At 38.2% G+C, this 57,671-nt stretch carries 43 protein-coding genes (1 of these 43 running past the window's edge); 25 read left to right on the plus strand and 18 right to left on the minus strand.

The annotated features are described in order from the left end of the window. Nucleotides 1-667 precede the first annotated feature (667 nt). The 4 genes from BMX11_RS01735 (at nt 668) to BMX11_RS01750 (ending at nt 7,705) form a co-directional block, all read left to right on the plus strand. Nucleotides 668-3,331 carry an alpha-L-rhamnosidase gene (locus tag BMX11_RS01735; RefSeq protein WP_090880451.1) on the plus strand — a complete coding sequence of 888 codons (2,664 nt, stop codon included), beginning with the start codon at nt 668-670 and terminating at the stop codon, nt 3,329-3,331. A gap of 343 nt (nt 3,332-3,674) precedes the next feature. Then, nucleotides 3,675-6,275 (plus strand): ATP-dependent chaperone ClpB, encoded by a 2,601-nt coding sequence (gene clpB / locus BMX11_RS01740; protein ID WP_090880454.1) that lies wholly within the window; start codon nt 3,675-3,677, stop codon nt 6,273-6,275. A gap of 135 nt (nt 6,276-6,410) precedes the next feature. Continuing rightward, a complete protein-coding gene (locus BMX11_RS01745) occupies nt 6,411-6,977 on the plus strand; it encodes a hypothetical protein (protein ID WP_139180109.1) in 567 nt (188 codons plus the stop codon). A gap of 74 nt (nt 6,978-7,051) precedes the next feature. Continuing rightward, nucleotides 7,052-7,705: a hypothetical protein gene (locus tag BMX11_RS01750; RefSeq protein ID WP_090880460.1), complete on the plus strand. Its 654-nt coding sequence runs from the start codon at nt 7,052-7,054 to the stop codon at nt 7,703-7,705. A 367-nt stretch (nt 7,706-8,072) separates the two neighbouring features. On the opposite strand, the gene BMX11_RS01755 is transcribed toward BMX11_RS01750, so the two are convergent. Next, entirely contained in the window at nt 8,073-9,275 is a 1,203-nt protein-coding gene (locus tag BMX11_RS01755; RefSeq protein ID WP_090881181.1) for an MFS transporter, read from the minus strand. A 96-nt stretch (nt 9,276-9,371) separates the two neighbouring features. On the opposite strand from BMX11_RS01755, the gene BMX11_RS01760 reads away from it, so the two are divergent. Both BMX11_RS01760 and BMX11_RS01765 read left to right on the plus strand, forming a co-directional pair. Next, nucleotides 9,372-9,929, plus strand: a complete 558-nt coding sequence (locus tag BMX11_RS01760) for an NADPH-dependent FMN reductase (protein ID WP_090880463.1) — start codon at nt 9,372-9,374, stop codon at nt 9,927-9,929. Nucleotides 9,930-10,287: 358 nt separating this feature from the next. After that, the gene (locus BMX11_RS01765) at nt 10,288-10,890 is read left to right on the plus strand and encodes an outer membrane beta-barrel protein (protein ID WP_090880466.1); all 603 of its coding nucleotides are present in this window, start codon (nt 10,288-10,290) and stop codon (nt 10,888-10,890) included. A 79-nt stretch (nt 10,891-10,969) separates the two neighbouring features. Here the strand turns inward: BMX11_RS01765 and BMX11_RS01770 are convergent, their stop codons facing one another. The 3 genes from BMX11_RS01770 to BMX11_RS01775 form a co-directional block, all read right to left on the minus strand. Beyond that, the gene (locus tag BMX11_RS01770) at nt 10,970-12,619 is read right to left on the minus strand and encodes a M28 family metallopeptidase (RefSeq protein ID WP_090880471.1); all 1,650 of its coding nucleotides are present in this window, start codon (nt 12,617-12,619) and stop codon (nt 10,970-10,972) included. A 268-nt stretch (nt 12,620-12,887) separates the two neighbouring features. Next, entirely contained in the window at nt 12,888-13,049 is a 162-nt protein-coding gene (locus BMX11_RS24200; RefSeq protein ID WP_175474446.1) for a hypothetical protein, read from the minus strand. Next, on the minus strand, nt 13,039-15,546 hold the full coding sequence (locus BMX11_RS01775; RefSeq protein ID WP_090880474.1) for a S9 family peptidase: 2,508 nt from the start codon (nt 15,544-15,546) through the stop codon (nt 13,039-13,041). Before BMX11_RS01775 ends, BMX11_RS24200 begins: the two co-directional genes overlap by 11 nt. A gap of 177 nt (nt 15,547-15,723) precedes the next feature. Between BMX11_RS01775 and BMX11_RS01780 the strand changes: the two genes are divergently transcribed. Genes BMX11_RS01780 through BMX11_RS01790 form a run of 3 tightly spaced genes read left to right on the plus strand, consistent with a single transcriptional unit; the run spans nt 15,724 to nt 18,711 of the window. Beyond that, nucleotides 15,724-16,602 carry a polysaccharide deacetylase family protein gene (locus tag BMX11_RS01780; protein ID WP_090880477.1) on the plus strand — a complete coding sequence of 293 codons (879 nt, stop codon included), beginning with the start codon at nt 15,724-15,726 and terminating at the stop codon, nt 16,600-16,602. Between the two features lie 52 nt (nt 16,603-16,654). Next, nucleotides 16,655-17,512 carry a polysaccharide deacetylase family protein gene (locus BMX11_RS01785; RefSeq protein ID WP_090880480.1) on the plus strand — a complete coding sequence of 286 codons (858 nt, stop codon included), beginning with the start codon at nt 16,655-16,657 and terminating at the stop codon, nt 17,510-17,512. Nucleotides 17,513-17,550: 38 nt separating this feature from the next. Next, on the plus strand, nt 17,551-18,711 hold the full coding sequence (locus BMX11_RS01790) for an RsiV family protein (RefSeq protein WP_090880483.1): 1,161 nt from the start codon (nt 17,551-17,553) through the stop codon (nt 18,709-18,711). A 187-nt stretch (nt 18,712-18,898) separates the two neighbouring features. On the opposite strand, the gene BMX11_RS01795 is transcribed toward BMX11_RS01790, so the two are convergent. From BMX11_RS01795 to BMX11_RS01815, 5 genes are all read right to left on the minus strand, one after another. Then, nucleotides 18,899-21,025 carry a polysaccharide lyase family 8 super-sandwich domain-containing protein gene (locus tag BMX11_RS01795; RefSeq protein ID WP_090880486.1) on the minus strand — a complete coding sequence of 709 codons (2,127 nt, stop codon included), beginning with the start codon at nt 21,023-21,025 and terminating at the stop codon, nt 18,899-18,901. A gap of 114 nt (nt 21,026-21,139) precedes the next feature. Continuing rightward, nucleotides 21,140-21,601 carry a GreA/GreB family elongation factor gene (locus BMX11_RS01800; protein WP_090880489.1) on the minus strand — a complete coding sequence of 154 codons (462 nt, stop codon included), beginning with the start codon at nt 21,599-21,601 and terminating at the stop codon, nt 21,140-21,142. Between the two features lie 23 nt (nt 21,602-21,624). Continuing rightward, the gene (locus BMX11_RS24625; protein WP_245738554.1) at nt 21,625-21,831 is read right to left on the minus strand and encodes a hypothetical protein; all 207 of its coding nucleotides are present in this window, start codon (nt 21,829-21,831) and stop codon (nt 21,625-21,627) included. A 169-nt stretch (nt 21,832-22,000) separates the two neighbouring features. After that, nucleotides 22,001-22,573 carry a nitroreductase family protein gene (locus BMX11_RS01810; RefSeq protein WP_090880492.1) on the minus strand — a complete coding sequence of 191 codons (573 nt, stop codon included), beginning with the start codon at nt 22,571-22,573 and terminating at the stop codon, nt 22,001-22,003. Nucleotides 22,574-22,810: 237 nt separating this feature from the next. Beyond that, a complete protein-coding gene (locus tag BMX11_RS01815) occupies nt 22,811-23,371 on the minus strand; it encodes a hypothetical protein (protein ID WP_090880495.1) in 561 nt (186 codons plus the stop codon). A 413-nt stretch (nt 23,372-23,784) separates the two neighbouring features. Here BMX11_RS01815 and BMX11_RS01820 point away from each other — a divergent pair, with 413 nt between their 5' ends. The 5 genes from BMX11_RS01820 (at nt 23,785) to BMX11_RS01840 (ending at nt 28,504) form a co-directional block, all read left to right on the plus strand. Next, on the plus strand, nt 23,785-25,407 hold the full coding sequence (locus tag BMX11_RS01820; protein WP_090880498.1) for an ABC-F family ATP-binding cassette domain-containing protein: 1,623 nt from the start codon (nt 23,785-23,787) through the stop codon (nt 25,405-25,407). 167 nt (nt 25,408-25,574) lie between these two features. Further along, a complete protein-coding gene (locus tag BMX11_RS01825) occupies nt 25,575-26,273 on the plus strand; it encodes a DUF4397 domain-containing protein (RefSeq protein ID WP_090880501.1) in 699 nt (232 codons plus the stop codon). 151 nt (nt 26,274-26,424) lie between these two features. After that, entirely contained in the window at nt 26,425-26,964 is a 540-nt protein-coding gene (locus BMX11_RS01830; protein ID WP_245738555.1) for an RNA polymerase sigma factor, read from the plus strand. Continuing rightward, the gene (locus BMX11_RS01835) at nt 26,957-28,192 is read left to right on the plus strand and encodes a hypothetical protein (RefSeq protein WP_090880504.1); all 1,236 of its coding nucleotides are present in this window, start codon (nt 26,957-26,959) and stop codon (nt 28,190-28,192) included. Before BMX11_RS01830 ends, BMX11_RS01835 begins: the two co-directional genes overlap by 8 nt. A gap of 48 nt (nt 28,193-28,240) precedes the next feature. Further along, nucleotides 28,241-28,504 (plus strand): hypothetical protein, encoded by a 264-nt coding sequence (locus BMX11_RS01840; RefSeq protein WP_090880507.1) that lies wholly within the window; start codon nt 28,241-28,243, stop codon nt 28,502-28,504. Nucleotides 28,505-28,580: 76 nt separating this feature from the next. On the opposite strand, the gene BMX11_RS01845 is transcribed toward BMX11_RS01840, so the two are convergent. Then, on the minus strand, nt 28,581-29,087 hold the full coding sequence (locus tag BMX11_RS01845) for an FKBP-type peptidyl-prolyl cis-trans isomerase (RefSeq protein WP_090880510.1): 507 nt from the start codon (nt 29,085-29,087) through the stop codon (nt 28,581-28,583). 10 nt (nt 29,088-29,097) lie between these two features. Continuing rightward, on the minus strand, nt 29,098-31,107 hold the full coding sequence (locus BMX11_RS01850) for a thioredoxin domain-containing protein (protein ID WP_090880513.1): 2,010 nt from the start codon (nt 31,105-31,107) through the stop codon (nt 29,098-29,100). 118 nt (nt 31,108-31,225) lie between these two features. On the opposite strand from BMX11_RS01850, the gene BMX11_RS01855 reads away from it, so the two are divergent. Continuing rightward, nucleotides 31,226-32,215 (plus strand): PDDEXK nuclease domain-containing protein, encoded by a 990-nt coding sequence (locus BMX11_RS01855; RefSeq protein WP_090880516.1) that lies wholly within the window; start codon nt 31,226-31,228, stop codon nt 32,213-32,215. Further along, on the plus strand, nt 32,212-33,309 hold the full coding sequence (locus BMX11_RS01860) for a mandelate racemase/muconate lactonizing enzyme family protein (RefSeq protein ID WP_090880519.1): 1,098 nt from the start codon (nt 32,212-32,214) through the stop codon (nt 33,307-33,309). Before BMX11_RS01855 ends, BMX11_RS01860 begins: the two co-directional genes overlap by 4 nt. A 265-nt stretch (nt 33,310-33,574) precedes the next feature. Here the strand turns inward: BMX11_RS01860 and BMX11_RS01865 are convergent, their stop codons facing one another. The 3 genes from BMX11_RS01865 to BMX11_RS01875 form a co-directional block, all read right to left on the minus strand. Next, nucleotides 33,575-34,462 carry a glycoside hydrolase family 25 protein gene (locus tag BMX11_RS01865; RefSeq protein ID WP_090880539.1) on the minus strand — a complete coding sequence of 296 codons (888 nt, stop codon included), beginning with the start codon at nt 34,460-34,462 and terminating at the stop codon, nt 33,575-33,577. 89 nt (nt 34,463-34,551) lie between these two features. Further along, nucleotides 34,552-34,827, minus strand: a complete 276-nt coding sequence (locus tag BMX11_RS01870) for a Txe/YoeB family addiction module toxin (RefSeq protein WP_090880542.1) — start codon at nt 34,825-34,827, stop codon at nt 34,552-34,554. A gap of 24 nt (nt 34,828-34,851) precedes the next feature. Continuing rightward, nucleotides 34,852-35,100 (minus strand): type II toxin-antitoxin system Phd/YefM family antitoxin, encoded by a 249-nt coding sequence (locus BMX11_RS01875; RefSeq protein WP_090880545.1) that lies wholly within the window; start codon nt 35,098-35,100, stop codon nt 34,852-34,854. 184 nt (nt 35,101-35,284) lie between these two features. On the opposite strand from BMX11_RS01875, the gene BMX11_RS01880 reads away from it, so the two are divergent. Continuing rightward, on the plus strand, nt 35,285-36,508 hold the full coding sequence (locus BMX11_RS01880) for an MFS transporter (protein ID WP_090880547.1): 1,224 nt from the start codon (nt 35,285-35,287) through the stop codon (nt 36,506-36,508). A 180-nt stretch (nt 36,509-36,688) separates the two neighbouring features. On the opposite strand, the gene BMX11_RS01885 is transcribed toward BMX11_RS01880, so the two are convergent. Next, nucleotides 36,689-37,669, minus strand: a complete 981-nt coding sequence (locus BMX11_RS01885) for a glycoside hydrolase family 43 protein (RefSeq protein ID WP_090880550.1) — start codon at nt 37,667-37,669, stop codon at nt 36,689-36,691. Between the two features lie 1,542 nt (nt 37,670-39,211). After that, the gene (locus tag BMX11_RS01895) at nt 39,212-40,582 is read right to left on the minus strand and encodes a dipeptidase (protein WP_090880555.1); all 1,371 of its coding nucleotides are present in this window, start codon (nt 40,580-40,582) and stop codon (nt 39,212-39,214) included. A 235-nt stretch (nt 40,583-40,817) separates the two neighbouring features. On the opposite strand from BMX11_RS01895, the gene BMX11_RS01900 reads away from it, so the two are divergent. From BMX11_RS01900 to BMX11_RS01915, 4 genes are all read left to right on the plus strand, one after another. Beyond that, complete coding sequence (locus BMX11_RS01900) at nt 40,818-41,795, plus strand: SGNH/GDSL hydrolase family protein (protein WP_090880558.1); 978 nt, start codon at nt 40,818-40,820, stop codon at nt 41,793-41,795. Nucleotides 41,796-41,970: 175 nt separating this feature from the next. After that, on the plus strand, nt 41,971-44,271 hold the full coding sequence (locus BMX11_RS01905) for an ATP-dependent helicase (protein ID WP_090881187.1): 2,301 nt from the start codon (nt 41,971-41,973) through the stop codon (nt 44,269-44,271). Nucleotides 44,272-44,795: 524 nt separating this feature from the next. After that, nucleotides 44,796-48,335, plus strand: coding sequence for a chromosome segregation protein SMC (gene smc, locus BMX11_RS01910; protein WP_090880560.1), 3,540 nt, complete (start codon nt 44,796-44,798; stop codon nt 48,333-48,335). Nucleotides 48,336-48,477: 142 nt separating this feature from the next. Further along, a complete protein-coding gene (locus BMX11_RS01915) occupies nt 48,478-49,425 on the plus strand; it encodes a M28 family peptidase (protein ID WP_090880566.1) in 948 nt (315 codons plus the stop codon). Between the two features lie 3 nt (nt 49,426-49,428). On the opposite strand, the gene rsmG is transcribed toward BMX11_RS01915, so the two are convergent. Both rsmG and BMX11_RS01925 read right to left on the minus strand, forming a co-directional pair. Next, nucleotides 49,429-50,064 (minus strand): 16S rRNA (guanine(527)-N(7))-methyltransferase RsmG, encoded by a 636-nt coding sequence (gene rsmG / locus BMX11_RS01920; RefSeq protein WP_090880569.1) that lies wholly within the window; start codon nt 50,062-50,064, stop codon nt 49,429-49,431. Nucleotides 50,065-50,075: 11 nt separating this feature from the next. Next, complete coding sequence (locus BMX11_RS01925) at nt 50,076-51,191, minus strand: glycosyltransferase (RefSeq protein WP_245738556.1); 1,116 nt, start codon at nt 51,189-51,191, stop codon at nt 50,076-50,078. A 145-nt stretch (nt 51,192-51,336) separates the two neighbouring features. Between BMX11_RS01925 and tgt the strand changes: the two genes are divergently transcribed. The 4 genes from tgt to BMX11_RS01945 all read left to right on the plus strand — a co-directional run. Next, a complete protein-coding gene (tgt, locus tag BMX11_RS01930) occupies nt 51,337-52,467 on the plus strand; it encodes a tRNA guanosine(34) transglycosylase Tgt (RefSeq protein ID WP_090880572.1) in 1,131 nt (376 codons plus the stop codon). A gap of 1 nt (nt 52,468) precedes the next feature. Continuing rightward, nucleotides 52,469-53,572: an LptF/LptG family permease gene (locus BMX11_RS01935; protein ID WP_090880575.1), complete on the plus strand. Its 1,104-nt coding sequence runs from the start codon at nt 52,469-52,471 to the stop codon at nt 53,570-53,572. A gap of 1 nt (nt 53,573) precedes the next feature. After that, nucleotides 53,574-54,452, plus strand: coding sequence for a DMT family transporter (locus tag BMX11_RS01940; RefSeq protein WP_090880579.1), 879 nt, complete (start codon nt 53,574-53,576; stop codon nt 54,450-54,452). 1,311 nt (nt 54,453-55,763) lie between these two features. Then, nucleotides 55,764-57,671: the 5' portion of a hypothetical protein gene (locus BMX11_RS01945; protein ID WP_090880582.1), read on the plus strand. Its footprint extends 888 nt past the window's final position; 1,908 of the gene's 2,796 nt are visible here — the first part of the coding sequence; it begins with the start codon at nt 55,764-55,766; its stop codon lies beyond the right edge, outside the window.

Below are 57,671 nucleotides of genomic sequence, written 5' to 3' on the forward strand. Positions count from 1 at the left end.
GCCTTGCTTAACTTGGCCTTAATGCCTTAATGTTAGCGCCACCTAAACCACCTATATATTAACAAGATAACCATTAAAGCTTCTATTATCTTATCTGGCTTACATGGTTAAAATTTTCACCATATAAGAAATGTAAGCACTTGTAAGTTACCAGGCGATTCCCGGGTTGTAGCTCCACATCTTAGCATTGGTTATGCCTTGCTTAACTTGGCCTTAATGCCTTAATGTTAGCGCCACCTAAACCACCTATATATTAACAAGATAACCATTAAAGCTTCTATTTATCTTATCTGGCTTACATGGTTAAATTTTTCACCATATAAGAAATGCAAGCAGCTATAAGTTTCCAGGGTTGTAGCTTCAGATTTTAGCATTAGTTAAGCCTTGCTTAACTTCCCTAAACGCCTTAATATTTGCTCCCCCCTAAATACCTTTCTTTTAACAAGATAACCATTCAAACTTCTATTTATCTTATCTGGCTTACATGGTTAAAATTTTCATCATATAAGAAATGTAAGCAGCTATAAGTTTCCAGGCGCTTCCCTGGTTGTAATCTCCACTATGCACCAACTCAATACTGCCCCAAATAACCTGAGTAAAAATTCCATTGCGCTTCTTTCACAGCCTGTAAATTTTGATACCTTAGTTATTAGAATAACCATCAACTATGAATTTAACATCATTACGCCAAGCCATTCTACTTTCTTTTCTTTTAACCACCGTTAATAGTTTTGCCCAATCTACAGTAAACAATCCCCAAACAGAATACCTTAAAAACCCAATTGGGTTGGACAATGCAAGCCCACGATTAACCTGGCAAATGCAAGACCAGCGCCAGGGTGCAAAACAAACTGCTTATCGCATTCTGGTAGATACCGATTCTCTTGCACTCATCCGTTCAGAAGGAAGAACATGGAACACGGCGTGGGTTAAATCACCTGCTCAGCTTGCTATTTTTTCTGGCCAACAACTAAAACCTTTTACCAAGTATTATTGGAAGGTAGATATTGCCAATGACCAAGGTAAGAAAACAACCAACACCCCAATTTCGAGCTTTGAAATGGGCATGATGGAAATCGAAAACTGGCAAGGATCGTGGATTTCAGACACTGAAAATATTAAGTTAAAACCTTCCCCCTATTTCAGGTATACATTCAACAGCAAAAAAAAGGTTAAATCAGCAAGAGCATACATCGCTGTCGGTGGACTTTATGAACTTTCTATTAATGGAAAAAAAATAGGCAACCACCGCATGGACCCCATGTATACCCGTTTCGACAGAAGAAACCTGTATGTTACCTATGATGTGACGCAGGAAATAACTTCAGGTAAAAATGCAATTGGTGTTTTACTGGGTAATGGTTGGTACAATCATCAATCTACTGCGGTATGGTATTTCGATAGAGCACCATGGCGTAACAGACCGGCTTTTTGTCTGGATGTAAGAATTACCTATGAAGATGGCTCAATAGAAACCATTAAATCGGGTAAAGATTGGAAAACCGAATTAAGTCCGGTTATTTTTAACAGCATTTATACCGCAGAGCACTACGATGCCCGACTGGAGAAAAAAGGCTGGAATACAGTTGATTTTGATGATACCAAATGGAAAGATGTGATTTATCGTTCAGCACCCTCCAACAATATTGTAGCACAAACCCTCCACCCCATTCGAAATGTAGAAGAGATTAAGGCCAAAAATGTTCGCAAATTTAATGATACTACCTACCTGTTTGATCTCGGCAGAAACATTTCTGGTGTAAGTAAAATTACTGTTGACGGCCCTGAAGGCACTACTCTGCGTCTTAAACATGGAGAAAGACTTTATCCCAACGGACATGTTGATATTTCAAATATTGATGCACATTACAGGCCTACTGATAATACAGATCCCTTTCAAACCGACATCATCGCGTTAAGCGGAAAAGGCAACCAAAGTTTTATGCCACACTTCAATTATAAGGGTTTTCAATATGTAGAAGTGACTAGTAGTAAGCCTGTTAATTTAAGTGTAAATAGCTTAGTGGGTTATTTTATGCACAGCGATGTACCAGTTATTGGTTCAATCAATGCTTCAGAACCCATTATCAATAAGATTTATTACGCCACCAACAATTCTTACTTGTCTAACCTGTTTGGCTATCCAACCGATTGTCCGCAAAGAGAGAAAAATGGCTGGACCGGAGATGCACAAATAGCCATAGAAACCGGCCTGTACGGGTTTGACGGTATCACCATTTACGAAAAATGGTTAGCCGATCACAGAGACGAACAACAACCTAACGGCGTTTTACCCTCCATTATCCCAACAGACGGCTGGGGATATGAATGGGGCAACGGCCCTGATTGGACCAGTACCATTGCCATTATCCCATGGAATGTTTATCTGTTTTATGGAGATACAAAGATCTTAAAAGATAACTACGAGAATATTAAGAAATACGTCAATCATATCGACGAAGCTTACCCAAGTGGTTTAACTACCTGGGGTTTGGGCGATTGGATTCCAGTGAAATCAAAATCACCTGTAGAACTGACCTCCACCTGCTATTATTATGCTGACGCGGTAATTCTGGCCAAAACAGCTAAAATATTGGGTAAAACAGCCGATTATGAAAAATATACCGCGCTTGCCGAAAAAATCAAAACGGCTTTTAATGCCAAGTACCTGAATAAACAAACCGGAATTTACGCTACCGGAATACAAACCGAAATGAGTGTTCCTCTTTATTGGGGAATTGTACCTTCAGAGAGCAAGGCTTTAGTAGCGAAAAACCTGGCCAAACGGGTAGAAGCAGATGGTTTCCATTTAGATGTAGGTTTATTGGGTACAAAGGCCATATTAAATGCATTAACAGAAAATGGCTACAGCAATGTCGCTTATAAAGTGGCGGCCCAAAAAACCTATCCCAGCTGGGGCTGGTGGATGGAAAATGGTGCTACTACACTTTATGAAAACTGGCCGATTGATGCTAAATCGGATATTTCTATGAACCACATCATGTTCGGAGAAATTGGTGCATGGTTATATAAAGGTATAGGCGGAATTAAACCATCTGAAAAACAGCCGGGCTTTAAACATGTTCAAATTAACCCTCAGGTAGTAGCAGGATTAAACTTTTTTGAGGCCAGTCATACCGGTCCTTATGGTAAAATTGTTGCCAATTGGAAGCGTGATGGCGAGAAGATTCAATTCGAAATCATCATTCCTGCTAACTCGTCGGCTACGTTTCAGGTGCCGGGGAAAGGAAGCACGATGGTAAATGGCAAAATTACGAATGATCAGCAAATAGAATTATCATCAGGTAAACATATCATCATTTGGGAATAAGTATATGAATATAAAGCACCTTTCCTCCTAATCGTAAATAACACTAATACTGATACATAGCTTATAAGACTAACCCTTGGTCCGTGACTCACGGACCAATAAAACTTCCTCGATCAAATCACTTCCCCATAAACCAACCCCTTGGTCCGCGACTTTCGGACCAATAAAACACCCTCGATCAACTGGCTCACGGACCAATAAAACAAATCATCCATTCAGACAAAATTTCAGTACAACAACCTATATATCAGCCATTTATTCATAACATTAAAAATTATACCGACAAAATTTCCGATTCTAAAAGCAAAATTGCCATGGCATTTGTTTTGATTAAAAGCTGAATATGAACTTCAACAATTTTACAATCAAAGCCCAGGAAGCGATTCAACAGGCTTCTGAAATAGCGCAAGGCAATCAGCAACAAGCTATTGAGACAGCACACCTGTTAAAAGGTTTGCTTACTGTTGATGAAAACGTAGTTTCTTATGTATTAAAGAAGCTTAACGTTAACTTAAACATCCTGAACCAAAACTTAGATACTGAGATTACGAAATTTCCGAAGGTAAATGGCAGCAATGTATATCTATCTTCCAATACCAATAGTGTGCTTCAAAAAGCGCAATCCTTTTTAAAGGAATTTAAAGATGAGTTTGTATCTGTAGAGCACCTGTTATTGGGCATTTTAGCAGTAAACGATAACACTTCAAAGCTTTTAAAAGAACAGGGTGTTAACGAAAAAGACCTAAAAAAAGCCATTATTTCCCTTCGTGGAGATAATCGGGTAACCGACCAGAATGCAGAAGCCACTTATCAGGCATTGGGGAAATATGCCCGTAACCTGAACGAATATGCCGAAAGTGGTAAACTCGATCCGGTAATTGGCCGTGATGAAGAGATTCGTCGCGTTATCCAGATCTTATCAAGAAGAACTAAAAACAACCCCATTCTCATTGGCGAACCCGGTGTGGGTAAAACAGCCATTGCTGAAGGTATTGCCTTTAGAATTATTAAAGGAGACGTTCCGGAAAACCTAAAATCTAAAGTAGTTTACTCTTTGGATATGGGTGCCCTTATTGCAGGTGCAAAATATAAAGGTGAATTTGAGGAACGGTTAAAGGCTGTTGTTAAAGAGGTTACGCAAAGCGATGGAGAAATTATACTCTTTATAGACGAGATACATACCTTAGTAGGTGCAGGAGCTGGTGAAGGTGCAATGGATGCCGCAAACATCCTTAAACCGGCATTGGCGCGCGGAGAACTTCGTGCCATTGGAGCCACAACTTTAGACGAGTATCAAAAATACCTGGAGAAAGACAAAGCTCTAGAGCGCCGTTTTCAAAAAGTAATGGTTAACGAGCCCGATACACAGGATGCCATTTCTATTCTTCGTGGATTGAAAGAACGTTATGAAACCCACCACAAAGTGAGGATTAAAGACGAAGCCATCATTGCAGCTGTAGAAATGAGTCAGCGCTACATCTCTGATCGTTATTTACCAGATAAAGCTATCGACTTAATGGACGAAGCAGCTTCAAAACTTCGTTTAGAAATGGATAGTGTGCCAGAAAACGTAGATGCACTTGACAGGGAGATAATGCGCTTAGAAATCGAACGTGAGGCCATTAAAAGAGAAAAGGACGATAAAAAAGTTCAGGACCTGACTCAGGAAATCGCCAATTTATCCGCAGAGCGGGATGAATTAAAGGCAAAATGGCAGGGAGAAAAAGACCTGGTTGACAACATCAACAATCAGATTGAGCAAATTGAACAATATAAGTTAGAAGCAGATCAGGCAGAACGTGCCGGAGATTATGGTAAAGTAGCCGAAATCCGTTATGGCAAAATCAAAGAAGCGCAAGATACGGTAGAAAAATTAAAAGCAGACCTCGAAAAGCAACAGAGCACAAGCAGAATGTTGAAAGAAGAAGTAACCGCTGATGATATTGCAGGGGTAGTTGGCCGCTGGACAGGTATTCCCGTAACCAAGTTAATTGCCAGTGAAAGAGAAAAATTGTTAAACCTGGAAGCTGAATTACATCAACGTGTAGCCGGACAAGATGAGGCTATTGAAGCAATCTCTGATGCCATCCGCCGTTCTCGTGCAGGTTTACAGGATAAACGTAAGCCCATTGGTTCTTTCATTTTCTTAGGCACTACAGGTGTAGGTAAAACGGAGTTAGCTAAGGCCCTTGCAGAGTTCTTATTTAACGATGAAAATGCCCTTACCCGAATTGACATGAGCGAATACCAGGAAAGACATGCCGTTTCCCGCTTAATTGGAGCGCCTCCTGGGTATGTGGGTTATGATGAGGGCGGACAATTAACAGAGGCCGTGAGACGTAAACCTTACTCTGTGGTACTACTTGATGAGATTGAAAAGGCACACCCTGATGTATTCAATATTTTGCTACAGGTACTGGATGATGGTCGTTTAACGGATAATAAAGGTAGAACGGTGAATTTTAAGAACACCATTATCATCATGACTTCCAACATTGGAGCACATCTGATTCAGGACAACTTTAAAGATTTAAGTGATGAAAACCGCGATGAAGTAATTGCCAAGACCAAAAGCGAATTGTTTGAGGTGCTAAAACAAACCATCAGGCCAGAATTTTTAAATAGAATTGACGAGCTGATCATGTTTACCCCTCTAAATCGCAATGAGATTAGAGACATTGTAAGTTTACAATTTAAGCATGTACAACACACGCTTGCAGAAATGGGCATAGAGATGGAAGCCAGCGATGAAGCTTTAGATTGGTTGGCTCAATTGGGTTACGACCCTCAATTTGGAGCAAGGCCTTTGAAAAGAGTGATCCAAAAAAGAATCTTAAATGAGTTGTCGAAAGAGATATTGGCGGGAAAGATAGATAAAGACAGCAAAATTAAGCTGGATATGTTTGACCATCAGTTTGTATTTATTAACCAAAACGATGAATAACACATTCCAAAAAGATCCCGTAGATTAGTTTCTACGGGATTTTTTCGGTTTCCTTGTGTAACTAATATAATAGTTTGTTTGCTTGTTTTTTCTTTGGATAATCATTAATATTGATTACACACAAGAAACACACAAATGAAAACTTTACTATTAACGATAAGGCATTTCTTGCCCTATCCGAGAAATATTGCAGCAATATTTCTCCTCTTTTGTACCATTAATGCCCATTCGCAAACGGAAAAACTGTATTCCTGTATAAGTGATAACGGTGAGGCCAGTATTACACTTAATATTGAAGGGATCGATGTTGACATTACGAATGGCAGAATTCATGTATATCCCAAACGCAACACCGATGTAGGATATATAACCTCAAATTTCTATCCCGAGATCAAGGGAAACATTTCAGCAATTGGCAATACAACCATCAGCTATGTTACCAGTAACTTTTATCCAGAAATTCACGGAAAAATATCAGCCATAGGTAACACTTCTATAACCTACTATACAGGAAATTTTTATCCGGAGATAAAAGGAAAGTTGAAATCTGTAGGAAGTGTAACTTTTGAATATTATACTGGCGATTTTTACCCAGAAATAAAGGGTAAGGTTAAATCTATAGGCGCACAAACTATAACCTATTACACTGGCGACTTTTATCCGGAACTTAAGGGTAAGGTAAAGGCTATTTCGGAAGGTTAACCAGTTTAGTAAATCCAATTTTCAATTAACGTACTTCAACTGAAGTACATCCTTAAACGCTATGCTCATCAACCATGAAAACTATATTATTGGTTATGATTGCCCTATGCATCGTAACATTGCATACCCATGCACAAACTGAAAAAGGAAAAGGATTTATTGGAGGTAGTTTTAGTTTTGGTACTTCCAAACAAAATAACTCCACTCCCAGCCTTAATACTTTAACCCTAACGCCTCAAGGCGGATACTTTTTAGCCAATAATCTGGCCATTGGTTTGGCTCTTCCATTAAACCTTTCTAAGCTTCGGGGCTTGAATTATACGGTTTGGGATGATGAACAGGGCTTTTATGTAGACACTTATGGCCCTAAGGAATTTAGTTTTGGCATTTCTCCCTTTATCCGAAAGTACATTGATGTTAAAAAGAACCTGAAATTCTTTGCTCAAGCCAACCTGCTGATGCAGATTAATACGTTTAACCGGATAGATGATGAAGGATATTTGATTCGCACCGATGCCAAAATTAAAGGTTTAGGCGCAAGTGCGAGTCCGGGGTTTGCCTTTTTTATTAATCGCCATACCAATCTGGAATTTTCTTTCCCCGTAGTTACCTTCTTTCACCAAAACTACTATGATGCCGAATCAATGTACAATTTTGACAGGAAGAATAATTTAAGATTTGCACTGGATAATTTCACACCAACATTTGGCATTAATTATCAGTTTTAATGGTGTAAATCCAGTCACAAATGTATTTTAACAACAAGAGGTTGCGTTATAAAGATCGATTGTCATCCTTGAGCTTCCCGATATAGAATCTGGCCAAGTTGTCTAAGGAGTTTATTAAGTGTTATGAGGACGTTTCCAATGCTATTAACTTAAGGAAAAAACTAAAATGGATTGTCATCATCCTGAGCCTGTCGAAGGGCAATTCATTTTAGTTTTCGACTTATTAAAAAAGTCTTCGACTACTTATCCCGGTTTCACATCGGGAAGCTCAGACAGCGTTAGCTAAACTTAACAGCATTGAGGACGTTTCGACAGGCTCCACGCCACAGCTTTGAATAGAGTTTGGTTTATGAAACAGCCTCTTGTTTTATTTCTTTTTGGCTTCAATATTGGGCAAAAATCCTGTGAGCAAACCAATAAGCGGCAAAAATGCACAAATATTAAAAACATACTCAATACTGGTAGAATCTGCCAGTTTACCCAATAGCGCCGAACCAATCCCGCCCATTCCGAAGGCAAAACCGAAAAACAAACCTGCTACCAACCCAACTTTACCTGGAATAAGTTCTTGTGCATACACTAAAATAGCGGAGAACGCGGAAGCTAAAATCATCCCAATAGGCACAATTAATACACCGATCCAAAATAAACTGGCGTGCGGTAATAGCAATGCAAAAGGGGCCGTTCCTAATATAGATGCCCAAATCACATACTTCCTCCCGATTCTATCTCCGATAGGCCCACCCAATAAAGTTCCCGCAGCTACAGAAAAAAGAAATACAAACAAATATATCTGTGAAGTTTGCACAGAAACATGAAACTTATCAATCAAATAAAAAGTAAAATAATTGGTTAAACTAGCCATGTAAAAGTACTTGGAGAAAATGAGCAAGAGTAAAATTACTACCGAGAATATCACTTTACCTTTAGAGAATTTATTCACAACACTTTGGATGTTGATCTTTTTTGCACGAGCTGCAATAAAGCCTTTATACCAGGTGCCAACATAACTCAAAATCAAAATAGCCAGTAATGCAATGACGGAGAACCAGATCACACTAAACTGCCCGTAAGGAACAATGATCCAGGCTGCAAGTAAAGGCCCTAAAGAGCTTCCTGCATTTCCTCCCAGTTGAAAAACAGATTGTGCCAATCCTCTTTTGCCTCCTGATGCCGCATGAGCCATCCTGGAGGCTTCAGGATGAAATATGGATGACCCTATACCGATAAAGGAAACTGAAATAAGCATGGTATAGAAATGCGTAGATTGGGAAAGGGTTACTAATCCAATTAAAGTAAAGCCCATACCCACAGCTAAAGAATAGGGTTGTGGTTTTTTATCGGTGTATAACCCTACAAAAGGCTGTAATAATGATGCAGCTAGCTGGAAGGTTAGCGTAATTAAACCAATTTGAGAAAAGCTTAAATGATAATTTGTTTTTATAATCGGATATATAGCAGGAATTAAAGATTGAATGGTATCATTGAGCAAGTGAGAAAAACTTAATGCAAAAAGGATAGGAAAAACGGTTTTTTCAACTAAGTTTTGGGTAGATGTATTTTCAGACATAAATGAGGTATTTAAAACAAAGGTAACCATTTAATTTTTTTTGCGTGATGACAAAACTGAACCCAAACTTTTTAACGACTAGTTGGTTTGATCTTTATGGAAAAGAATAAAAAAATCGTTGGTTTATGCGGTAGCCTGAGAAAAGGGTCATATAATGCCATGTTACTTAAGGTGGCTGCCAGCCTGCTTCCAAAGGATATAGATTTTGAAATCGCTCATTTCGATGATATTCCTGTATATAATGCAGACCATGATTTACCTGCAGTTGAACAACGCCCTGATAGTGTAACTCAATTCAGAGCCATCCTGGCTTCTGCAGATGCCTTCATCATTGTATCTCCAGAATATAATTATTCTATCCCTGGCGGATTGAAAAATGCCATAGACTGGGCAAGCAGAGGTAAAGACTCGCCCATGCTACATAAACCTGTTGCGGTTATGGGCGCAACCCAAGGACAGTGGGGAACAGTGAGAATGCAAACGGCTTTTCTTCCTGTTTTTACCTTCTTAAATATGAATCCTGTTTTACAGCCAGAAGTACTGATTGCCCAGGCTCAAAATAAATTTGACGAGGAAGGAAATTTAACAGACGAAAGAACCATTCAAATTATCAGGCAAAAACTTGATCACCTCATAAAAGCATCCAAGGTTTAAAACCATCTTGATCAAATGCCTTCTTTCCTGACACAACCCAGTGATTGCGTCCAGTATTCCTGACACAAAATCTGCCAAAAATGCTACATTTTAAATCTGACATTTCTACAAAAAAAGTCAGGTTGTCAATTTGACACGCCTAAAAAATTAATCATCACTTAACTTTTTGGTCACAGGAAAATAATATTGAATTAACATCAATTTCTTATGTATTTATCAACTAATGAGTTAGCCAAAATCTGATTTTTTGATGACTTAAAGAATGTTTTTTGGCACAAGTGTTGACTTTTAGCCAAATATAGTCAGACATTAAAAAAGTAAAATTGACTATATAATTAACAAATAAATATATAATAAGATGAAAAAACTATTATTATCATTAGTAGCAGTTGCAGGTTTAGTTTACAGTGCAAACGCACAAACAGAAAAAGGAAAATTTATGTTAGGTGGTAACGTAGGTTTCAACTCTACAAAAGTAGATGGAGCTCCTAAAGCTGATATTAATTTCAGTGTTATTCCTAGTGTTGGATATTTTGTTGGAAACAACTTTGCAGTAGGTACTGGTGTTGGTTATACTTATGAAAAATCAGTAAGTGGAAGAACTCAAGAGGGTGCTTTCGAAGTAGCTCCTTTTGGCCGTTACTATGTTAACTTAACTGATCAATTCAAATTCTTCGGTCAGTTATCAGTTCCTTTGGCTTTTGGTACTCAAAAAGCTGTTGATGCAAACGGAGATACTGGTGCTAAATTAGGTACTACTACTTCAATTGGCGTTAACGTTGCTCCAGGTTTTGCTTTCTTCCCTACTAAAAGAATCGGTATTGAAGTTTCAGTTAATGGCTTAGGTTATGAAAACTACCAGGTTAAAAACGAAGCAACTGGTGCTAAAGTAAAAAGCAACTCATTTGGTTTAGAAGCAAACACATTTGCACCTAAATTGGGTGTTATGTTCCACTTCTAGTATTGAAGACAATTTTTGTCTTTAAATCTACTTGACTTTTTTTACAAGATCGCCCTGCCCAAAGCAGGGCGATCTTGTTTTATTTCTTTTCTCTGATGGCTTTAAACTCAGAACCATCCTTCCATTTAGGATACAACTCGCCTTTACTGAGCTGATACCCCATATCAAAAAGCAATCTTTCATCTTCAATAATGCCCGATAAATCCCAGGTTTTGGCATCAAAGTTATCTTGTGGAGAATGATAACGTTGCTTGGTAAAATCTGCTACCTGTTTTAAGCCCCAATCTCTTCCATTCTTAACATTATCTACTCCAGATCCAGTAAATAGGGATGGTACACCTACTTTAGCCAGATTGAAATGATCTGATCGGTAATACAAGCCTGATGATGGAACTGGATCAGGAACAATTACCCTTCCTTGTTTTTTAGCAGCAGCAGCGGCTAAATCTTCTAATTCAGATTGCCCGTAACCATAAACGACTACATCTTTGGTTTTACCTGCAATCCCCATCATGTCCATATTGATGTTGGCTACCGTTTTATCTAAAGGTAACACAGGATGTTTGGCATAATATTCAGAACCCAACAAGCCTTGCTCCTCTCCGGTATAGGAGATAAATACGATGGTACGCTCGGGTTTCTTATTCAGTTTTTTAAAAGCACCGGCTATTTCTAACAAAGAAGCCACACCGGTAGCATTATCTACAGCACCATTATAAATAGAATCGCCCTGAACCTTTTCTCCGATGCCTAAATGATCCCAATGGGCAGAATAAATAATAGATTCATCCTTTTTAGACTCACCAGGAATACTGGCTAAAACATTAAAGGATTTAGATTTTTTAATCAAAGTTTTAATGCCAACTGAAGCAGATAACCCTAAATCTACAGCCTTGAAACCTTTTTCCCGGGCTTTAGTAAATAAAATATCTGATTGTCCGGCAAGCTTTAATAATTTCTTAGCTACATCCAGGGTTATCCAGCCTTCTACAACTGCCCTTCCCATATTATTATCAGCTGCCTCTAACTGTAACTTGGATTTAGTCCAACCACTTCTAACTACGCTCCACGGATAGGCAGCAGGTTCGGTATCATGAATAATCAAAATTCCTGTGGCACCTTGTCTCGCTGCTTCTTCAAATTTGTAGGTCCAACGGCCATAATAGGTCATGTTCTTGCCTTTGAACAAGTTTTCCTCAGCAAATCCGGGATCATTAATCATCACCACCACAGTCTTACCTTTAACATCCAAACCAGCATAGTCATTCCATCCATATTCCGGTGCCACAATGCCATAACCTGCAAATACCATAGGCGAATTATTTATACTTACTTCATTCTGCACACGACGCGTACCTGCTACAAAATCAGTCAGATAATTTAATTCAACTGAGCCTGATTTTCCTTTGATAATCATCTTTTCATCCGGGTTAGACTTGATCTCTACCATTGGCACCTCCTGAAAATAACTTGTACCATTACCAGGCGCCAACCCCAATTTCTTGAACTCATCAGCTAAATAGTTAATAGTTTTCGTTTCTCCATTGGTAAAAGGTTTTCTTCCTTCAAACTCGTCTGAAGCTATTTTAGTCATATACCTCATCAAAGAGGAATCGTTTACACTTTTAATCGCTAAAGAATCGGGGTTATCAGAATTTTCTGTAGCAGATTGTTTACAGGAGGAGATGCAAATTGCAAATGCAGATAGGTAAAGGATTGTTTTCTTCATTTGGGATAAATTTTGGAAGGTAATTTAAGGTTTTTTAATGAGTAAGCTATCTTGGGCGGTCGTCATTCTCTTAAAGGAGGCAATCTTAATTCAGTTAGCCTTTCTGGTTGTAGCGTCTCCAATGCTTTAAACTTAAGCTAAATGCTGTCAGTTCGAGCTTCCCGATTTGAAATTGGGACAAGCAGTCGAAGACCTTCTTAATAAGTCGAAAACTAAAATGGATTACCCTTCGACAGGCTCAGGATGACAATCCATTTTAGCTTTCTCCTTAAATTAACAGCATTGGTAGCGTCTCTCTACGATCTAATAATCTCTTTTTATTCATCGCCGGAAGGGCTCCTCCTCGACGCAAAGCCACTACTGGAGAAAGATCCAGCTGATAAACAAAATGCCTTTCAGTTACGAAAGGCATTTTGTTCTTATTTACCATTTTTTTCAATCTCCCGATCCATTTCCACCACATCTACATCACTTGGTTCAGAAAAATCACCAAGGAGATACTTATTGAAGTGATCTGCCAGTTTCCAGAAAGCATATTCTGTCATATCTCCGAAACCATGGCGCTGCCCCGGAATGAGCAGAAAATCAAAACGTTTACCCGCTTTCATTAAGGCATTGGCTACACGGATAGAATTGGCAGGATGTACATTATTATCCACATCACCATGCATTAACAACAAGTGTCCTTTTAGGTTTTTAGCCAAATCAGGGTTTTTATCGATGCTATATTTAAAGGAAGTATCCCCTTTCAAAGAAATAATTTCTTTTACTCCATGGTGTTTTTCACTCCACCAGCGGTTATAAATGCTATTATCATGATTTCCGGCATTAGAAACCGCAGCTTTAAAGAAATCTGGATACACTAACATAGCTGCTGTCGACATAAAACCACCACCCGAGTGACCTGTTATACCTACTTTTTGTTCATCAATAAATGCATACTTAGCCGCCAATTGTTCTACAGCCGTCTTTTTATCAGCCAATCCATAATCACGTAAGTTTCCATATCCATAAGTATGGTACCATTTAGAACGAGATGGATTTCCGCCACGATTACCCACCGTAATTACGATATAACCGAATTGCGCTAAACGTTCGGTACGATCCATGCTCTTACTAAAAGCCTTATTTACAGCCTCTGTTTGCGGACCCGGATATACATATTCAATAATCGGATATTTCTTATTGGGATCGAAATCGAAGGGCTTATACATTACGCCATATAAATCGGTAATACCATCATCGGCCTTTACTTTAAATGGTTCTGGAAATTTATAACCAGCCGTCATTAATAACGACAAATCTGTTGTTTCCAGCTCCATTACTTTTAAGCCATTGGTATTGTATAAAGTAGCTTTAGGCGCAGTATTCACTCTAGAATAGTTATCAACGAAATAGGTATTGTTATCATTCAGGCTAGCTACATGGTCATAATCACCCGCATTAAGCAATTTAAGATTAGAACCATCAAAATTTACTTTGTAGAGATGTAGATAATATGGATCTTCCTTTCCTTCCCGCCCATTTGCGGTGAAGTAAAGCACCCTTTTCTTTTCATCAATATTTACAATACTTTCGCAATGGAAAGCGCCTTTAGTGATTTGATTTTTCAGCTTACCATTTCCGTCAAACAGGTAAAAATGCGCCCAACCATCACGCTCACTCCAGTGAATTAACTCATTGCCATCGTTTACTAATCCCGGACGGTTAACCTCTACATAAGTATTAAACCTTTCATCTATTAAAGGCTTCACCACATTGGTATTAATATCAACGGTACAAATATCAATGCGTTTTAAATCCCGGCTGGTGCGGGAAAAATAAAACCTACTATTGTTTCCCAACCAAACTGATGGGCGGAACTCATTATCCCGGTCTTTATTTAAGGCAGGTTTGCTCCAAACAGAAACACTTTGGTCTTTGAATGCAGAAACATTTAATTTTCGGTACGATTTAGCACCAAAATCGAACAATAAAAGTTCATCTTGCGGTGCTTCAGCTTCACCAGGCATCTGGTATTTATAAGTTTCTAATGTAGGGCGACCGGGAGTAACACTGTTAATTACCCATAAATCTTTAACCTTCCGGGCATCTGTACGATCTAAAATGAAATATTTTGCATTAGGCGACCATAAAACATAAGCGCCACGACGCTTCTTGTTATTTTTTTCATTCTCCACATTATTTTCACCATCGCCATCACTTCCATAAGAATAGAACTTTATACCATCCTTTGTTAACTGATGTTCAACAATGGTACTGTCATCTTCATTTTTAACAGCCTTTTTATAGTTCTCCTTATCCATCCAGTAAAGATTATAGTTGCGGGAGAAAATAATGGCAGAAGAATCGGGCGCTACAGAGCCCCAGCTTGGTTTAGGTTTGGGTTTACTAAAATTAGGTATCTCTGTCAGCTTTGCTGATGCCAGTTCATATTTAAATGAGAAGATTTTTTTCTGCATCGAATCCGCAGCTTTTTTATCCTTTCTATCCTTCTTTAACTCATCAATAGTACTTTTTACTTCAAAAGTGACACTCTTCTCGTCGGTACTAAACTTGAGGTTTTCTAAAGGCAGATGTTCTGCATCAAAGGGATCACGAACAATCAGGGTAATATCTGATGCCAGCTTGGCATTATCAAACAAGAGCTTCTTGCTCTTCGCCGAAGGATCTACCAAATACCAGAATTTTCCTTTGGGTGTTTCAAAGTTATACCAAAATCTGTTGCTTAATTTTAACCAATGCGGATCTACCGAAGTAGAATACACCATTTTCTTTAATTTATTTGGAGAAAAGCGTGCAGCCAGTTGATAATTGGCTTTGGGCTGAGGCTGAACTTGCTCAGTTAAGGTAAAAGTTTTGGTTTGTGCTAAAGCGGCTAGCCCCATAAACTGAGCAGCTGTTAATAGTCTGTAAAATTTATTCATTTAGGGTTGGTTTGAATCGGCTAAATTATTCAAAACCCAAGGATTACGATCCGAAAATTTGTAATAAATGCGATAGTTTTGTGAGATTTTCATCCTTTTAAATAATTATCAACACCAATTCTATTTTTCAGAAAATAGTTGCGGGATTTTATAGTTTTGTAAACATATATCAGAACTATGAAGTACAAATTCTTAAGCATCATATCGGCGGGGATAATCTTATTCACCAGCTGTCAGTCCAAATCGCAGGCAGAAAATGCAAGTGTTCAGGATTCCACCTCTCAAACAACTAAAAATCAAGCAGAAACAGAACCAGCAATCGATGTTTCTAAAATAAAAGTAGCTGATGCCAAAACTATCTTAGCGCGCAAACAGGTTCCTATTTTGTGTTATCACCAGGTAAGAAACTGGAAACCTACCGATGGAAAAGTAGGGAAAGATTATATTGTTGAAATACAAAACTTTAAAGATCAGATGAAAATGCTGGCCGATAGCGGCTACCATACCATCTTGCCTGATCAGCTATATGCTTATCTGAATACGGGCGCTAAATTACCTAGCAAACCTATCATGCTTACTTTTGACGATACAGACATGGATCAGTTCACAGTTGTTCGCCCGACATTAGATAAATACGGTTATAAAGCAGTTTATTTCATCATGACCGTTTCTATTGGTAGAAAAGGGAAATTTGTTGATTATATGACCAAAGAGCAGATTAAGCAACTATCTGACGAAGGAAATGTAATCGGCAGTCACACGTATGACCATAAAAACTTCAAAAAATATGCTGGAAAAGATTGGGAAGAACAGTTAGATAAGCCGACTAAAAAGTTAGAAGAGATTACAGGGAAAAAGATGACTGAGTTTGCTTATCCATTTGGTTTATGGAATGCAGAAGGCATCCCTGAATTGAAAAAACGTGGATTTAGAATGGCTTATCAGTTATCTACCAAACGTGATGAGAAAGATCCTCTATTCACTATTCGTAGAATTATTGCCAGTGGTTACTGGAGTCCGAAAACGTTAAGCAACAGCATTAAAAATAGTTTCTAATTTGATTGCCGCAGGTAGTTTCTGCCTGCGGTTTACTCTCCTTCTTATAACAATGAAAAGATACCTGTATCTTGCCGCATTAGCGCTCCCACTCTTAAACGCCTGCCAGTCCAATACGGCTAAAGAAAGCCCTAAAGATACCCAAACCACAAAAGCACATACAATTGTTTCCAAACGCGAACCAGCAGATAATAAAACCATCATGGCGCGCAGAGAGGTTCCTGTATTGTGTTACCATCAAATCAGAGAAGCCACTGGAAGTGATAGTAAAAGAGCGCATGATGATATTATTTCGCCAACTAAATTTAGAGAGCACATTAAAATGTTGGCTGATAGCGGTTACCACACCATTCTTCCCGATCAACTTTATAATTATCTGGTTTATGGCGCTGAACTTCCGCAAAAACCTATCATGATTACCTTTGATGATACCGATTTGGATCAATTTACCATTGGCGCAACAACTTTAAAAAAGTATGGCTACAAAGGTGTTTATTTCATCATGACGGTTTCCATTGGAAAAAAAGGAAGAATTGGTTACATGAGCAAAGAACAGATCAAACAATTATCTGATGAAGGAAATACCATAGCGAGCCATACCTACGATCATAAAAACTTTGCGCAGTTTACAGATGAAGACTGGAAAACTCAAATAGATGAACCAACCAAAAAGCTGGAAGAAATTACAGGAAAAAAAATCGAGTACTTTGCCTATCCTTATGGTGTTTACAAAGCCTCAACACTTCATAAATTAAAGGAACATGGTTTTAAAGCCGCTTTCATCCTTTCTACCGCCAGAGATGAAAATTATCCACTGTACACCATCAGGAGAATTATAGATCCAGGAAGATATACTGCAAAAAACCTTTACTACAGTATTAACAAAAGCTTTAATAAAGTCAAACAATAAAGGCTAAAAATTATTTAATAAGTACATATTTATCTACTATGAAAAAACTTATTTTATTTAGCGCCCTTGGATTATTGGCCCTCACAGCTTGTAATCGAAACAAAAGTAGTCAATCAAGCACCGAAAGTGGTGATAGTACAAAGGCCATTGTGGCTGATTTACCCGAAAAATTCTATAAAAGATTAGAAGGTGAGATTGCAGGAAAACACGTGGTAATGAATCTTGAAAAAATCGAGTACGATTATTCTGGCTCCTATTATTATGATGGTTCCTGGTTAAGTCTTGCTATTGATACCATTATTGGAAAAGATAGCATTGTTTTAACCGAAACCCCAACTGAAGGTTATGAATACAACGAAAAAGTTATACCTAATACACTAGCACTTAAATGGACAGGCAATGGTTTTAGCGGCAAATGGACCAGTGGAAACAAAGATAAGAGCTACAACATCGCACTTACTGAAAAATATCCTGCTGGCAGTTATCCATTCGAGATTAGTACTTATGCTGATTCTGCAAAGGCTTTCCCAAATAAAGACAACTCTCCCTCGGCAGAAATTGGACTCAAAGTACTAACTACCACCGGAAAAACGCCTGCTGATAGCTGGATAAATAAGCAACTACAAAAGGCAGCAGGGCTTAAAGAAGGGCAAACTTCCTGGGAGGCGGGATTAAAAAGCTTAACTCAAAACTATCTTAAAGAATACCAGAAAAGTGTTAAAGAACTGGCTCGAGAGGGGGATAATTATAACTTTTTAAATTATAGTAACCATACCAATCAAAGTATCGTATACAATGATCGTAACTATGTGATTGTAGAGCAATTAGATGACGATTACAGTGGTGGTGCGCATGGCAATTACGCCAGTAACTTCTACTGTTTGGATGTAAAAAGTAATAAGAAGCTCACCCTTAACGACGTAACCCATGCAGATACGTTAATTCTCCAACAACTATTGGAAAAAAACCTACGCAAACAATATCACGTAAAAAGTGGGGATCAGTTAAACACTGTGCTTTTCGATAACTACCTAAAACCGAATAAAAACTTCTATTTCAATAATAATGGCTTAGCATTTCTGTATAACCCATACGAGGTGGCTAGCTATGCACATGGCCAAATTATTGTGTTTATCCCCTTTAGTGAATTAAAGGGATATTTAAATCCGAGCTTTGCCCAGCGGATGAATATTAAGTAAAAAGGAGGCAGTATTATCAATTAGACTTGTTAATCCTGAGCTTGTCGAAGGATTGACAGAAAGTGCATTTAAAGCATTTCGACAACTTGTCCCGATTTTACATCGAAAAGCCCAACGTGATAATGTTGAAGAGATTAACCGATTGATGATACAGCCTCTTTTTTGTCACAAATCTATTTAATGGATTTTACTTGAGATTAACCCGACTGCTTACCCCATTCAGTTCATAATCTGCAAATTTGAGTTCTTGTGTGGGATCGTTATAAATTACAGTAGGTTTTCCATTCTGCGTTTTATACTTAATGAGGAAAAGTCCTGGCTGTTTGGTTTTTAGTGTACCATTAAATGGTAGTTTCACCTCGCCCGCTTTTAAAGTTGAGATTAATACTGCCCTTTCTTTAATTAAAAAGATCACTTGTAAATCTTTGGTATTGGATAATATTTCAACAGATTTAACATCAAATGCAGCTGTTTTTTGCTCAGTGGCAGCTGGTAAAATAAAATATTGATAGGCTGAATTTTTCGGTTGCAGCCCATGGTCTATCCATAAAGAAAGAACACTATCTTGGCCCTTCACATCTATTGGATAAGATCGCATAATATCAGACCAAAGCCCACTTTTCAGCTCATCACGTGCAGCTACTTTTGGCGCATTTAGAACAATGTATCCCGTTTGATCACTAAAAAAACGGGTATCCTGCACAGCATCAATATCCAAAGACTTTACTCCTACCCATGTTTTATTTTTCAAGTGCTTTAACTCGCCTCTTTTTAAACGCTGATCTATAGCTGTTGTAACTATACTTGCACTATCTGTAGCAATACCGGCACCTAAACAGAGCACAAAATCATCTGTAAACAAATATGATTTTAAAGCTGAAAGCTTATCGCGCTTAAGCTGCATAGTTGTTAAACCAATGTTACCATCATTTACATTACCAACAAATGATGCATGATTTCTATTTCCCTCAGTGGCCCCATTAAGCGGAAGCTGAGTTTCATATGCAGTAACTCCGGGAACTTTTCTCCAGTCCCAGAGTGGAAAAACATCCTTGTATTCACTGCCATCGATATAGGTATAAATTGCCCCATCGCCAATGTAAAACCCTTTAAGGTTATCGCCATTAAGCGATTCGGCACCAATAATACGCGAAGATGCCATTTTGAGCGAAGCCATCCATTTCGGACGACGAGCAACGGTCTGATCGGAGTTCCAAAAATGATAAACACCTTGTAAATCAGGACTTCCTTTAACAGTTAAAAAACCTTTGTTTAAAAAGTTGCTGTATTTGTCTTTGTTTTTTGCATCAGCATAACGCAGTCGGTTTGCAGCAAAAGCGGCAGAAAGTGCTTTAAATTCCTGTGCATGCCTAAAAAATTGCCTACCCAACCCGTTAACATCTAAAAAACCTTTCCAAATTACACGTTGATACCCCTGGGTAATTAAATCTGCAAGAATATCAAGCTTAGGCTGATCAATAGCTAAAGTAGTACCGGAAAAAATTTTGCCCCAAAAGCCCATATCAGAAATAAACGCAGCCCCATAATTTCCAAATTGTTGTTGCGCACCATGTTGATGAAAGCTGTGATCGATCTGTATTCCTTCTACACTCCCATTTCTAACGATTTGAGCGGCAATGGAGTCTCTCCCTTGTTTTACCAACTGCATATTATTTTGCAAAAGCCCTCGCATTAACACATTTCCAGATTGCCAAACCATGTTTTGCCCGGTTCCAACAATTTTAGAGTTTAACATCACAGTTACAGCTTCCTCTTTTTCGCTTACACTTAATTGATCTTCTACCAATAGAAATACTGCTCCCAATGCCTTGGGTACACCAATTTGATTATACCACCAATTTCTACAAACCAGTTTACTTTTAAACCAGTACTGTAACGACTGATGAATTCTGTCTATCAACGCTTTGGAATGGTAATAAGATGAACCTTTCTGATTGTATACTTTTGCCAGCATAAAAGTACGTTGGGTATGAACAAAAGGCTTCCAACCCGATAAGCTTTTGTCTGCGTAGTCAATATCGCTCCAGGAACCATCAGCATTTGAATGACTTAACAGTTCACGTATTTCTGCCTCGGTACGGGGATAACGCTGCATTAACTCAACCACTATCTGATCTGAAGATATCGTTTCCCGAGGTATTGTTTTTAATATGTTGATTAAATCTTCGTCTCCTTCTGATAAAATACCACTTACAAAATTCTTTTTTAAGGTTTCAATTTCACCAGCACAAAGCTGATGTACTGAACTTATTGTAAACAGGAAGAAAAACAATACATGAAATTTAAATTTCATTTGGTTAGCATTTGAAAGGGTTCATTGATTTACGAAGATTGGATAATTTATAAGAAGAAAAGTAATTTTATTTCACTTAAGTGCTTAAAAACGGATACAACGTAATTTCAATCGTTATAAAATTTCTTTTACAGCGTATTCTTTCCCATTAAATTTAAAGCTTTCGCCTATTTTTTTTCCCATTAAGGCCTTTCCAATGGGTGCTGCCTGAGAAATCGCATAGTACTTCTGCCCTGCAATAAGTAACTCTCCGGCACTGATACTGATATAGAAACTTCCTTCAGAAGTGATGACTAAACTTCCATTTTTAGAAATATTGGCGGCTTCTATGTTTTCTATCTGTTGCAAAGCGATCTTCTGCTGCCCTGCTTCATACAAAAGTTTGCTATTCCGATCCATTTCCTGTTGCATCATTTCACGGGTAGTTTCATATTTATCGCCCGCACTACTCTTGGTATCATCATTTGATGCTTGCCGGGCTTGTTGCAGTGAATATTCAATGTTCTCTATTCTTTTTTGAATAAAGCTTAAGCAAAGCTGATAGAGTTGTGCTTTTAATGTTGTTGTTTTAGACATGTATGTAAGTAAAATCTTTGGGTTTATGTGCGAAGTACCACAGCTTTCGCCATAATAGATTCAATTTTATTTTTTGGAATATCCTGCGCTGGGTCGATTAATAATATCTTCATTTTAGCTCTTTTTTCCTGTATTAAATCTTCGTGATCAATTAGATTACCATCTACCCAACCAATGTAAGGTTGAAGAAACTTCTTATGGATCCATAAGGTAACAGAACATCTTCCCATTTAGGTAATACATTGGCATACCATATTTCCAATGTTCGGTAACGCCGTCATGCAACAGAAAAAAACCGCGCAGATATTGCAGGCAACTTTTAATGGGTTCTGCTTTTTGCTCAAAAAATTGATCTAGCGGATTTAGCATAAACTAAAGACTCTGAACTCCAGACTGAGCTTAAGATTCAAGGTAACGTACTTTCTCTTCAATAGGTGTTCTATTCGCTTCCCAGGGTTTTTCATTATGATAGCCCATGTAGAAGAGCCCAATGCATTTTTCATTTTCAGAAAGGCTCAAAAAATCTCCGAGGAAATCAATTAATGGAGGAGAACTCCAGTAAGCGCCAACCTTTAAACTTTCGGCAGTTAAAGCCATATTCTGAACTGCACTGGCTACAGCGGCTAACTCCTCCCACTCCGGAATCTTTCCGCTTACCTGCATATTGATGGCAATAATACAATCGGCCTGACCCGTTTTCTCAGCGAAACTATCAAACTTCTTTTGCAGAAATTGATGTGAAGGAACCTGCTCCTGATAAATTTTACCCAGTTCTGCTCCTAACCTGGCCTTTGCACCCTTTCTAATTACTACAAAACGCCAGGGTTGAGTTAATTTATGTGTAGGGGCATAATTGGCACTTGCTAAAATCTGGTTGATCACCTCAACAGGGATTTCCTTTTTGATATAACTTGCAGGAAAAATACTGCGTCGCTCTTTTATTATTTTGGACAGGGTTTCGTATGCACTCATGGGATAAATATAAGGTAAAAGGTTAAAGGTATAAAGATGAAGGTATCGGCAGTATAATGTTTTTACGCTTTAATGTTATTTGATTAGCTATTTTGATGCCTCTTCGTGCCTAAAAATATATTCTCTCAATCAATTCAATTCTTTACTTTCATCTCGACACTTGCTACTTTATACTAAATACTCGATACTTTATACTAGATACTTGATACCTGATACTAGATACCTGATACTTTGTATTCAATTCTTAAAACTACCCCTTAGCTGCTTCCTGATTTGTTTCACCTTGGCAAAGAAAGCAATACTTTCCTTATCAACCAGAAAGTCAATCGTTGCAATAAGTTCATCTTTTATCCAGGGGTGTTTAGGAATGAAGTTCGCCAGTATATTTAAACAATGTGACTTCACTGCCACTGGAATTTGATCGCTGATGAGCCAACTGAAAACCATTTCTACTATTTGATCGGTATTATAATCTCCCATGATTTTCTTCACCTGCATTGTTGCTTTTTTATGCGTTAAAAAGGCTAAAATCTTCACATAGTGGCGCAAAGCTGATGAATTGGTTTGAGTAGGAAATTTCTCTAAGAAGTAGTCAATATGCGGCAAAAATCGCTCCAGGTGACTGGAATAAACATTTTCTAGTATCCAGGCCGCCCGAAATCCAATCTGCTCATCGGCACAAAAGCTTAAATCAATGAGTTCCTTTACTGAATAACCACCCTCTGCCGCAATAGCTGCAAGTTTTTCTACCTTAGTTTTTTGCAGGGTAACTTTTATAACATCGTGAAGAAGTTGCATACAAATGGGCAATAATCTATGAGGCCTAAATTAATAATTTTATTATTCATTACACCCATGGTCCGTGCCCCACGGACCATTTACCAATAACCTAATCAATCTTAACCTTATTAAAATTACAGCATATGGTCTGTGTGTATCCCCCATGGTCCGTGACCCACGGACCAGTTACAAGGATCAATAACCAAATCGATTTAAACAAACTAAAATTACAGTATATGGTCTGTGTGTGTACCCCATGGTCCGTGACCCACGGACCAGTTACAACGATCAATAACCAAATCGATCTTAACCTTAGTAAAATTACAGTATATGGTCTGTGTGTCACAGACCATGGGTTTACCGTATAAGAACCCGTTTAATTTTCCACTTCAAAATTAAACAGTATCTTTGCGCCTTATTTTATACACAGCATGATTTCAGTTTCTAATTTATCATTACGATACGGCAAACGCACATTATTTGAAGATGTTAACCTTAAATTTACGCAGGGCAATTGCTACGGCGTAATTGGGGCAAACGGCGCTGGTAAATCTACCTTTTTAAAAATTTTATCAGGCGAAGTGAGCCAAACCTCAGGTAGTGTTGCCTTTACTCCAGGCGAGCGTATGGCTGTTTTAAAGCAGAACCATTACGAATTTGATGAATTTTCGGTTATCGAAACCGTTATGATGGGACATAAAGAACTTTATGCCATCATGAAAGAAAAAGATGCCATCTATTTAAAAGAAGATTTTACAGAAAAAGACGGTGAGCGTGCAGGTGAACTGGAAAATCTTTTTGCCGAAATGGATGGTTGGAACATGGAAAGTAATGCCGCTACCATGCTAAGCAACCTGGGCATTGCAGAAGAAAACCATTACAAGCTATTAAAAGAATTAGATAATACTCAAAAAGTACGTGTTTTATTGGCACAGGCTTTATTTGGAAATCCAGATATTCTATTATTAGATGAGCCTACCAACGATTTGGATATCGAAACCATTGCCTGGTTGGAAAACTTCCTGGCTGATTACCAAAACATTGTATTGGTAGTATCTCACGACAGGCACTTTTTAGATGCGGTTTGTACCCACATTGTGGATATTGACTTTGCTAAAATGAGCATTTACACGGGTAACTATACTTTCTGGTATGAGTCTAGTCAGTTGGCCTTAAAACAACGTAGCGATCAGAATAAGAAGATGGAAGATAAGGTGAAGGAGTTGCAGGAATTTATCCGTCGCTTTAGTGCCAATGCTTCGAAATCTAAACAGGCTACTTCACGTAAAAAGGCATTGGATAAGATCGATATTACTGAGATTAAAGCATCCAGCAGAAAATATCCGGCAATTATCTTTAATAATACGGGCCGTGAGGCAGGTGACCAGATTTTACAGGTTGAAAACTTAGGTAAAACAGGCAATGATGGTGTTTTATTTGATAAAGTTACCTTCATGGTTAATAAAGGTGATAAAATTGCCATCCTTTCTCAAAACAGTTTAGCTACCGCAGCATTTTATGATGTTTTAACCGGAAGAGATCAGGATCACCGAGGTGAGTTTAAATGGGGTGTAACCATTAGCACCGCTGATATCCCTAATGATAACTCTGAATATTTTGCGGGTAAGGACGAGAATTTAGTTGATTGGTTAAGAGAATATTCGGGTACTGACGCCGATGAGCAATTTGTACGGAGCTTCTTAGGCCGTATGTTATTCTCAGGCGAGGAAGTACTGAAAAACGTAAAAGTACTATCGGGAGGTGAGAAAATGCGCTGTATGTTCTCCAGAATGATGTTGCAGCAAGCCAATTTATTGATGTTTGATGAGCCAACCAATCACCTGGACTTAGAATCTATTGAGGCACTAAACAACGGAATGAAGGATTTTAAAGGAACAATTTTGTTTACCTCACGAGATCACCAGTTAACCGAAACGGTAGCCAACCGCGTGATCGAGATTACACCAAAGGGTACCATTGATAAGTTGATGACTTATGATGAGTACATCAACAGCGATGAGGTTGCAAAGCTTCGCCAGGAAATGTATTCGTAGTAAATAAAGAAGTATAAACAAAAGAAAGCCAGGGATTTATAATCTCTGGCTTTTCTTTTTATAAAAAAAATCGTTTTAGCTGTAGCGTTTTAGAAACAGGTATCGTTTTACAAGAAAAAAATGTTAATGGCCATTTAACGAATTGAAACTATTATTATTAACTACACATGAAAAAACAGACTCACTTTGGCATAACATCTAAAATTATATTCTCTCTATTCGCAATAACGTTATTATTTTCTGCTTGTAAAAAAGACTGGGATAATACACCAATTGAAGCTGCCGGTATCGGTTTTATACACGCTTCTCCTGGAACAGCTGCTTTAGATTTCGTTTTAGACAATCAGAAAATTAAAAGCTTCACCTACACACAGGATTTTGGTTATTATGCGGCTTACCCAGGAACCAGATTGGTTGGGGTGGCAAAAAAAGATTCTTTAAAATATGTTACCAATGCAACAGCAAATCTGATTAGCGGTAAATTTTACTCCGTTTTTGTGGCAGATACACTTAAATCTACCAAGCTTTTGGTTATTGAAGATGACTTGAAAGCTCCTGCAACAGATAAAGCTAACATTCGTTTCATTAACTTAAGTCCAGGTTCTCCTGCTTTAGATTTAAGTATCCAGGGAAAAGATGCTGCATTATTTACCGGCAAAGCTTTTAAAGAGTTTACAACCTTCAGTTCAATTGATCCATCGGAGAGCTACACCTTCGAAGTAAAACAAACTGGAACAACAACCGTTAAAGCAACACTTCCATCAATCAAAATTGAAAAAGGCAAAATTTATACCATCTGGGCTAAAGGATTAAGCAGTAGAACTGATAGTACTCAATTTGGATTATCAATTATGACTAATAAGTAATTTTCTCTCTACCTGTGAAATAAGAAGTAGCACCATCCGGTTGGGTGGTGTTATTTTCTTAAATTTGAATAACTAATCAGGATAAATAATAGTCCTTTACGGGGTGATCAAAAAAAGAATACTCAGTTTTGAGGAAATTTTAAAGGGTTGCGTGAAAAACGACAATGGCTGCAAAGAAATGATGTACAAATCGTTCTATGGCTACCTTTTGGGAATTATTTTACGTTATACCAAGAATACATCTGACAGCGAAGAGCTGGTAAACGACTGTTTTATTAAGATATTTAAACACATAGGAACCTTTAAGGCACCACAAAACCCTGAAGAGTTAAAGAAATCTTTTAAAGGCTGGATTGCCCAGATTGCCTCCAGAACGGCTATTGATAAAATCCGTACTGCTAAGGCTAAATTCTATGTGGACGACTTAGGCGAAGATGAACATCCGGTAAGTCAGGTCTCTGTTACCTCTGATCTCCATGTAAATGACATCTTGAATTTATTGAACCATCTACCAGATACTCATCGATTGGTATTTAACTTATATGAAATTGAGGGATTTGCCCATGATGAAATTTCAAAAATGCTAAATTTTCCTGAAAGTTCTTCGCGGGTTTACCTTACAAGAGCTAAAAACAAATTGCGTACCCTTTACCTGAACACCATGGTTAGTTCATACGAGAAAAATGGATAAAGAATTAATTGAACATATAACCGAACAACTCCAAAGCCATGAGGAAGCTTATGCTGAAGGGGCCTGGGAACGCTTTTCTGAAAAAAAGAAAAGACGGGGGATTGTTTATTGGCCAATGTGGGCTGCCGCTATTGTCGTGTTGATAGCAGGGGCATTATTTTTTACCATTCAGAAAAGTACAGACACTACCGATATTGCAAATATTCAGCCTAAAGCCTTTTCAGAGGGTGAAGCCGAACAGAAGGGTACCACGGATGCAGAAGCAAATATTAATCAAAATATTAGTCCAGAACTACACACACAGAAAAGATCAAATCAATTACAAATTCCGGTTAAGGGCGACAATAAAGCACCATATAACACTCCTCTAGCACAAAACGAAGCAAGGGATCAATTGGCGGTTAATGGAGAAAATCCTCCGATGTTAATCTTAAACACCAATCAGTTAGCAGGACAGCTTTATAATCCAACAATCACTTCTGCAAGTAACAGCCGTCTTTTTGAATTAGCTGGAGCAAAAGAAAAGCCTAAACCGAGTAAAATGACTTTCGAGGATTTATTAGCTCAAGATAGTAAGGCTAATCAATTTGCTGCGCATACCAAAAACAATCAGGATTCTAAATGGCAACCTGGTGTGTATGTAGCACCTTCTATGGGTAATGACAATAAGCTGAACATGAATTATGGCTTTTCTTTGTCTTATGCCATTGCAAACAAAGTTTCTATCAGTTCGGGTGTATCCTATTCCAGTATAAGCAGCAAAGAAGTGCTGGGAGCAGATGTACCACAAACTTTATCAGGAAGAAACCTCGAATCTGTAAATGCCAGAGTAGAGGGTATAAATGTGCCTTTGGAGTTGAAATATAACATCAGCGATAAGATATATACTGGAATTGGGGTTTCAGCACTTGCAGTTACCAATAACCGCCAGGAGAATACCTATATCAGCAATCAGGTTCAAAATGCTGCTGCACTAAACTCGGCAACCGGTTCGTATGATGCCAAAACCCTAATTGTAGCCGAAAGGAAGGTTGAACCGCAACCAGAAGCTACTATCGATCCTGATCGTTATATTGGTTTTTATAACTTCTCTTTTGGATACAAACAGAAATTATCACGTAAGAAAAATATCGCCATTGAGCCTTTCTTGAGGGTGCCGATGAAAACCTTTTCAAAAGAAAATCTAAACCTTACCAATGGTGGTTTAAGGATTAAAGTAGACTTTTAAAATTTGAGTGAATTTCATTACATTTGAGTATCATCAACTCGAAATAGTATGAAACCTTATCCAACAGAAGAAGAGCTTCCCCCTATTTCATCCCTAAACGAAATTGATTTTTCAGCGATCTATAGCTACGCAGATTACATGCGGTTTGCTTTTGAAGAACGTTTGGAAATTATCAAAGGCCATATCTTTACCACGAGCGCTCCGGCTAGAGTTCATCAGGAGGTATTTGGCGTTATTTTCTATCAGTTATACGATTTACTTAAGAAAAAACCAAACCCGATAGATTGTATGAGAACTTTGCTAAGCGTTTAGTCTCATAACTCTCAACCTATAGCATAAAAAAACCAGCATCTTAAAAAGTGCTGGCTTTTTCTAATTTATTTAATGCTTAGTGTCCTGAATGACCATCTACGCCATGTGCGTGACCATGAGAAAGCTCATCCTGAGTCGCTTCACGAACGTTTAAGATTACACCGCTGAATAAAAGGTTTTTTCCAGCCATTGGGTGATTTAAATCTACGGCAACAGTTTCATCATGAACAGCAGTTACGCCAGCTCTGAATTGATTGCCATTGTTATCTTGAAGTGGAATAACATCACCAACATTAGGAACTTCTCCACCTGCTTCTGTAAACATGGTTTTAGGTAGATCTGCAAAAGCTCCCGGATCAATTTCTCCGTAACCATCAGCAGCAGAAAGTTCAAAACTATATTCGTCGCCAGTTTTTAAACCGGTTAAATGCTCTTCAAATTTTGGCAACATCATGCCAACGCCATATAAGAATACTAAAGGATTTTGCTCATCAGCTTTCTCTACGAAAACCTGTTGTCCTTCTTCGTTTGTAGTATGCAATTCGTAAGTTAACGCCACTACTGAGTTTGGTGAAATATTCATTTAATTTTTTTTAGTGTAAATACTCTAATGCTTCCTCAACAGTGTTAACCGGCAACTGGCATACTTTATTTCGGCAAATATAAACTTTTGTTTCATTGCTTTGCTTACCTTTTAACAGCGGGAGGTTACTTTTTGTTCCGCCAAGTGTAATTTTGTTAGGAATATAATGTTTATTTAATGCCTGTTTAATCGCATCGGCTTCCAATCCTGTAATGGCAATCTCGTTAATTCCCTGAACATCATTGAGTAACTGAATAGCCCAATTGGAATAGGCAGAGCCATAAGTTTTAATTTTAGCCTCCACTCCTGCCAACATGGCATCAGCCTTTTCAATATAAGCATCCTCATCAAATAACAGTCCCAGGCGCTTCAAATTTTGGGCCATCACGGAATTCGATGCAGGAATTACATTATCCATCACTTCATGTTTGCGTGCAATAAGGCTTTCACTTGTTGCAGAGGTATAAAATAACATAGGCGAATCTGCGTCGGTAAAATGAGCCAATACGTAATCGCTGAATTGCTTGGCCTCATTCAGCCAGTTTTCATCAAAATCGATTTCATAAAGTGATGACAATGCCTCAATTAAAAACGCATAATCATCCAGAAAGGCAGTAATAGAAGCTTTTCCATTTTTATAATTCCGATACAAACCACCATCTTCAGCTTTCATATTTTGAAGAATGAATCGTGCTGATTTTACTGCCCGATCGTAATAGCTCCGGTCGTTAAGAATGCTTGCTGCATCAACCAATGCTTTAATCATCATGGCATTCCATGCAGTTAAGCATTTATCATCTAAACCTGGTCTAATCCTTTTATTTCTTACTTTTAGCAGCTTGCTATCCGCTTCATTTACTTTAAGATAAAGGGTTTCTAAATCAATGTCATACTTCACAAACAGATCTTCATCGGCCAAGGTTCTTCTTAGAATATTAGTTTGCTCTTCTTCCCAATTCCCCTCTTCTGTAACATTGTAATAATCAGCCAACAATGCTGCATCCTCTCCTACAATTTCATCAAACTGCATTTTATCCCACACATAAAATTTTCCTTCCACCCCTTCGCTATCTGCATCTAAAGCCGAATAGAAAAGACCCTCTGGAGAAGTCATTTCATTAAATACCCAATTAATTGATTCTTGAGCAATGTGTTGGAAAGAATCGAATTTAGTGCATTGGTAAGCCTCCAGATAAAGGCTAATTAATTGGGCATTATCGTACAGCATTTTCTCAAAATGGGGAACATGCCATTTATCATCTACTGAATAACGGGCAAAACCTCCTCCAATCTGATCGTAAATTCCTCCCTTACTCATTTCTTCTAAAGTATGACAAACGGCGGTGAAAACAGATTCATCATCCTTTAAAAAGCCATATCTCAACAAAAACGACCAATTATTAGGAAGCGGAAATTTAGGTGCCCGATTATAACCACCGAAACCAATATCAAAATGCCTTTTCCAAGGCTCAATAATCGCTTTAAGATGATCATCGGTATACCCTTCAACGGCTAGAGCAGGAATGATTTTCTCGCTTTCTACAATGCCTGAAGTTAATCGTTCTGCATATTGAATAGCTTTATCAGGTTCATTTGCCCATAAACCCGCTACATTTTCTAAAATATTGATCCAATCGCTCTTTCTGAAATACGTTCCACCATAAATGGGGCGCTGATCGGGCAAACAGATGCAATTTAATGGCCAGCCACCACTGCCGGTCATTAGCTGGATGGCATACATGTAAATTTGATCGATATCTGGTCGTTCCTCCCGATCTACTTTAATACAGACATAATGCTGATTCATCACCTCAGCCACTTCATGATTTTCAAAGCTTTCGCGTTCCATTACATGGCACCAGTGACAGGCAGAATAGCCTATACTCACCAAAATAAGCTTGTTTTCGGCTTTGGCTTTTGCTAGTGCTTCTGGCCCCCATTCGTACCAGTTTACCGGATTGTAGGCATGTTGTAAAAGATAGGGCGATGAGGCTTTGATAAGGTTGTTGGGCTCTGACATAATTATTATCTTATTATTAGCAAAGGAGCTATTGAAGCGGTAAATCTATTAATAATCTACCAACCTATTTCTATTTAGTTTTTGTTTTTATACTTTAGTTAAAAATCTATTTTTTCCGATGGAATTAGTCACCAATGAATTATTTCTTTCCATAAAAGAGATCATAAACCAATCTCGACTGCGGGTATTTCGTGCAGCAAATTCTGCTTTAATAGAATCTTATTGGCAAATTGGAAAGCTAATTATAGAAGACGAGCAGCAGGGAAAATTAAGAGCAGATTATGGAAAATCTACCTTGAGAAGTTTGTCTGCAGCCTTGACACTCGAATTTGGTAAAGGATTTGATGAAAGTAATCTTCGAAATATAAGAAGTTTCTACAAGTCATTTCCAATTCGTGACGCATTGCGTCACGAATTGAGTTGGACGCATTATCGATTATTGTCGCGCTTAGACGCTGAAGAAAAAAGAAGTTTTTATATTCATGAATCCATTGCAGCAAATTGGAATAGCAGAGAGCTACAGCGCCAAATCAATTCTCTATCTTATGAGCGCTCAATGAAGGAGCCAAAGAAATCTCCCCTTCTTCCTAATATCCAGGATTATATCAAAGATCCTTACATTTTCGAGTTCTTAGGATTAAATCCCAATCAAAAAACTTCAGAGAAAAACCTGGAGTCTGCCATAATTAATCACCTTCAAAAATTTCTACTGGAATTTGGGAAGGGCTTTGCTTTTGTAGCGCGTCAACAACACATTGTAACCGACACATCCGACTTTTTTATAGATTTAGTATTCTATAATTATATCCTGAAATGCTTTGTCATCATCGATCTAAAAACCACAAGTTTAAATCATCAGGACATTGGTCAAATAGATATGTATGTAAGGATGTATGATGATTTAAAAAGAAACGAAGGCGACAACCCAACAATTGGTTTGCTCCTTTGTACAGAAAAAGACGAAACGATAGTGAAATATTCTGTATTAAGCGATAAAAATCAGTTATTCGCCAGCAAATATTTATTGTATTTACCCAAAGAAGAAGATTTAAAGGCCATTATAGAACAAGACAGACAACGCTTTGAACTAGACAATTTAGAACCATGAAAATTACCCATACCGAGATTTACCGCTTCAGCATTCCAATGGAGCCTTTTGTAATTGCAACAGGAACCATGCATTTTGCCCAAAATGTACTGATTAGAATATTTACAGATGCTGGCATTCATGGGGTTGGGGAATGCTCTGCCTTTCCGATGATCGTTGGCGAAACACAGGAAACCTGCATAGCCATGGCTAAGGATTTTGCCGCAATTTTAAAGGGTAAGAATCCGTTGGAAATTCCGGAACGGATGAATGATCTTTTGGGCTATGCAGACCATAACACCACCATAAAAAGCGCCTTTGATATGGCTTTGTTTGATATTGCTGCTAAACATGCTAAACTTCCTCTATACAAGTTTTTAGGTGGGCAAAAACGAACCATCGAAACCGATATGACCATTGGGATTGATACACCTGAAGGGATGGCGCAAACTGCACTCAAGTATAAAAGTCAGGGTTGTAGGATTCTTAAAATCAAGCTTGGAAAAAAAGTTCATGATGATATCGAGCGTGTAAAACAGATCAGAGCTGCTGTTGGGCCGGATTTTACCTTACGTTTGGATGCAAATCAAGGCTGGAATTTTGATGAGGCACTTTTCGCTTTAGGGGAACTAGAGCAATATAACATCGAATTCTGTGAGCAGCCCATGAGAACCTGGTATGATGACAAGCTACCCGAGCTGAATGTAAACTCTCCTATTAAGCTCATGGCTGATGAAAGTTGTTACAATCATCACGATGCCCGTAAATTAATTAACAGTCAGGCTACTACCTATCTCAATATTAAATTTTCTAAGTCTGGCGGGATATTGGAAGCACAGAAAATACACGAAGAAGCACTCCAAACCGGTGTTAAATGTATGATTGGCAGCATGCTGGAAAGCAGGCTTGCCTTAACGGCTAATCTACATTTTGCACTGGCCAGCCCTAATGTAGAGTTCTTTGACCTGGATACCGCGCTGCTAGGACACCTGGTAGATCCTGTAGTTGGTGGCTTAACCTACAATGGCTATTTTTTAGATGTTCCTGATGAAATTGGTATTGGAGCAGAGGCTGATGAGTTTTTCTTAGAGAAATGTGAGGGCTGGGTGGTTTAGGGGGGTAACTGGTGAGGTGGCTAGTTGGTGAGCTGTCTAATTGCTTAATTGTTGAACTGTTTAATTGTTGATTTGCTAAACTGCCAACTGAAAACTGTTAACTGGTGAGGGTTAGTTGCTGAGCTGCTAATTGTTTAACTGCTTAACTGGAGATTGCTAATTGAAAACTGCTAACTGAAAACTGAAGGTGCTGAGCTGTCTAACTGCTTAATTGTTGAACTGTTTAACTGGAAATTGCTAACTGAAAACTGTTAACTGATGAGACCTATCTAACCAGCATGTTATCGAGTGCCAGACTATCCCCGTTAAACGCGTTGAAATCTACTACATGACCAATACCATTGATTTTGGCTTTATCTGAGTGTTGCCAGAATTTCCATCTACTTTTGTCTAATTTTAACCTGGGCTGATAATAATGTGCCACCCACAGTGGATAGTCATCGAAATGGCCGTCTAAATAGTCTTCATGGAACTTTAATCCGGTATAGATAATTGGACGTACCTTGGTTTTCATTTCTACATAGTTGAGAAAGTCTGAAAGTTCTGCACGCATTTTTAACGGAGATACCCCATCTAACGATTCGATATCGACCACCGGAGGTAAATCTCCTTTTTCGATATTAACCACCTGAAGAAAAAATTTGGCTTGAGATTTCCCGTCTTTTTTAGGTCGGAAAAAGTGATAGGCACCACAGAGAATCCCCACCTTTGGTGCCTCCCTCCAGTTACGCTGAAAATAAGGATCGACCAACAAGAGGCCTTCTGTAGCTTTAATAAAGGCAAAGCGAATGCTCACCTCATCCTCCTTCATCGTTTTTACCTTTGCCCAATTAATCTTTCCTTGATAATAAGAAACATCTATACCGTGTATGGTATACTTTTTAGGAATCTTAATATTGAAACTCTCATAGGTACGATAATTAGGATCTTGACCCCAATCTTTGATCCAACGCCAGGTACCTACAAAGCCTTTTAAAATGTAACCATAATATAAGGGCGAGAGTAATACCAAAAGCACACCAATAATTGCCAGTTTCCATTCAATGGGAATAGATTTCGACTTCTTTTTACGTACAGCAGGCTTTCTGGAAACAGGTTTTCTAACAGGAGTAGCAGGCTTTTTTACGGTAGGCTTTTTAGGAGCTGGTGGCATATGATTATTAAGACCGCTAAATTGGGCAAAATCCACTTAAATAAAAAAGGGAATCTTTTAAAATGGGTATTGACAGTTCTATCTACAATTTATTTATCATAGTGAAATCGGCATTGAAGAACTGCACACTGCTGATCTTTACCTTTCATACCTGAAATTTGATAAAACAGCCTATGTTCGCCTTTAATTCTTCTAGACCAAAGACCTTTCAAATTATGTTTTAAGGCTTCTGGCTTCCCCATACCATGAAAGGGAGTTCTTTTAATCTCTTTTATTAAGCTTCTTATTTTTTTTTCTACTTCACCATCATTATCCATCCAGTATTCAAATTCTTCCCAGGCTTGTTCTGTAAAAACTATCTTCATTATACCTATTTGCTAGAAGTAGGCTTAAAGAAATGACCTGATTTTACCTTGCTTCAAGCTCTCGATTGAATCTTCTAAACGTTTGCGGTTTGCTTTTGTGGATAGCAGATGAGCTGTTTCAATAAGTGCATTATATTCTTTAATAGATATTACAACAACGGCATCATCTTCATTGTTATTTCTAGGAACAATTAGAACATCCTCAGTATTACTTACTTCATCAAAATAACTCTTCATATTTGTTCTTAGTGAAGAAATAGTAACTGCTTTCATGATTTAATTTTTTAAGTACAGTCAAATGTACAACAAAACGTACAGATTTAAAAATTAGTCTGGAAAGATATGCTTAAAATCTTACCTCAAAAAAGCAGTTTCCTCCTGTCTGCTTATGATTTTGTATCGATATGCAGTGTATTGAAGCTTAAATATTCCTACTTTTGCAACTCTTCATCCAATCATGTTCAAACTCATTTTAAACACTTATAAAAACTCGTTTAGTGGACTAAGCAGGGAAACCTGGCTACTCAGTATTGTAATGATGTTTAACCGGTGCGGCAGTATGGCTGTGCCTTTTATGGGTTTGTACGTTACGCAAAGCCTGCATCATTCGGAAATGGAAGCGGGTTTAATTATTACCCTTTTTGGTGTAGGCTCTATTTTAGGTTCTGCAATGGGTGGCAAGTTAACGGATATGATTGGATTCAGACCGGTTCAGATCTTATCATCCATAATTGGAGGGCTATTATTTATTTTGTTTTCTACCATTACCCATTTCAATACACTTTGTGTCTTGTCTGTTGTAATCAGCTTTTTTTCTGAAGCTTTCAGACCAGCAAACTTCACTGCTGTGGCTCATTATGCCAAAGAAGGCACTATAACGCGCTCCTATTCATTAAATAGGTTGGCAACCAATATCGGCTGGTCTGTTGGGATCAGTTTGGCTGGAATTATTGCATCTATCAATTATAAACTTTTATTTATTGTTGAAGGTGGTGTTAGCATTGTGGTTGGGCTATCTATTTTAGCTTTACTGCCCAAAGTAAAAGGCTTTATTAAACAAGCTAAGGAGAATAAAAGCAAGATGGTGATTATGAAGCCCTGGCAGGATGGCTTCTATGTAAAGTTTATCCTTTTAACCACATTTTTTATTACTTGTGCTTTCTTGATGTTCAGGGTGGTTCCTGTATTTTTTAAGGAGCAATGGCATATTGATGAGTTTGCAATTGGCATTATCATAGGCTTGAACGGAGCTATTATTGCTTTGTTCGAAATGATTATGATTAATAAAATAGAGCAGAAAAGGCCACCTATGTTTTTCATTATTATTGGTGCCATCTTTTTCGCTGTTTCTTACCTGATACTCAGCGCACCGGTTATTCTCCACGTGGCTATGGCTGTGCTCACCATTGTTATATTTACCATTGGTGAAATGTTCGTACTTCCTTTTATTAACACAGTAGTGATTAGCAGAAGCAACGAACACAACAGGGGTTTATATGCCGCGGGCTATACTTTAAGCTGGTCATGCGCTCAGGTAATTGGCCCTTTTACAGGCTTTTTTATTGCCAAACATTTTGGCTTTAACTGGCTGTGGTTTGGTTTGGCCTGTATTCTTTTGCTATGTGCCTACGGGTTTAGTTTACTGGGAAAATCGGGAACCAGTAACCAGTTGGACAGCTAACCTTATCACCAGTTTTCAGTTAGCAGTTTTCAGTTGGCAGTTTTCAGTTGGCAGTTAAACAGTTAACCAACTAACCAGTTAGACAGCTAACCACCTCACCAATTTTCAGTTAGCAGTTTTCAGTTAAACATTTCAACAATTAAACAGTTCAACAACTCACCGCCTCCACAACTAACCAATCTACCTCACCTTATCTGCCTTCACCCCTTCATTGGTAATCTTTACCGGAAGAATATTCCCCTCAGCATCAAACTTCATTTCATCAATGCAGGTAACACGATGATTACCATCTGTTTCTGTTAGCGGGCGACGATGGTAAACAATATAATACTTTCCTTTTTTCTCATTGATGATAACGGAATGATGACCTGCACCGGTAGCAATAGCTGCATCTTGTTTTAAGATTTTCCCTACTCTTTTGAAGGGGCCAAATGGCGAATCACTTACCGCATAGGCAACAGAATAATCAGGGCCAGTCCAGCCGCCCTCACTCCACATAAAATAATATTTACCATTTCTGATAAACATATAAGGGCCTTCTACGTAGTTATCAGGTGTAATTTCCTTGAAAATTGTTCCATCTTCAAAAGGTACAAATCCGTTAAAATCAGCATTGAGTTTAGCGATGTTACAGTGCTTCCATCCACCATAAATTAAATAGTACTGTCCGTCTTTATCTTTAAATACAAATTGATCTATGGGTTGTGCTCCATTGTGAAACTTATCTACCAAGGGTTTGCCCAAGTGATCTTTATAGGGACCTTCAGGCTTATCTGCCACTGCCACGCCAATACCACCAATTTCATTATCATTCTGTATATCGTTGGCACCGAAGAAAAGGTAATATTTTTTATCTTTTTGCACAATAGCAGGTGCCCACATGGCTTTATTTGCCCATTTTATTGCAGCGGTGTCTACAATGTGAGGATGTTTTTTCCAGGTTACTAAATCGTTAGAAGAAAAAGCATCTAAAAATACTTGTTCTCTGTACTTAGCAGAATAGGTTGGGTATACCCAATACTTATTGTTAAAAATAGCCGCATCAGGATCGGCATACCAGCCCTGAAAGATGGGATTTCCCGATTGATTAATCGTTTTAGTAGTTTGAGCAAAAGAAGAGAGCCCGGTTAGAATTAAAAGAGAAGAGAATAAATATTTCATGGGTCCAATTTAAAAAAAATTACGGGCTAAAAAAATAACGCTTTGGTTACAAGCTGCTGTTTCTGTGATGTTAACTGACTTGCACCTCTTTATTAATATGGCTAACAACGCAGGAGATTTAACTCTTAGAGTTTGGCGTTGAGGCCCTACCTCCTATTTAATGGATTAAATTACTACTCCAAGCTTGGAAAGATAGAATGTAATGATTATATTATAGATTAAATGCGTTTGAGCACGACAGATTCAGCTAAAATCAATAAACGCATTCGGCTTAGTCCACCTCCACTCCACCTCAAGTCCACGTTTTAGCGCTAAAAGGTGGAGATACCATTCATTTGAGCTGCATTTATATTGTCTAATCCTCGGGTAGTATACGATTAAGCTATGGTTCATCCCCGAATAGCAAGTAAGGCTAGTAGTATAGACTACTATGACGTGTATTCACTTAAGTACCTCTTTAACTTTTAGGAGGTTAAGTATTTTTTACGCTTGATTTGAGCTGTAACACCCTAAATGCTATTAAGTTAAGGAGGAAATTAAAATGTGTTGTCAATCCTGAGTTTGTGGAAGGGCAATACATTTTAATTTTGGATTTATCAAGAAGGTCTTCGACAAGCTACCATTGACGTAATTTTATAACTATTTATTAATAAGGCACTTAAATCAATATGCATTCCCATCTTTTCTAGTTGTAGGGGCTCGATACAACCTAATATTTTTCTCTTTTCCTCGCCGCCTGAAGGGCTCGTACCTTTTTCTTGGCAAAAAGGTACCCAAACCGAGCCTTAGCGAGCTCATGAATGCCATTGAAAACAATGTGTACTAATGAATAAAGCCAAGGCTTGCATCCTTTCTTGGCTAGGAACATCCGAATGCCATTAGCGGTAATAAGAGGCTTAGGCCTTTGCACTTTAGGCCAGCCCTCGCTGCTTATTCCCTTGAACAGTGGGGACCCCTTTGAAACTGCAAGCATTCGACTGTCCTATCCTGCGAAATGCTGCTAGGCCGGGGTCGTACTTGGCATTGATAGTGCTTTATTAACGGCAGTTAGCATGGTGCATAACCCTCGCCGGTCGTCATTCCCTCGTAGGAGGGAATCTTAAAGCAGGGTAAAAAATGTCGCTTATATTGATTTGTATGAAATAAATTAACCCTCAGGACACAGCTTAGCTTTACTTAATAGCATTGGAACACCCTGCAGTGGCAGTGTTAAGTGGCTAAGCAACCTCAACTATGAAATACAGCCTAGAGTACAATAAACCCGACAGCGCCAAATAGCCCGGAGTGAAGCACCCCGTAACGAGGACTATAGGCAATGGCGGGACTACAGCACCGATAGAATACTTACATTCATTTTCAAAAAAATAAGGCTGTATCATATAAAGATCGATTGGTTATCTGGGCTCCCGGATGTGAAATCGGGAAAAGTTTGTCGAAGGAACTGATTAAGCATTATTAGCTCTTTTGGACAAGCTCAACGTGACAGATTTGAATCGAAATTTAATTTATGATACAGCCTCCTATAAATTTTAACCGGGTAACTTATTTACTCAGTTCGGCAAAATATTTATGGAATAAAGGCAATGTTTCAATTCCTTTATAGTAATTATAAATATCATACTTTTCGTTTGGAGAGTGCAAAGCATCGCTATCTAAGCCGAAACCAAAGAGTACCGATTTAATACCCAAAACCTCTTCAAATAAAGCCACGATTGGAATACTACCACCACCACGAGTTGGAATTGCTTTTTTACCGAAACTATCTTCGATTGCTTTTTCTGCTGCTTTGTAAGCTGCACTATCAGTTGGGGTTACCACCGGCTCTCCTCCATGATGAGGGGTTACCGTAACTTTAACATTTTTAGGGGCAATGCTTTCAAAATGCTTGGCAAAGATCTCAGAAATCTCTTCAGAACTTTGGTTAGGAACCAAACGCATAGAAATTTTAGCGTTTGCTTTGCTCGGAAGAACGGTTTTAGCTCCCTCTCCTATGTATCCGCTCCAGATTCCGTTTACTTCTAAAGTTGGGCGTGTACCTGTTCTTTCTAAAGTGCTGTAACCTTTTTCGCCCCATACTTCTTCAATATCAAGGTCTTTTTTATACTCTTCCTCATTATAAGGAGCAGCATTTAATGCTTTCTTTTCCTCATCAGTAAGCTCTACTACTTTATCATAAAATGCAGGAATTGTGATGTGATTGTTCTCATCATGCAAAGAAGCAATCATTTTACAGAGGATAGTTGCCGGATTAGCAACTGCGCCACCATACACGCCAGAGTGTAAATCGCGGTTAGGGCCAACTACTTCAACTTCCATATAAGCCAAACCACGCAGTCCGGTTTCGATAGATGGGTTTTCCATACTGATCATAGAAGTATCGGAGATTAAAACGACATCTGCTTTTAAGCGTTCCTGATTATCTCTTACAAAGATGCCCAGGTTAGCCGAACCTACTTCTTCCTCTCCCTCAATCATGAATTTAACGTTACAAGCCAGGGTATTGGTTTGCATCATCAATTCAAATGCCTTAACATGCATATAAAACTGTCCTTTATCATCGCAGGCACCACGGGCATAAATTTTACCATCGCGCACAGTTGGCTCAAAAGGAGGGGTTTTCCAAAGTTCTAAAGGATCTGCCGGCTGAACGTCGTAATGGCCATAAACTAATACTGTAGGAAGTGCTGTATCTATAATTTTCTCTCCATAAACGATAGGATAACCTGCCGTTGGACATATTTCTACTTTATCGGCACCCGCATCTTTCAATTTTTGGGCTACATAGTCTGCCGTTTTAAGTACATCATCTTTGTATTTAGGATCGGCACTCACCGATGGAAAGCGCAACAATTCGAACAACTCTTCTAAAAAGCGCTGTTTGTTCGCTTCTACGTAATTTTTTATTTCTTGCATAACAAAAGAATTTGGGCAAATATAGGTTTTTGTTCAGGAGATTGAAGAAAACTGTGTTCAGTTACAGGTCATATGTCTCCTGTCTAACTTCTTTTATCTCCTGCCTAACATTTTTATCTGCTTTAAATCATAGAAAAATAAAAAAGCATAATCCGTCTGATAAAATCTACCTATTTTTTGTAACTTGCGGTTTTAAATAGACATCCTTAAACCCTGTTAGAAAGAGTATTAATAAATGAAATTAAGCGCACTCGGCCTTAAATTGCTGCTGCTATTTTTTTGTTTTGGTTTTTCAGGGTTGGCCCAAACTCAGCCTCCTGGAAGAGTAAGTTGCCCTGAAGCGGCACAATACTACGCTAAAGACAGCATTAACATCGTAACTTTTGGTGCCAGCACGGTAGAAGGTGTTGGTGGGGTTGGTTTTCAAACCATGCTTCAAAATAACTTTCAGAATTGCTATACGGGCAAAATTGTAGATATTACTAACCATGGTATTGGCGGACAAACCACCAGGCAGGGTTTACTAAGAATTGATAATGCCATAGCTGGCAGAACAGGTTTTATTGTAATTGATATGGGGATTAATGATGCCATTTCAATTGTGATCAATAAGACCGGGAGTATTGCAGAAACTGAGGCCAATATGCGCCTGATGATTACCACCAGCTTAAACCAAAAACTAGTTCCTATACTTTGCACCTTACAATTTGTGGATGACCGGAATATCCCTAGCTATGTGGCAGTAAACACTACAATTAGGGCGATTAACAGCATGTACAGAAAATTAGCAGCGGAATATAAAATTTATCTGGCTGATGTAAATGCGATTATGAGGCGGGATTTTTCTTTATATCAGGATCCATTCCATCCCAATGCCCGTGGATACAGGTTAATTAGCTATATTATATTTGATGCGATTAATAAGGCCATTTTTGATAGGTTCCTGAAGTTTGTGGTATCGCAAAACTACCCTAATCCGGCGGGAAACCAAACTTTCATAGACCTTGTGCTTCCTGAGGCCGATAAGATTAATTTGCAGATTTACGACATTATGGGCAGATTGGTTAAAACTGTTGTTAACGAATACCTGAATACAGGTAAGCATACCTTGGAAATTAATACAGGCACCTTTGTTCCAGGCATTTACTTTTTTAAGATCTCCTCTGATTCTGGTCAGTTTAATGGGGTTAAGAAGTTTATTGTTGCGCGGTAGAGGGAGTGCAAAGTTGAAAGTCGAAAGTTCAGAATTGAAAGTTTTAAGTTGAAAGTGCAAAGTTTAAAGTCTAAACATTTATTTCCTCTAAACATTCCACTCGCTATTTCTCCACAAATTCAAATAAAAAGCATTTGATTTATTATTTTTGAGCCTCAAAAAGATAGGAGCCGATTTGGATTACTTAGAAGGATTAAACCCACAACAGAGAGCAGCAGTAGAGAACACAAAAGGACCCGTAATGATTGTTGCAGGTGCCGGATCGGGCAAAACCCGTGTAATTACTTTTCGTGTAGCCCACCTGATTCAAACGGGTACCGACCCATTTAACATTCTGGTTTTAACCTTTACCAATAAAGCCAGTAAGGATATGCGTGAACGGATTAGCAAGGTTGTTGGTTCGGAAGCAAAGAATATTTGGATGGGTACCTTCCACTCCGTTTTTGCCAAAATCTTACGTGTAGAAGCTGAAAAGATCGGTTATCCTAGTAATTTTACTATTTACGATACTGATGATAGTAAAAGTGTAATCCGTGCCATTTTGAAAGAGATGCAGCTGGATGATAAATTATATGCCGCTAACTTCGTGTTTAACAGAATTTCATCTGCCAAAAACAACCTTATTTCCTGGGGAGAATACCAGGCAAATGATCAGATTCAATCGGAAGATATTCAAAATAAACGCCCGTTATTAGGGCAGATTTACGAAACCTATGCTAAACGCTGCTTTAGAGCAGGGGCAATGGATTTCGATGATTTACTATTCAAAACCAATATTTTATTAAAAGAACATCCGGATGTTTTAAATAAATACCAGCAGAAATTCAGGTATTTAATGGTGGATGAGTATCAGGATACTAACTTTTCACAGTATACCATTGTGAAAAAACTGGCAGCAGCCTACCAGAATATCTGTGTGGTGGGTGATGATGCACAGAGTATCTATGCTTTCCGTGGGGCGAATATCCAGAACATTTTGAACTTCGAACGCGATTATCCTGATTTAAAAGTATATAAGTTAGAGCAAAATTACCGCTCTACCCAAAATATCGTAGATGCAGCCAGTAGCATCATTGCCAATAATAAAAATCAGCTGGAAAAAAATGTTTTCTCAGACAATGAGCCTGGTGAAAGGATTAAAGTTTCAAGAGCTTTTACTGATAATGAGGAAGGTAAGCTAGTTGCCGAAGCCATTATTCAGGAGCGAAGCACAAAGGGACATCAATATCATGATTTTGCCATTCTGTACCGTACAAATGCCCAAAGCAGGGCCATGGAGGAAGGTTTACGTAAGTTAAATATCCCTTACAAAATTTATGGTGGCCAATCTTTCTATCAAAGGAAAGAGATTAAAGATTTAATTGCCTACTTCCGTTTAACCTTTAATCCGAAGGATGAAGAGGCAATTAAGCGTGTAATTAATTATCCGAAGCGCGGTATTGGAGATACGTCCATCGATAAAATTATTGTTGCCGCAGATCAGCATGGCAAAACCATGTGGGATGTGATTTCAAACGCTCATATGTTTGTTGATGGCCGCCTAGCCAATCAGTTGAATGAGTTTGCACTGATGGTTCAGAGTTTTCAGGCAGAAGCCAAAAAGCTTGATGCTTATGATACCGCCCTCTTTATTGCCCAACATGCCGGAATTTTAAAGGAACTTTATTCGGATGACAGTGTTGAAGGACGCAGTCGCTACGAAAACATACAGGAGTTATTAAACGGTATTAAAGAATTCGCTGAACGTGAAGACATTGAGGAAAAAGGCCTTGATATTTTTATGCAAGATGTGGCGCTATTAACCAATGATGATAAAGATGGTGACAAAAATAAGGATACTGTTTCTTTAATGACCATTCACTCGGCTAAAGGTTTAGAGTTCAAAAATGTATTTATTGTAGGTTTAGAAGAAAACCTTTTCCCTTCACAATTATCAGTAAATTCCAGATCAGAATTGGAGGAAGAGCGTCGCTTATTTTATGTGGCCATTACCCGCGCGGAAGTAAAGTTAACCTTAACTTATGCCACTTCCCGCTATCGTTGGGGAACTTTAACCAATTGTGAACCTAGCCGTTTTATTAATGAAATTAGCGCTAAGTTCTTAGAGTTAGATGTTAAACCTGCTAAAAGCAATTCGCTTGAAGGCAATTTCGATGACGAACGCAAAACATGGAGTTCGCAACCACGAGATTTCTTCAGTAAACCTAAACCTGCAGGCGGCACTACCTCTGCCCCCGCTGCCCGACCAAAAACAACCTCTCTACTGGCGAAAGCACACGTTCCTACACCGGGTTTTGCACCGTCACAACCACACGAATTCCAAAATGGAATGGAAGTAGAACATGAGAAATTTGGTTTTGGTAAAATTGTAAGTTTAGAGGGTACCATGCCTGATGTGAAAGCAACCGTATTTTTTCAGGGACTAGGTAATAAGCAGTTGTTGTTGAAATTCGCTAAGCTGATGATTGTTAGGTAATTACCCTTTTAGTCATGAGCCTAATATTAGTCCTGAGTAGTAAGTCTTTAGTCCTGAGTCTAAAACGCCAAACCTAAATCTACCTTAACTTTTTAGTAATGATAAGCTAAAAGGCTAAAGTAGAAAGCTAAAAGACTAAGCTGAAAGCGAAAAGACTAAAGCTGAAAGAAAAGGGGTTGGCTTAACTTATCTTAACTTCTTAATGGTAATAAAGCAGAAAGCTAAATAACTAAGCTGAAAGGGAAAAGACTAAAGCTGAAAGAAAAGGGCTTGGCTTAACTTATCTTAACTTCTTAATGGTGATAAAGCAGAAAGCTAAATAACTATGCTGAAAGCGAAAAGACTAAAGCTGAAAGAGAAGGGATTGGCTTAACTTATCTTAACTCCTTAATGGTGATAAGGCAGAAAGCGAAAAGACTAAAGCTCAAAGAAACGCCTAAATTATCATGTTCTCTGACGCTAAAACTTGAAAAAAACCTAAATATTCCTTAATATTGGAGTCCGGTTTCGGCCGCAACTAAACCATGCAACTTACACGACTAGAAATTAAAGGTTTTAAAAGCTTTGGAGATAAAGTTACGATTAACTTTAATGAAGGTGTAACTGCAATTGTAGGTCCAAATGGTTGTGGTAAATCGAACGTTATTGATGCTATGCGTTGGGTTTTAGGCGAGCAAAGCACCAAAGCCCTGCGATCGGAGAAGATGGAAAACATCATCTTTAATGGCACCAAAAACCGTAAACAAGCACAACTGGCAGAAGTTTCACTTAGCTTTGATAACACCAAAAACATCTTGCCTACTGCTTACTCTCAAGTAACGGTTACCCGAAAACTTTATCGAAATGGCGACAGCGAATATCGTTTAAATGATGTTCAGTGCCGCTTAAAAGATATAACTGATTTATTTTTAGATACTGGAATTGGTTCGGATAGTTATTCCATTATTGAACTCAAAATGGTCGATGAGATCATCAATAATAAGGAACATAGCCGGAGATCTTTATTTGAAGAGGCTTCCGGTATTTCGAAGTATAAACTGCGTAAGAAACAAACCTTTGGCAAACTGAAGGATACCGAAGGTGATTTGGAGCGTGTGGAAGATTTACTTTTCGAGATTGAAAAGAACCTCAAAACACTTGAAAACCAGGCTAAAAAAGCAGAACGTTATTACAAGCTAAAAGAGCAATACAGAGAGCTAAGTGTACAGCTGGCTACGCACAGGATTGCTTTTTTCAGAACTGATTTAAATGCATTAGAGCTTCAGGAACAAGGCCAGTTAGTGGCAAGAACAGAACTGAGCAGTAAAATAGACCACCAGGAAGCAGAACTACAGAAACTTAAGCTTGGCAGTATTAGTCAGGAAAAAAACCTCTCTATACAGCAAAAAGCCACAAACGAACTGGTTTCCAAAATCCGTGCTTACGAAAGTGAAAAGAAAGTAAAAAATGAGCAAATGCGTTTTTTACAGGAGAAAGAAACACGTTTGACCGGTGAGTTGGAAAAAGACAAGAACCAGGTTAACCACATTAAATATAATATTAAGCGATTAAATGAAGAGGTTTTAACCGAAACAGAAGTCTTCAATCGCCTGGAATCTGATTTAAAGCTTCTTAAATCGGCCTTAGACGCACTTCGGGAGCAACAACAGACCGAGAAAAACAGAACAGACAACCTGATTAAATCTGTGAATGAATTGCAGAGCCAGGTTTACCAATCTCAAAAAGATATTGATATTTTAAATATCCAAAAAGATGCTTTGGTGCAGGAAAGCAATAGAAATGTTGACGATACCGAAACCAAAACATTAGAATTAAAGGCTTTCGATCATGCTTTGGCTGAGTTAGATATTCAGATTAGGGAAAAACAGTCGAAAATTAAGCAGCTTAACGAGGAAGAAGAGGTTTTGAAAATCAAACTGGCCGAATCTGAAGCCAATCTGAGCGCCAACAAAGAAAAGTTGATGGCAGAAAACCGCAAAAAGGATGCTAAGCAGAACGAATATAACCTGACCAAATCATTGGTTGACAGCTTGGAAGGCTTCCCGGAATCTATTCGTTTCTTAAAAAAGAACAGTTCCTTTGCTAAAACTGCCCTTCTTTTATCGGATATTTTATTTTGTAATGAAGATTTCCGCATTGCGATAGAAAATTATTTGGAGCCCGTAATGAATCATTATGTGGTAGATAAATATGCTGATGCATTACAGGCCATTAATTTATTAACCGATGCCAGTCGTGGCAGGGCAAACTTTTTTATTTTAGAGAATGTACCTGATAAGCAACCTGCTTTACGCGAACATGAGGGCTTAGTATCGGCATTATCTGTTATTGAAGTAGACAAAAAATATCAGCACCTATGCAACCTCTTGCTTCAAAACGTGTATATCGCCATTGAAGAACAAGAAACTGTATTCAAACTTGCCCCTACCGAAAGCTTTACCATCTTAGCCAAAAACGGAAAATATGCCCAAACCAAATTTACCCTTGCCGGTGGCTCTGTAGGTTTATTTGAGGGAAAAAGAATTGGACGGGCCAAGAATTTGGAGAACTTAGCCAAGGAGGTTAAAAAATCTGATGCATTGATCAGTCAGTATAATACAGTCATTTCTGCAGAAACGGAGAATATTTTTCAGCTTAAAGAAGCTTCTAAAATAGCGCATATCAGCACCTTGCAGCAAGAACTCAATAAGTTTATCAATGAACACATCTCTGTTCAAACCAGAAGAGATCAATACCAGGAATTTATTACCACCAGCGAAAACCGTAAAACGGATATTGCGCAAAAGATTGTATCTATAGAAAAAAGCCTTTCTGAGAAGTTACCTGCGTTGGTTCAACTCCAGAGAAACCAGCAAGATGCGCATATTAATCTACAGGAACAGCAGTTAAAATATCAGGAAATTGCCGATCAGGTAACAGAAAGTGCCGGGAAATACAACCAGGATAATATCCGGTTTCACCAGCAGCAAAATAAGTTATCGAGCCTTGAAAAAGACTTAGATTATCGGTTTGTGCAGGAAGAAGCGCTCAACAAACGCATTACCCAAAACGAAAAAGAGCTTCAGGAGGCACTAACAGAAATTACGGCTACACTTCAGCATACAGATTTAAGTGATGATACGCTCTTAGAAATGTATAAACAGCGCGAGGAGATGGAAAAAGGGCTTGCAGAAATAGAGCAGGTTTATTTTTCGGCCAAAGGCAGCATTAATGAAGTTGAAAATGACCTAACCAATATCCGCAAAAACAGGGAGGAAACTGATTTTCTTCTAACAGAAATTAAGGATAAAAAGAACGCTTTAAAGATCGACCTTAATGCTTTAAAGGAGCGTTTAGCAGTAGAATTCAACATTGACATTAATGATTTACTAGAGACAGAGGAAGAAACAGAGGCATTAGAGAGTGAATTTGAACTTCGCCAAAAAGTAGATCGAATGAAACGTCAGCTGGATGAATTTGGTGCGATTAACTCTATGGCAATGGAGGCGTATAAAGAAATGGACGAACGCTATATCTTTATTCAGAACCAGAAAAAAGATCTTCAGGCAGCCAAAGCAGATTTATTGCAAACCATTAAGGAAATTGATGATACGGCAAAAGATAAGTTTATGCAGGCCTTTACACAAGCCAGGGAGCATTTTATTGTCGTTTTCCGTTCTCTTTTCAACGATGAAGATAGTTGCGACCTCATTCTTACCGATGTAAATAACCCTTTAGAAGCTGATATCGATATCATTGCAAGACCTAAAGGCAAGCGTCCATTATCTATCAATCAGCTATCAGGAGGTGAAAAAACCTTAACAGCTACTGCCCTGCTATTTTCGCTTTACCTGTTAAAACCTGCACCATTCTGTATTTTCGATGAGGTTGACGCTCCACTTGACGATACCAACATCGATAAATTTAACAACATTATCCGTAAGTTCTCCGATCAGTCGCAGTTCATTATTGTTTCGCACAACAAGCGTACTATCGCCAGTACCGACATTATCTATGGCGTAACTATGGTAGAACAAGGTGTTTCGAGAGTTGTAGCGGTAGATTTGAGAGAAGTAGCCGCTTAAATCAATCTTCAGTCCCAAGTCTTGAGTCTTAATTCTTGATTCTTAAAATTTTCATTGATGCCTTTTCTCCCTGGTGGTTATCTTGCCAATTCTTACGCTTCTTTCCCAATAATTAATATCTTTAGCCGCAAATACTTTTACCATGAAAATCCTATATATTGTTCCCCTGGCGTTAATGCTGAGCTGTTGTTCTGCTGTTAAAAACCAAAGTACAGACACAAGTCAAATCGACACTCAGCTATTAAAAGATGTAGAAGTTTTGTCTTCGGATGCTTATCAGGGTAGAAAAACGGGGACCAAAGGTGCTGAAATGGCCCGGGCTTACATTAGAGAGCGTTTTTTGAAACTGGGATTAAAGTCTTACCCGCAACATGTTAACTATGCGCAGGAATTTAATTTTAGATCAAGAAATGGAGAAACGGTAAATGGCACCAACCTGATTGGTTATATCCCCGGAAAGGGAACCAACGTAATTGTTGTTTCTGCGCACTACGATCATTTAGGTGTGGTGAAAGATGAAGTTTTTAATGGTGCAGATGACAATGCTTCAGGAACAGCCAGCTTATTAAAGATAGCGGCCTATTTTGCCAAGAACAAGCCCAATAATACCATTATTTTCGCCTCATTTGATGCGGAAGAAATGGGTTTGCAAGGGGCAAAAGCATTTGTTGCCAATCCGCCACTAAACATTAATACTATCGCCATTGATTTAAATATGGACATGATTGGCCACAGCGATAAAAATGAATTATACGTTTGCGGCACTTATAAATATCCTGAATTAAAGAAATATATTGTGAACAATAATCCAAAAATCAACGTGCTTCTTGGGCATGATGACCCTAAGCTCGGGCACGATGATTGGACTAACCAAAGCGATCAGGGCGCTTTTAATGCGAAAAACATTCCTTTCTTATACTTTGGTGTTGAAGATCACAAAGATTACCATAAGGCTACGGATGAATACGCTACAATTACCAAGGAGTTCTTCAGCCATGCGGCGAATGCTGTTTTAGAAGTTGTCAAAAATGTTGACAAGCAAACTGTTTTACAGCAATCGCTAAAAGATAAAATGATTATGAAGAACTAAAAACTACTGTGGTACATAAACCACAAACTTGGTTTCAAAGAAATCTTCCTCAAAATAAGCTGAAAGTGGATAAAGTTCTGCTTTCAGTTTTGATTCTTTAATCTCCTCGGCCAGATCTCCCCCTTTTAAATACAGAATTCCATTAGGAATGGCATTAATAGATTCCTTCTTGAATTTACCCTGAATCCAGGGATAAAATTCTCCTAAACGCGTTACCGCTCTGGAAACCACAAAATTGAACTTACCTTTAACCTGTTCTGCCCTCAAATGATCTGCCTGTAAATTTTCGAGTCCAAGCGCAGAAGCAACTTCCTTCACTACCTTTATCTTTTTACCGATAGAATCGACCAATTGAAACTGGGTATCAGGGAATAGAATAGCTAAAGGAATACCAGGAAAACCACCACCTGTACCCACATCAAGAACAGATTCTCCAGCTTTAAACTTACAAACCATTGCAATTCCTAATGAATGTAACACATGACGCTCATAAAGCTCTTCAATGTCCTTTCTAGAAATAACGTTAATTTGTGCGTTCCAATAGCTGTAAAGCTCAAATAATTGAGTAAACTGATCCAGTTGTTTCGCTGTTAAATCAGGGAAGTATTTGGTTATAATGTCTGGTTTTACATCTGCCATAATATAATATCTTATTTCCAGGTCACTTTTTTCTTCCCAAATTGGGCAAAAATAGCGTTAAGGGTTAAAAACAAAAACAAAAGTATATCTAAAATAGGGAACCACCAACGCAATTCACCATAGTTTAATCTTTTCAACAACTTTGGGTAAACGAAGCACCGAACTAAGAGGCTTAAGAATAAAATGCCAAAGGCAACATATCGGGCTTCCCAGCTTAAAAACATACTGCCAATAAAAGTGGCATAAAACAAAAACTGAAAGGCTATTTGCCAGCTCAAAATAAATTTATGCTTGGATTTATAGAATTTCCCTGCACCAAAATGGCGTTTCTTCTGACGAATATAACCAGCCCAGGTGGTATTCGGATTGCTCCAAACCTGACTATCCTTATTGATCCTTATCTCTGTATTGTACTTGTTGGCATGAGCATTTACAAAAAGGTCATCATCACCAGATGGGATATGCATGTGTGCAGCAAAACCTTTATTCTTAAAAAAAAGCTGTTTTTTATAAGCCATATTTCTTCCCACTCCCATATAAGGCATCCCTTTCAGCGCATAGGCAAGGTAATTTACTGCTGTAAAAAAGGTTTCAAAACGAATTAAAGCATTCAGTAAGTTGCGTTTTTTAAGGTATGGAGAATAACCCAAAACGATTTCAGTATGCTCATTATCGGGTTGTTGCATACTCATCAACCAATTTTCACTCGCAGGTAAACAATCAGCATCAGTAAATACCAGCCAATCGTGCTTTGCAGCCTTAATACCCATGGTAACGGCAAATTTTTTCCCGGCAATAAACTTATCATTATCTAAGATTTTAACGATCTTCAGATGAGCATATTCCTTCGCCATTTGCTCCAAAAGCTCTTCAGTTCCATCCCATGAACGATCGTTCACTACTACCACTTCAAAATTATGGTACTTTTGATTCAAAATAGAAGGTAGGTACTGTGTCAAATTAGCCACTTCATTTCGGGCACACACAATTACACTGATTGGTTTTCGTTCCACTAGTGGCACTTCTTCAATGCTAACATTGGCCAATCTGAGGTGCACAAACAGCACATAATAGAGTTGGATTAAAAGACAAAAGGCGAAAAACGAGAGTATAGAAATCTCGGGCAAGGTTAAGATCACGATGATATAATAAATAGCCGCAAATTTCTCATTTTAAATCAATAATAAGCTTTTATGTTGATAAAAAATTAAACAAAAATATACCCCCTATTTTTGCTATTTTTGGCAAATTTTTGACTAATAAAAAACACATATGAAATTTAACTTGCAGGCCAATGATCCGCTTTCAAAAGCCAGAGCAGGCACCATTACAACTGCTCATGGCGAGATACAAACGCCTATTTTCATGCCTGTAGGTACAGCAGGAACAGTAAAGGCTGTACATCAAAGGGAATTGAAGCAAGATATTGATGCTCAGATCATTTTAGGGAACACCTACCATTTATACCTCAGACCGGGTTTAGAAACACTGGAACAAGCAGGAGGACTTCATCAATTCATCGGTTGGGATCGCCCAATTTTGACAGACAGCGGCGGTTATCAAGTATATTCTTTAAGCAAAGTGCGCAAAATTAAAGAGGAAGGGGTAACTTTTAACTCGCATATTGACGGTTCTAAACACTTGTTTACACCAGAATATGCCATGGATATTCAACGTACTATTGGTGCAGATATCATTATGGCTTTTGACGAATGCACACCCTACCCTTGCGATTACACCTATGCCGCAGAATCGGTAAAAATGACTCACCGTTGGTTAAAACGTTGTTGTACGCACTTTGATAATACCGAGCCAAAATATGGTTTTGATCAAACCCTTTTCCCTATTGTTCAGGGATCGGTTTATAAAGATTTAAGAATAAAATCTGCAGAATTTATTGCCAGTATGGGCCGTGAAGGCAATGCTATCGGAGGTTTATCAGTAGGTGAACCCGCAGAAGAAATGTATGCCATGACTGAAGTGGTTTGCGACATATTGCCTTCCGATAAGCCGCGCTATCTTATGGGGGTTGGAACGCCTGTAAACATACTGGAAAACATAGCGCTTGGTGTAGATATGTTCGATTGTGTAATGCCTACCAGGAACGCTAGAAACGGAATGCTCTTTACCCGAAACGGAATCATTAACATTAGAAATAAGAAGTGGGAAAATGATTTTTCAGCACTAGATGCAGAGAGCGATTTACATGCTGACCAGGTAACAAGTAAAGCATATCTGCGTCATTTAGTACACAGTAAAGAAATGCTTGGCGCACAAATTGCTACCTTACACAATCTCCATTTCTATTTATGGTTAGTGAAGCAGGCAAGAGAGAAAATCTTGACAGGCGAATTCTATGAATGGAAGAATAAAATGGTAAAAATACTAGGCAATAAGCTCTAAAATGAATCTAATAACGGGAAGAATTAAGATCATCGACCGATATATTATCGGCAAATATCTGGGCACATTTATATATACGCTGGCCATCTTTGTTATCATTATCATCGTATTCGACCTGTCGGAAAAGATGGATGATTTTATGAAAAGCGGGCTTAGTTTCTGGGGAATTTTAAGCAAATATTATGCTGGTTCGATTCCCTTTTATGTGAATATGCTGTCACCCTTAATCAACTTCATTGCCGTAATTTTCTTTACCGCTAAGATGGCTGATCAAACTGAGATTGTACCAATTTTAAGTGGAGGTGTAAGTTTTAACCGTTTTCTTTTCCCTTATTTCGTTTCTGCATCGATCATTTTTTCTGCCAATTTAATCAGTAATCTTTATATTTTACCCTATACAAATACCCTCAAAAATCAATTTGAGAATACCTTTGTAAAACGTAACGATCCTTCTACGAAGTCATATATCCACATGAAACTGGATAACAAAACGTACATCTATATCGAGAATTTTGATAACAAAACTAACTCTGGATATCGTTTTTCACTGGATAATTTTGATGGCGATGTGTTGACCAAAAAGATTGTAGCCGATAACATCAAATGGGATTCCTTGAAAAGAAAATGGCAGCTTAGCAACTACTCTATCCGCACTATAAAAGGATTAAAAGAGAGCATGATCTATGGTTCAGGCAAAGTAAAAGATACCATTTTAGATATGCGTCCGGATGATTTTTCTGCCTATGATAACGTGGTACAAAACCTCACAACCAAAGAACTTGGAGAGAAGATCAGAAAGGAAAAAATCAGAGGAACAGGTATTATGAACGACTTGCAATTTGAACGCTATAAACGATTCCTTCATCCACTTTCCGCATACGTTTTAACCTTAATCGGCGTGGCCCTTTCCTCCCGTAAGGTACGTGGTGGAGTAGGTGTTTCATTGGGTATAGGAATCTTCATCAGCTTCGCTTATATCGTATTTAATCAGTTCACACAGATGTTTTCTACTAAGGGAGGACTCCCTCCATTTATAGCTGTTTTAGCGCCAACATTATTCTTTGGAATTTTAGGATTTTACCTCCTTAAAAGAGCTCCAAAATAAAATGGAAGCCCATAAAAAAAACCTGCTCATCCTCCACCTAACCGTATTCGTTTGGGGCTTTACAGGAGTGTTAGGAAAAGTGATTTCAATAGACGCGGTGCCAATGGTTTGGTACCGCGTTTTTATTGCCAGCATCACGCTCTTTGCCTGGTTTCAGCTTACTAAAACATCTATCAGGATAACCCAAAAACAATTTCTTCAGTTCTTTTTTACAGGAGGAATTGTGGCCATTCACTGGATCTTTTTCTTTCACGCAATCAAAATTTCTACCGTGTCGGTTACATTGGTCTGCCTCTCCTCTTTTACGCTCTTTACAGCGATACTAGAGCCCCTGATTAAACGCCAACCTATACAGGCTGGAGACATCCTTGTAGGGCTCCTAATTATCCTCGGCATATACATGATCTTTAAGTTTGAGGGGCACTACACACTCGGGATAATCTTTGGTATCCTGGCAGCGGTAGCTTCCAGTTTATTCGGCACAATCAACTCAACACTGGTTCAAAAAACCGAACCATCTATTATCAGTTTTTATGAATTGGTTGGTGCTTTATTCTGGACTACACTCTACCGAATTTACGACGGATCATTATTATCCATGCATTTCAATCTCAGTACAAGCGACTGGTTTTATCTGATTATCCTGGGTACTTTCTGCACATCAGTTGCATACGTTGCAGGCGTATCTGTAATGAAAACCCTTTCGGCATTTCAGGTCGCTTTAATCACCAATCTGGAACCAGTTTACGGTATTATTCTAGCCTTTATATTTTTCCAAAATAATGAACAAATGACAACTGGATTTTATGCTGGAGCAGTCATTGTTTTAGCCGCTATTTTTTTATATCCCATTTATAAAAAATGGAGAAATAAAATCTAAATTTCAGGCATGAAAACATCCTAAAAAAACACTACTAAAACAGCAATTTATTTCGCTTCAAAATAGCTATAAAAACTCTTCCAATCCTACCCTAAAACCTTAATACAAACACAAGGACTATGATGCGCCAAATTGAAGATTAATGCAGTAAAAGCGGTATCATATTAAGGACCAGAAAAGCCTGTCAATGGAACATTAACTTTCCCTTAGGTCTCAAGCTCTATCTTTAAAGCGCCAGTAATACGTCTGTTGATAGTCAGAAAAAGAAGATAATACCGGCAGTAAAATCAGCCTCAATCCGCCATCTTCAGCAGGAAATTTCATCCTATATTATACACAATCATGGCTCATTTGAGGCTGTCCTTCAGGAATTGCTATAATGAGACAGCACTTTAAGGAAACCCTTAAAAAACCGCCTTAAAACAGCATTAAACAGCTTTTTTAGCTCATTTTTAATTTGAGCTGAAATAATTAAAAAAAACGGCACCAGTTGGCGAATATTAAATTCTAGAGCCATTATCTCCCCAATTTCAGCGCTATTTGAGGCAAAAATCTAACTTAAATCCATACATTTTTAAGAAATAGAGGCAAAAATCGAGCTTAAAAAAGTAGCCAAAAACCAAGATTTAGTCCTTAAACGTATTCTCCCAAAGTATGCTTATTAACTTACAAACACCACAACATACCACCGGAATCTAAACAGATCAAGCATTTTTAGCAGGTGATTATTTCAAAACAACATCATGACAATATGACACCAACTTTAAGTTTAGCAAAGAAAAATCATTTTCAAAACAGAAAGCTGATACCCAGTTCTTGACGGCTACATCTATTTCCTATGCCGTATTGCGGACCTTAGATTCAGCCGCTACAATCAGTTTTCACAGGGCTGAAATCCAACTGTCATTTGCAATAAAGAAGCATTTGCCCAAAACATTCGACAACTATAAAATCCTCATAAAAACACTAAAGAATAGCCCTGAATCTTCGATGAATTCAAAAAATAAAAACCTCTATTTCTCCATATTATTCTTGTCGTTGGTAAAATTTTCGAGCAAGAAAATCGATTAATAAGTGTATATTAAAACAAGATTTTAAAATCTTCGTTATGCAGTACATGGAGAAATAAAAAAACCGATTCAAGAGCATTAAAAACAGTGAAAAACAACTAAACACATAAATCATTAAACAAACATAAAATACTAAATATCAAAAATATAAGTACGTCATATTAATTTAAATATTTACAAAAACAAACCAACTCAGACTTTAAAAAACTAAAAATATTAGCATCAATTTTCAGCAAAATATATGAATGCAAATAAATTATTAAAAATCAGCATTTTAACAGCATCAATATCAAGTTTAATTTCACATTCTGTTTTTGGTCAGATTTTCAGCACCGAACAAAACCCACTTAGTGTAAAATGGAGATACATTTCATCTGAGGGTTTTAAAATCATTTATCCGACGGAACTGGAAAAAGAAGCTCAAAGAATGGCCAATACCCTACCCCATATTTACCCGAAGGTTGGCCTGGGCTTAAAGCAGCAAAACGCCGCTATTCCAGTCCTGTTGCAGAACCGCGGAACGATAGCAAATGGCTTTGTACAGCTAGGCCCGAAGAAGTCTGAATTTTACACTACCCCTCCTCAATACTTCGATAGTCAGGACTGGCTGAACAACCTTGCAGTACACGAGTTGAGGCACGTTGCGCAATTTGACAAATTGACAGGAAACCAAAAACACCCTTTCCCAGAACTGGTTTACCTGGCCTACTTTGGAGCAGCCGTACCCACCTGGTTTTTTGAAGGAGATGCCGTTGTTAACGAGACAGCCCTCACCTTTTCCGGAAGGGGCAGACAGCCCAATTGGATCATGCCTTTTAGAGCCTCAGTTTTGGAAGGCAAAAAATTCAGTTACAGCAAAGCTTATTTTGGATCAAATAAAGACGTTACTCCAGGTTATTACCAAACTGGTTTTTTAATGATGGCGAACTTGAAAGAACAGTATGGCCAATTCGTTTCCGACAGCTTGCTTGGCGACTTGCGAAAACGACCAGTAAGACCTTACCCATTTTCCCAAAGCTTAAAAAAGATCGCAGGAGTTAACACTCAAAATTTATTCTTGAAGACGCAAGAGAAGATCACTCAAAGCTGGAAAATTCAGGAGCAAAATACATCGGTTGAAAACTATGAAATTCTAAATAAAAAATCGAACTACGCCACCAGCTATTTTCTCCCTGTTAGACTAAATAAAAATCAAATTTTAGCGCTTAAAGAAAGTAAAACACAAGCCCGCCATTTCGTGATTATAAATTCGGATAAATCTGAACAAAAATTATTCGGTATTGGCTATCAGGAACAATCTTGGTTTAGCCTAAAAAATAACACGATTGTTTGGGATGAAATACGCTACGACCCCAGGTACAAGCAGCGTAGTTATAGTGTAATTTGTACCTACAACTTAATGACCAAAAAATTTAAAAGATTAAGCCGCAAAAGCAGGCTATTCTCTCCCGCTCTTTCATCCGACGGAAAAAAGGTTATCGCCGTACAGGTTGATCTGAGTAACCAATTCAATCTTGTAGAAATCAGTACATCTGATGGAAGTATTTTAAAGAAATATGCAAACCTGGAAAATGAAATTTTGCAGACACCTTCTTTTGATTCATCTGGAAATAGAATTGCCTTTATCAGTGTAAGTGAAAAAGGAAAAAATTTAAAACTGTTAAACGATGGGATTTCTGAAACATTAATCGCCGATAGCAGACAGCAACTAAGCCGACCCATTTTTATTGGCGAAAGCATCGCATTTAATGCTCACCTTAACGGTATTGATAACATCTACCAGATAGACATTCAGTCAAAAAAAATTGGTGCTTTAACAGCGGCAAAATATGGCGCTTTCAACCCTGGTATTTCTACTGACGGAAAATTCACGTTTAACTACTATCAAATTAATGGATATGAAATTTCAGAGAAAGAAATCAACGAAAGTGCAATAGGAGAAAATCATTTCGTAGATTTCTCAGCAGCTGCCGAAAAGCAGGAAAATGTAGGGAATGTTTTTGAGGGAATTCCTGACAGTACATATCAATCTAAACCCTATAGAACAGGTTTAAATCTTTTCAACTTTCACAGCATTATTCCCTCTATAGACAACGAATATATTTTTGGGCTCGAACTGCAATCTAACAACCTGCTTAATACCATGAAC

The organism is Pedobacter rhizosphaerae (assembly GCF_900111155.1).
GTDB classification, from domain to species: Bacteria; Bacteroidota; Bacteroidia; order Sphingobacteriales; family Sphingobacteriaceae; genus Pedobacter; species Pedobacter rhizosphaerae.

What these genes read in the sequence shown, in the direction of transcription:
- BMX11_RS01735 (WP_090880451.1), top strand. Translation starts at nt 668, where the DNA reads ATGAATTTAACATCATTACGCCAAGCCATTCTACTTTCTTTTCTTTTA.
- clpB (WP_090880454.1), top strand. Translation starts at nt 3,675, where the DNA reads ATGAACTTCAACAATTTTACAATCAAAGCCCAGGAAGCGATTCAACAG.
- BMX11_RS01745 (WP_139180109.1), top strand. Translation starts at nt 6,411, where the DNA reads ATGAAAACTTTACTATTAACGATAAGGCATTTCTTGCCCTATCCGAGA.
- BMX11_RS01750 (WP_090880460.1), top strand. Translation starts at nt 7,052, where the DNA reads ATGAAAACTATATTATTGGTTATGATTGCCCTATGCATCGTAACATTG.
- BMX11_RS01755 (WP_090881181.1), bottom strand. Translation starts at nt 9,275, where the DNA reads ATGTCTGAAAATACATCTACCCAAAACTTAGTTGAAAAAACCGTTTTT.
- BMX11_RS01760 (WP_090880463.1), top strand. Translation starts at nt 9,372, where the DNA reads ATGGAAAAGAATAAAAAAATCGTTGGTTTATGCGGTAGCCTGAGAAAA.
- BMX11_RS01765 (WP_090880466.1), top strand. Translation starts at nt 10,288, where the DNA reads ATGAAAAAACTATTATTATCATTAGTAGCAGTTGCAGGTTTAGTTTAC.
- BMX11_RS01770 (WP_090880471.1), bottom strand. Translation starts at nt 12,619, where the DNA reads ATGAAGAAAACAATCCTTTACCTATCTGCATTTGCAATTTGCATCTCC.
- BMX11_RS24200 (WP_175474446.1), bottom strand. Translation starts at nt 13,049, where the DNA reads ATGGTAAATAAGAACAAAATGCCTTTCGTAACTGAAAGGCATTTTGTT.
- BMX11_RS01775 (WP_090880474.1), bottom strand. Translation starts at nt 15,546, where the DNA reads ATGAATAAATTTTACAGACTATTAACAGCTGCTCAGTTTATGGGGCTA.
- BMX11_RS01780 (WP_090880477.1), top strand. Translation starts at nt 15,724, where the DNA reads ATGAAGTACAAATTCTTAAGCATCATATCGGCGGGGATAATCTTATTC.
- BMX11_RS01785 (WP_090880480.1), top strand. Translation starts at nt 16,655, where the DNA reads ATGAAAAGATACCTGTATCTTGCCGCATTAGCGCTCCCACTCTTAAAC.
- BMX11_RS01790 (WP_090880483.1), top strand. Translation starts at nt 17,551, where the DNA reads ATGAAAAAACTTATTTTATTTAGCGCCCTTGGATTATTGGCCCTCACA.
- BMX11_RS01795 (WP_090880486.1), bottom strand. Translation starts at nt 21,025, where the DNA reads ATGAAATTTAAATTTCATGTATTGTTTTTCTTCCTGTTTACAATAAGT.
- BMX11_RS01800 (WP_090880489.1), bottom strand. Translation starts at nt 21,601, where the DNA reads ATGTCTAAAACAACAACATTAAAAGCACAACTCTATCAGCTTTGCTTA.
- BMX11_RS24625 (WP_245738554.1), bottom strand. Translation starts at nt 21,831, where the DNA reads ATGGGAAGATGTTCTGTTACCTTATGGATCCATAAGAAGTTTCTTCAA.
- BMX11_RS01810 (WP_090880492.1), bottom strand. Translation starts at nt 22,573, where the DNA reads ATGAGTGCATACGAAACCCTGTCCAAAATAATAAAAGAGCGACGCAGT.
- BMX11_RS01815 (WP_090880495.1), bottom strand. Translation starts at nt 23,371, where the DNA reads ATGCAACTTCTTCACGATGTTATAAAAGTTACCCTGCAAAAAACTAAG.
- BMX11_RS01820 (WP_090880498.1), top strand. Translation starts at nt 23,785, where the DNA reads ATGATTTCAGTTTCTAATTTATCATTACGATACGGCAAACGCACATTA.
- BMX11_RS01825 (WP_090880501.1), top strand. Translation starts at nt 25,575, where the DNA reads ATGAAAAAACAGACTCACTTTGGCATAACATCTAAAATTATATTCTCT.
- BMX11_RS01835 (WP_090880504.1), top strand. Translation starts at nt 26,957, where the DNA reads ATGGATAAAGAATTAATTGAACATATAACCGAACAACTCCAAAGCCAT.
- BMX11_RS01840 (WP_090880507.1), top strand. Translation starts at nt 28,241, where the DNA reads ATGAAACCTTATCCAACAGAAGAAGAGCTTCCCCCTATTTCATCCCTA.
- BMX11_RS01845 (WP_090880510.1), bottom strand. Translation starts at nt 29,087, where the DNA reads ATGAATATTTCACCAAACTCAGTAGTGGCGTTAACTTACGAATTGCAT.
- BMX11_RS01850 (WP_090880513.1), bottom strand. Translation starts at nt 31,107, where the DNA reads ATGTCAGAGCCCAACAACCTTATCAAAGCCTCATCGCCCTATCTTTTA.
- BMX11_RS01855 (WP_090880516.1), top strand. Translation starts at nt 31,226, where the DNA reads ATGGAATTAGTCACCAATGAATTATTTCTTTCCATAAAAGAGATCATA.
- BMX11_RS01860 (WP_090880519.1), top strand. Translation starts at nt 32,212, where the DNA reads ATGAAAATTACCCATACCGAGATTTACCGCTTCAGCATTCCAATGGAG.
- BMX11_RS01865 (WP_090880539.1), bottom strand. Translation starts at nt 34,462, where the DNA reads ATGCCACCAGCTCCTAAAAAGCCTACCGTAAAAAAGCCTGCTACTCCT.
- BMX11_RS01870 (WP_090880542.1), bottom strand. Translation starts at nt 34,827, where the DNA reads ATGAAGATAGTTTTTACAGAACAAGCCTGGGAAGAATTTGAATACTGG.
- BMX11_RS01875 (WP_090880545.1), bottom strand. Translation starts at nt 35,100, where the DNA reads ATGAAAGCAGTTACTATTTCTTCACTAAGAACAAATATGAAGAGTTAT.
- BMX11_RS01880 (WP_090880547.1), top strand. Translation starts at nt 35,285, where the DNA reads ATGTTCAAACTCATTTTAAACACTTATAAAAACTCGTTTAGTGGACTA.
- BMX11_RS01885 (WP_090880550.1), bottom strand. Translation starts at nt 37,669, where the DNA reads ATGAAATATTTATTCTCTTCTCTTTTAATTCTAACCGGGCTCTCTTCT.
- BMX11_RS01895 (WP_090880555.1), bottom strand. Translation starts at nt 40,582, where the DNA reads ATGCAAGAAATAAAAAATTACGTAGAAGCGAACAAACAGCGCTTTTTA.
- BMX11_RS01900 (WP_090880558.1), top strand. Translation starts at nt 40,818, where the DNA reads ATGAAATTAAGCGCACTCGGCCTTAAATTGCTGCTGCTATTTTTTTGT.
- smc (WP_090880560.1), top strand. Translation starts at nt 44,796, where the DNA reads ATGCAACTTACACGACTAGAAATTAAAGGTTTTAAAAGCTTTGGAGAT.
- BMX11_RS01915 (WP_090880566.1), top strand. Translation starts at nt 48,478, where the DNA reads ATGAAAATCCTATATATTGTTCCCCTGGCGTTAATGCTGAGCTGTTGT.
- rsmG (WP_090880569.1), bottom strand. Translation starts at nt 50,064, where the DNA reads ATGGCAGATGTAAAACCAGACATTATAACCAAATACTTCCCTGATTTA.
- tgt (WP_090880572.1), top strand. Translation starts at nt 51,337, where the DNA reads ATGAAATTTAACTTGCAGGCCAATGATCCGCTTTCAAAAGCCAGAGCA.
- BMX11_RS01935 (WP_090880575.1), top strand. Translation starts at nt 52,469, where the DNA reads ATGAATCTAATAACGGGAAGAATTAAGATCATCGACCGATATATTATC.
- BMX11_RS01940 (WP_090880579.1), top strand. Translation starts at nt 53,574, where the DNA reads ATGGAAGCCCATAAAAAAAACCTGCTCATCCTCCACCTAACCGTATTC.